Raw genomic sequence first — 53681 nt, 5'->3', positions numbered from 1 at the left:
CTAGAGCGGCGTCTGTGAGCGTAAGCGAGCAGGAAACGCTCTAGATCCTGGTATCCCGCGACGCGTGAATCCGGGCCGGAGGGCTGGCAGGTGCCGGCGATACGACTGACGTCGGTGCCGGTGCCACGACTGCGGCCTGGGCTGGCGCTGGCGTCGGAGCAGCGACTGTGGTCGGGACTGCGATCGGCGTCGGTGCCGGGTCAGAAAGCGGCTTGATGATGCCGAGTTCCACCATCTGAGCGCGCACCTGAGGTACCCAGCGAAGCGCCGTCGCGTCATAAACCTCGTTGCGGTCGTGGTGTTGCCAATCCTGTTCCGAGCGCCAGAACACGTCCCGCAGCCGGGAGAGACGCACCTTCTCGTCCCACCGGCCACGCCAGCGGCAGAAATAATGGTTGATGCGCCAACCGGTCAGGCTCGGGAAATTCTCGGTATAGGCGAAGGGCTGCACCGCGCCGCCATGTTCCGATGTGCGCCAGACGATCTCTTCCCCTTCGGCATTGTAATAGGGATGATCCAGCGCGAAGCCGTGCACATGATGCACGCCCTTGGCGAAACGCGGCCGCACGATGGATTTGATGTGCCGGTTGACCGTGAAACCGTCCTCGGCCCGGCGCAAAAACGCTTCCTGCATCAGGCCGGACGGTCGCTGCTCTTGTCCTGAACTGCCGAAAATCGCCCAATTCAGACCGATCGCGGCATGGGCCTCATGGCGCGCCAGAAAATCGGCCAGGCTTTCCCGGCCCGCTGGCGATTGCGGATCGGCCGCCGCATTGACGATGAATTCGTCGGCGTCGAGAAAGGCGCACCAATCGACATCCTCGGCGCGCATCCGCGCAAGCCCCGCCTCGAACGCAGCCTTCTGCGGCTCGCCTGAGGCGGGTTGCCAGGACTGCACGGTCACATCCGGATTTCGGGCCGCGACGGCGTTGATCTTGGCGCGCGTCGCGTCTTCGCTGCCATTGTCGAAAATATGGATACGATCGAAGCCGAGGGCGAGGTGATGGGCCAGCCATTCCTCGATGATATCGCCCTCGTCGCGCACGCAGGTGACGGCGGCAATCGGCATTCGCACGCTCCTTCGCCCCAAAGCCGTCAGCGGCTCATGACGCCGCCGCCTCACTCATGAATTGGCAAGCTTAGGCCAGGCCCTCGCGGCCCATGGCGAGGAATTTCTCGCGCCGGCGTGCCTTCAGCGCCTCGGGCGTCTGGCTCAACAAGGGCGAAAGCGCCGCGTTGATCGCCTCACCCACCGCCGTCATCGTCTCCGCAGGGGCGCGATGCGCGCCGCCCAGGGGCTCGGGGATAACCCCGTCGATCAGGTCGAACCGGCGCAGGTCGTCCGCCGTCAGCTTCAGGGCCTCGGCCGCCATAGGGGCGGCGGCGGCGTCACGCCACAGGATCGATGCGCAGCCTTCTGGGGAAATGACGGAATAGATCGAATGTTCCAGCATCAGCACGCGGTCCGCAGCCCCGAGCGCGATGGCACCACCCGATCCGCCCTCGCCGATCACCGTCGCGATAAAGGGCACCGGCGCGGCCAGCCCTGCCTCGATCGCCCGCGCAATGGCTTCGGCCTGGCCCCGCGCTTCGGCATCGACGCCAGGATAGGCGCCGGAGGTGTCGATGAAGCTCAGGATCGGCAGGCGGAAATGTCCGGCCATTTCGATCAGGCGCTTGACCTTGCGATAGCCTTCCGGGCGGGCGCTGCCGAAATTATGCTTGATACGGCTTTCCGTATCCGTGCCCTTCTCGGTGCCCAGCACCATGACGGCATGGCCGTAGAAGCGGCCGAGGCCACCCACGATCGCCGCGTCCTCCGCGAAGGCGCGGTCACCGCCGAGCGGCGTGTATTCCGTGATCAGCTGGTCGATATAGGACAGCGCGCGGGGCCTGTCCGGATGCCGCGCGACCAGGGTTTTCTGCCAAGGCGTCAGCTTCGCATAAAGCGTGCGCAGCTGGCGGTCGGCCTTTTCCGACAGGCGGGTAACCTCATCGGCGATGCTGAGACCTTCGGGGCCGGGCATCCGCCGCAGCTCCTCGATCTTATTCTCGAGTTCGGCGAGGGGCTTCTCGAAATCCAGGAAATGACGCATGGGCTGTGCTTAGCGGAATTTTCTCAAGGGGCAAGGGCTTGACGCGCAGAGAAGCCGTCGGACCTTGCCGCGGGCTTCGCTCTCAGGCGGTTAGCTGGCGACGGCTTCGGGGAACAGAGCCGGCGTATCGATCTTGCCGGCAAAGACCTCCATGACCTCATCGACCGCCCCATCCATGCGCACCCGACCGTCTTCCAGCCAGATCACGCGCGTGCACCAGGAGCGCACGATATCGTTCAGATGGGTGGACAGGACCAGGATATCGGCGCCGCGCACCATGGTCTCCAAACGCTCGCGCGCCTTCTCGCGGAAGGCAGCGTCGCCGGCCAGGAACCATTCGTCCATCAGCAGCACCTGCGGGCGAATGGCCGTCGCCATGGCGAAAGCCAGGCGGATGATCATGCCGGAACTATAGATGCGGGTCGGCAGGTCGAAGAAGTCGCCGAGTTCGGCGAAGCTGCGCACGTCTTCCTGCAAAGCCTCCACGGCCTCGCGATTCATGCGATGATAGCGGCCCCTGAGCGCCACATTCTCCCGCCCCGTCAATTCAGGGTTCATCCCCTGATTAGGATCCAGCAGCGCGTTCAGCGAACCCTGGATTCGCACGCTACCCGCGACAGGCTCGTAGACGCCGGCCAGGGCCCGCAGCAGCGTCGTCTTGCCAGCACCGTTATGGCCGACCAAAGCGAGCCGCTCGCCCGGTTGCAGCGTGAAGCTGATGGCGCGCAATGCCTCCACCACCAGGCGATGCTTCTCATTTTCCTGCAGGCGTCGCTTGCCCGTGGCATGCGCCAGGATGCTGCGCTTCAGACTGCGGGATTGGCCGTGATAGAGGGGAAAATCGATCCGGAGGTCTTCGACCTCGATGCGCGCTGCCATGTCGTCACACCCAGAAAGCGATGCGGTGCCGCACGCGCAGGAATACAAACCAGCCGAGCAGGCAAAGCACCGCGGAAAAGCCCAAGGCGCTGACATAGGTCATCTGCGACGGCAGGTGGCCCAGCAGTGGTGCGCGCAGGACTTCCACGATGGAATAGAAGGGATCGTAGAGCAGATAGATGCTGCGATGGCCCAGCATGTCCGGCTTGAACATGATGCCCGAGACATAGAAGGCAATCTGCATGACGCTGCTGACGATGGGCGGAATATCGCGGAAGCGGGCACAGACCGCGCCCAGCATCAGCGCGACCGCCGCACCGTCGATCAACCACAAGACCAGCGCCGGGATCGCCGCGAAATCGGACCAGCTGACAGGTGAATCGAAGGCGATGAACACGACCACGATGACGATGACATTATGGGCGAAAATCAGCACGTTTCGCGCCAGCAGCTGATAGATATAAAGGGAAAACGGCACCCGCATGGAGCGGATCATGCCCTCGGCCTGGGTGAAGACGACCGAGCCGTCACTCACCATGGAGGACAGAAAACTCCATAGCGTCAGCGACAGTGCCAGGAACGGCAGATAAGTGTGGATCGGCGTCTTGAACAGATAGGCGTAGACGAAGCCGAGCGCGCCCACCATCACCGCCGTGGACAGCGTCAACCAGAACGGGCCCAGAACCGAACCGCGATAGCGCAGGCGAATATCGAGCCAGCTCAGCATCAGCGCGAGGCGCCAAAGGCCGATCCCGCGCACCACGTCCTGAAAAGCCATGGTATTGCGCGCACGAAGCCCGAGGCCGTGGCGAAGGTCCACGGCAAAGCCCTGGTCGGCTTCCGCTGGGATCAAAGTCTGAGGATCCGAAATGGCGTTCATATGTCGGGGCCGATAGCCGATCCGACCGGCCGCTGCAACCGCGCTCTCACATGCGAGCCGCGCGACCCTTGGGCGGCGGCCCGGATATCGCGCGCCGCTCAGCTCACCGGCGTAGCATAGCCCGGCCGGGCTATCCGCAGACGCGGGCTGGTGAGCACGACGACCCGCGCGCCCGCCGCAAGGCCCGTGACATCGGTCTGAACGACGGAGAGCACATTCCCTTGATCGGTACGGACGATGATTTCCGTCTCGCTCGCCCCCCCACCATTCTGCGTTCCCATGGCCGCCAGCACGGCGCCGCCGCCTTGCGGGGCGGCCGGGGGCACAGGCCGAATGGCGATGATCGTCGCATCGATCCTGCCGGCGACGGCGGCCTCAGGCTCAGTGGATAGGACCCTTGGCGCAGGTGCGGCGCAACCGGCGAGCACCCCGAGGATCGGGACAGCAAATCCGACGCCAAACACACCGGCCCTTAAACTGCGCGAAATTGTGATCATGGCATCCTCGTTGCCGCTCGGCTCAGCTTTTTGCATTATTCGCAATCTTTCCGCCATGCCAGCCCTTGGTCGATGCTGGTTCATGTTGCGCGAAACTTCGTCTTCCATTAGTGCGTTAGGGCGGATTCCTGCCCAGCAGGATTAAGCAATCTTTAAAAACGACGGCAACACGCCGTCGTGACTCAACGGCCCGATAGGCCGCGCCACGACGGAGGCTGCTGTGACCGCGCCGGATGCTCCAAGAGATGTGACTGACGCTCGTCTTGCGAGCCAGGATTTTTCGTCTCTTGCATCCTCGCCCCCTTCGTCTGCTGTCCTGCGTGCCGGTGCAAGACATCTGCGTTTCGGGCTCGGCCTGGCCATGATGGGCCTGCTCGCCGCCTGCGCCGGACATCATTCCCATCTCTCGGCCTCGCAGCAGGCGGTGCAATATAAGGACAATGCGCGCGGCAGCTACGCGCCGCCCGGTCCGCCTGACGACCCATGGGGTCCTTACGTCGTTGCAGCCTCCGGCCGCTTCGATGTGCCGCAAAGCTGGATCCGCAGCGTCATTCACGTCGAGTCGGGTGGGAACGAATATATCAACGGCCAGCTTGTCACCTCGGGTCCCGGTGCCATGGGGCTGATGCAGCTGATGCCCGACACCTATCAGGAATTGGAAGCGCAATACGGTCTGGGCGACGATCCTTATAACCCGCGTGACAATATCATGGCGGGCACGGCCTATCTGCGCGAAATGTATGACCTGTTCGGATCGCCCGGCTTCCTGGCCGCCTATAATGCCGGCCCGCAGCGCCTGAACCAGTATCTGACGGACGGGCGCCCCTTGCCGTCGGAGACGACGCATTACCTGGCGATGATCGAGCCGCATATTCAGGGCGATATGCCGGGCGGCCGTTCGCCGGCCGACCAATTCGCCATGAACAGCATGACCGCACCCAGCGCCGCTCCCTATAACGGCGGCGGTGCCAGCGACCCCAATAGTCTCGCCAATACCGGCGGCGGCTTGGTCGGCGGCGGTGCTGGTTATCTCGGCGGTTCCGGCAGCCATGGCGGTGGTGCAGCCATGGTCGCGATGAATCAGGTGCCCGCCAGCGCTCCCATCATCCCGGCCAGCGACGATTCCGCGACCGACGCGCTTAACGACCAGCAGGTCACCAATCACAGCGCCGGCCTGCTCGCCAATGGCGGCGGTGCCGTGCCGGCCGACCTGATGGTCGCCAGCAATGATCCGCGCCCGACGCCCGCCCAGGTCGATCAGCAGGAAGCCTCCGCCGACGCGGCTGTCGCCAACGGACAGGCCAATGTGCCCGCCATACAGCAGGCCGCCAATTACCAGCCGGCCGTCGGCGGCTATCAGCCCGCTGTCGTCGAACAATCCGCCGTCGCCGCGGCCCCGCTGCCCGCCGTGCAGCCGACCTTTCAGGTTGCGCCGAGCTATCAGAACCAGGCCGCGCCCGCCGCTACCGTGCCAAGCGGCACTTACCTTGCCCAGAACACGCCCGCCCCTGCGGCACCGACCTATACCCGGCCGCGCGTGATTGCGGCCGGCGGCGTGCAGGACCTGTCTTCCGAGATGAATGCGCCGCGGACGAGCGCCGTCTATCAGCCGCGTGCCGCGACCGGTCTGCATCTGATCGCACCGGCGGAAGCCGACCCCATGCCGCCATTGGCCGGCGGCGCGCAGGCCGGTGGCTGGGGTATTCAGGTCGGCGCCTATGGTTCGGCCAGTGATGCGCGCCATGCCGTGGAAGTCGCGCGTCACGCCGAGCGCTACCAGCTCGCTTCCGCCCATTCCATCGTGATGCCGGTGCAGGTGTCGCAGCACACGCTGTACCGCGCCCGCCTGGCCGGCCTGTCGCAGAATGCGGCTGTCAATGCCTGCCAGGGTATCAGGGGGCGCTCACCCTGCATGGTACTGTCGCCGGACGCGATAGGCGACTGATCCCGGCGCTGTTTCAGGCGCTCTGACAAAGGCCCCGTGTTCCGCACGGGGCCTTTTTTGTTTCCGCCGTCTCACGTCGCGCCTGCATTGCGAAAATGATAATTATTCGCACTTCCATCACGGCCCGGCTTCCGCTAATCAAATGCAAGTCACTCGCAATTGCAGACGTGGAGACGCCTACCGTGTATGTCTGTCTATGCAATGCCCTGACCGATCGTCAGGTGAAGGCTGCCGCGGAAGCGACCAACGCAACGCGCCCGAGCGAGGTCTATGCCGCCTGCGGGTGCCGCGCCCAATGCGGCAATTGCATCAAGAAGCTTCTGCAATTGATGCGGAACGAGGAAGCGCCCGCCTCTCTCCAGGGCGCCTGAGCCGACCGGGCCTAAAAGGCCTTTCAGATCTGCCACTTGATCCACCGTCACGACCTAAGCGATAAGCGGCGGCAGCCCGCACAGGGGCATGCCGCCGCAATGCGTTACGGCGGGCAATTATAAACGGTGGAGAGACCGATGCTGCGCGATCCGAAAGTAGTCGAACATCTCAACACCCAGCTCACGAATGAGCTGACGGCGATCAATCAGTATTTCCTGCATGCGCGCACGCTGCAGCATTGGGGCGTGACCAAGCTCGGCAAGCACGAATACGCCGAGTCCATCGAGGAGATGAAACACGCGGATGAGCTGATCAAGCGCATCCTGTTCCTTGACGGCCTGCCGAATGTCCAGCGCCTCAACGCCATTCAGGTCGGTGAGACGGTCGAGCAGATCCTGCAGGCCGACCTCAATATCGAGCTGAAGGCGACGCAGGACCTGCGCGAAGGCATCGCCTATTGCGAAAGCGTCCGCGACTTCGTGTCCCGCGATCTGCTGTCCGAAATCCTGGAGAACGAGGAAGAGCATCTCGATTTCCTGGAGCGTCAGTTCGACCTCATCAAGCTCATCGGGCTTGAGAATTATATCCAGCTCAATTCGGCCCCGGCGCCCGAGCAGGAATAACGCGCAGCCCAAGGCTGAGTGCGTAAAAAAGGGCGGCACCTTCCGGTGCCGCCCTTTTTCGTTTCGAAGCCGCTTACGCCTTGATGAAGGCCAGCAGATCCTTGTTGATGACCTCGGAATGGGTCGTCGCCATGCCATGCGGATAGCCGGGATAGGTCTTGATCTCGCCCTTCTTGAGCAGCTTGATCGAAAGCAGGGCAGAGTCGGCGATCGGCACGATCTGGTCATCCTCGCCATGCATGACGAAGGTCGGCACTTCGATCGTCTTCAGGTCTTCCGTGAAATCGGTCTCGGAAAAGGCCTTGATGCAATCATAATGGGCTTTGGTGCCACCCATCATGCCCTGGCGCCACCAGTTACGAACAATGCCTTCGGAGACCTGCGCGCCCGGACGGTTGAAGCCGTAGAAGGGGCCGCTCGCGACATCGAGGAAGAACTGCGCGCGGTTGGCGGCCTGCGCGGCGCGGAACCCATCGAACACCTCGATCGGCAGACCGCCCGGATTGGCGGCCGATTTCAGCATGATCGGCGGCACCGCGCCGATCAGCACGGCCTTGGCGACCCTGTTCTTGTGGCCATACTGCGCGACATAGCGCGCAACCTCGCCACCACCGGTCGAATGACCGACATGGACCGCGTGTTCCAGGCCCAGATGCGTCGACAGCGCGTCGACATCGGCAGCGTAGGTATCCATCTCATTGCCGGTATCGGTCTGGGTCGAACGGCCATGGCCACGACGATCATGGGCGATCACGCGAAAGCCCTGCGCCTCGAAGAACAGCATCTGGGCGTCCCAGTCATCGGCGCTCAGCGGCCAGCCGTGATGGAAGACGATCGGCTGCGCCGATTTCGAACCCCAATCCTTATAGAAGATCTGCGTGCCGTCTTTGACGGTGATGAAACTGCTACCCATGGCGTTTTTTCCTCCTGCGTGATGTGGCGTGACAGGCTTTGTTTCCGCAGCCGCGGCAGAACCGGTGGCGGCCACGAAAGGAAGTGCCGCAGCCGCGAGGCCCAAACCTACCTGAACCAGGCCCCGCCGCGACGTTTCATTGTTCGAAAGTTCCATGACGATCGATCCTATTTATGTCGCGATATTTATTATCGCGGTATCAATTTACTAAATCGACGCAGATCAGCCGTCAACCCATTAATTATCGCGACACAGATTCGTGTGATATGAATTTCATGTTGCATAGGCGCCGGCCCATGCCCATGTTTTGATTCCTGAAGGCTAAAAGGGCCCGATCTTGCCTGCTCCGCTCAAAGACCAGATTTGCTACACGCTTTACGCCACCAGCATGGCCGTGAACCGCCTGTACAAGCCGATGCTGGACGCGATGGGCATCACCTACCCCCAGTATCTTGTGCTGAATGCGCTGAACGAGGCGGACGGCCAGACGGTCGGCGGCGTCGCCGAAGTGCTGGCACTGGAATCGAGCACGGTCACGCCGTTAGTGAAACGGCTGGAACAGGCAGGACTCGTCACCCGTCAACGCAGCCGGCAGGATGAACGCCTGGTGCAGGTCTTTCTGACCGAGACCGGGCGGGACCGGCTGGCCGAGAGCACTTGCCTGAACGTCACCCTGCTGCAGCGGTCGGGCATGAGCTTTCCGGAGATCAATGCCCTGAACCGCGAGTTGCAGGCGCTGCGCGACTTGCTGGTCGAGGGGCAGACCGCAGCGGAGAGCAGCGGCCGGGAATAGTCAGAATAGGCATGCGCATTTACATGTGGGCCTCAATGCGCATATTTCCCACCCCAGGAGGTGAGCCATGCCCCGTTCAGCAAGCCCAAGCCCTACTCGTCGCGCCACCAACGTCACCTTGCCGGTCGACCTGCTCGTGGAAGCCCGTGCATTGGGCCTCAATGTCTCGCAAATCTGCGAACGCGGACTGAGGGACGAAATCGCCAAAAGCCGCTCGGCGCAATGGCGAGAATTACATCGGGAAGCGCTGCTCTCGTCGAATGATTATGTCGAACGGAATGGTTTGCCTCTGGAGGAATTCCAGCAATTCTGATGGCTCGCTTCGACATCCATCCTATGCCGCGCGAAGGCCGAGCCGGTTTCCTGCTCGATGTTCAAGCCAACCTTCTGCAGGATTTGTCCACCCGCGTTGTCATTCCCCTTCTGCCGGTAGCGCTCGCGCCCCAGGGTGCCGGCGACCTCAATCCGACCTTCGATATTCAGGGCCGCCCTTACCGGATGATGACCCAGTTCCTAGCTTCGGTACCGTTGAGAGATCTTGGAAAGCCCGTGCTTTCGCTCATAGCGCGCAGCGATGATATAAGCCGTGCGCTCGATCTTCTGCTGATCGGCTTCTGACTCCATCACCGGAAGCCGATCAGCCTGGAATCTCCGGGATCAGTGCTGCGACCTCGTCCAGGATCGCGGCCTGCCAGGGCTGCAGCTCCTGCCCGCCCATCGTGTGGAAATGGACGAAGGGGTCCGGCGTTGCCGGCAGTTCCGCCAGCGTCTCCATCACCGCCAACCCGCACCAGGGCGCATAGGCCGGTGAATAGCCGCCTTCATGGCTAAGCATCAGACGGCCGCCACAGAGTTCGTCGGCCGCCTGCACCATGCGCTGCGTCATCTCCCGATAGGTGTCGGTCACCAGCATCTGGCGGCCCAGCGGGTCCATCGCGCAGCCGTCGAAGCCTGACGGCACGATGATCATCTCAGGCTTGTATTGCGCAAGCGCGGGCAGCACCACGCGGTCGAAGGCCGCGATATAGGCGCCATGACCCGATCCCGCCGGCAGCGGGATATTGATATTAGCGCCGAAGCCGGCCCCTTCCCCGCGTTCCCCGATCGCGCCGGACTCGCGCGGATAGTTGCGGTCCTGATGCAGCGAAATCGTCAGCACGCCGGGATCATCATAATAGATCGCCTGCGCGCCATTGCCGTGATGCACGTCCCAATCGACCGTCGCGATACGCTTGACGCCGTAGGTGCGGCGCAGATGTTCGATCGCGATCGGCACATTGGCCAGCAAGCAGAAGCCGCGCCCGCGATCACGCTCGGCATGATGGCCGGGCGGACGGACCAGCGCATAAGCCTGGTCCAATTCGCGGGTCCAGACCTTATCGGCAGCCTCGATACAGCCGCCGGCCGAGAGCAGCGCGATTTCCCAGGAATCCTTGCCGATCGGTGCCAATTCGCCGCCATCGCCGAAGCCGGAGGCGCTCATCGCTTTCACACGCTCGATATAGCCGGGCGTGTGGATGCGCAGGACCTCCTCCTCCGTCGCGGCGCGCGGCTTGATGGTGGTGAGATGATCCAGCACGCCCGTGACATCCAGCAGGTTGCGCATGCGACGCTTGGCGGCCGGATTTTCGATATGGATGTCGGGTTCCAGAAAGCCGCCGGCAGGCATCGAGCCGGCGGCGAAACCCGTCATGTGCCACATATAGCGTTCGTGCCAGACGAAACCGATCTTTTTAGCCATCACGCAGCCACCTTCTCAGATCCTGACGGGGCGCCCATGAAGATCGCGGCGCGCTCCGCCACCATGATCGTGGGTGCATTGGTATTGCCGGAGATCATATTCGGGAAGACGCTTGCGTCTACAACCCTCAATCCCGCGATGCCTTGGACGCGAAGCTCCGGGTCCACCACGGCCATCGCATCCACGCCCATGCGGCAGGTGCTGGTGGGGTGATAGAGCGTGGTGCAATGGCCACGAATAAACTCGCCGATCGCCTCATCCGTCACGGCCTCCGCGCTTGGTGTGATTTCATGGCTGATCAAGCCAGCGAGCGGCGATTGCGCCGCGATGCGCCGGTTGAGCTTCACGCCCTCGATCATCGTTGCCAGATCATAGCCAGACGGATCGGAGGAGAAGTATTTCGGATCGAGGCTTGGATGTTCCAGCGGATCGGCCGAGCGCAGGCGCAATTCGCCATTGCTTTTCGGGCGCTGCAAGGTCGCGTGCAGCGTGATGCCCGGGCCTGACGCCATATAGCGCGCGTGATCGCGATGGCCCGAGATGACGCCGTAAAGCTGGATATCGGGTTCCGCCACATCCGGCGCGGATTTCACGAAACCGCCGGCCGCGACCCAGATCGATGACAGCGGCCCTTGCCTGGTCGCCAGCCATTCCTCGGTCGCCGCATCAAGCTCGGCCCCGGTCATGCCGCCGATGCCGATCCGGTCGCGCGCCGCGAAGCTGATGGGAATATTGATATGATCACGCAAAGTCTTGCCGACGCCGGGCAGGTTATGCACGGGGGTGACGCCGACTTCCGCCAGTTCATCCGCCGGGCCGATACCCGACAGCAGCAGCAATTGCGCCGAGCCGATGCTGCCGGCGGAAAGGACAACCTCATCCGCATAGATCACTTCCGGCACGCCACGGTCCAGGATCATGACGCCCTTGGCGCGTCCGTTCTCCACTAGAATGCGCGTTGTGGTGACACCGGTGCGGAGCGTCAGGTTGGGTCGGTCCAGCGTCGGACGGAGATAAGCCTTCCCGGTGCCGAAGCGCTCGCCGTCCTTCACCGTCAGCTGAAACCAGCCGACACCTTCCTGCACGGGGCCGTTGAAATCGGTGTTGTTCGGGAAACCCGCCGCTTGCGCTGCCTGATGCCAAAGCGGCTCATGCGGATCGATATAGGCGGGGTCCGAGATCGTCAGTTCGCCGCCGGTGCTATGCAAAGGCGCATTGCCGAGGCGGAGATTGTTCTCGGATTTGAGGAAGACCGGCAGCACGTCCTGCCAGCCCCAGCCGGTGCAGCCGGCGGCGGCCCAGCCGTCATAGTCGGACGGCAGGCCGCGGATATAGATCATGGCATTCAACGCGCCCGATCCACCGACCATGCGGCCACGCGGCCAATAGATGCGCCGGCCGCGACAGCCGGATTGGGGTTCCGTGTGATAGCCCCAATCGACATTGGTATTGAACATCGCCGGCCAATTCGCCGGAATATCCGAATTCAGCGGCGCGGCACGCCCTGCTTCCAGCAGCAGAACACGTCGCGCGGGATCGGCCGAAAGGCGGTTCGCGAGCACGCAACCGGCAGAGCCGGCGCCCACGATAATGGTATCAAAACTCATGGTGTCGCGACCCGGAAGGCTCCCCGCTTTTCGTCATCGATATAGGCGGCGATCAGGCTGCCGCAGATAAAGGCCGTCAGCACAACGAAATAGACGATGGAGCAAGGAATGCCGGCGATCAGCGGCGTCGGCCCGCCCGCCGCCCAATAGATGGGCGGAAAGAGGGCGAGCACGGCATCGAGAATGAACCAGATGGTCACGAAGCTGGACCGCGGAGTGATGGGAGGCATGGCAGATGCGTACCTTTCCGAAAGCGGTGAAAACTCAGGCCCGATTCTCAATCAAGCGCGGCGGGGCTTCAGCGCCAGCGCGCCGATGGCGCCGGCAGAGGGCGTTTTGGTGGAGGTCAGCGCAAACAATCCGTCGACGCGCTTGGTCTCTTCCGCCGTCACCGGCAGGAAGTAGGCGCAGGCCGCGTAGATCAGGAAGTTGATCACGAGCGCGATGACGCCCGACGTCAGGCCCCAGGCCCAGGTGATGCTGGTCGGGTAGATCGATTGCAGGATCACCGCCGCGATGAAGCCGACGACGACGCCGCCGATGGCACCCGCCTTGTTGCCGCGCTTCCAGAAGACGCCGAGATATTGCGGCACCGCCAGCTGGATGATGCCCTGGTAGGACAGGATCGCCAGCATGAACAGATGCGGAATGGCGATGGTCGAGAGCCAGGCGGCGACGATGGTGACGACCAGCATGCCGATCTTGGCGATGATGACCGACTGCTTGTGGTTCAGCGGCTTGTAGACGCCGATGATATCATTGGCGATCTGCGCGCCGGAGGCCTGAATATTGCCGTCGACATTGCCCATGGTCGCGGCCAGCACGACGACGCCGCCGAGGCCGAGCAGGAAGGGACCGCCCGCCATCTGGCAGACCGTGAACCACATGGCTTCCGGGGCCTTGGCCACTTCCGGCAGGAAGCTCGCGAGCAGACCGAGAATGACGAGGCCGCCCGCGAAGAGGAAGGACAGCGGTGCCCCGAGGGCGCCCGCACGCTGCACGCTGCGCACGCTATTGGCCGTATAGAGGCGGATGAAGATCGACGGCCAGCACCACCCGCCGAGCGCGCCCGAGAAGATGATCGCGAAGACGTAAAGCGGGCCGACGCCGGAGCCCAGACCCGGCAGTGTCACCTTGGCCGCCGGCAGATGCGTCAGGCTGAAACCATGGTCGAAGATGAGCCAGAGGATCAGGCTGATGATGATGATCGTGCCGCCGATATAGGCTGCCACACCCTGCAGCATGTCGGACAGAATGACCCCGCGCATCCCCATGCGGATGGTCCAGAACTGACGGATGACCATCAGCAGCACGCCGGCGATCACCGCCTCGGTCGCGCCCATCTTGCCGAAGGACATCGCCTGGAACAGATCGCCCAAGCCCTTAAAGCCCAGGATCAGCCAGGGGATTCCGGAAATGATGCCAACGACGGCACCGATCACCGAAAGGCCATGCGAATTATACCGCAGCGCAAAAAGATCCGGCTGGGTCTTCAGATCGAACAGCTTGCCCCAGATCCAGACACGTTCCGCCATGACATACATGAGGACGACGGTGAGAAGGCTGTAGACCAGGAAATAGAAGGATATGACGCCGCCGCTGGCGGCAAGGCCGGTAATGGCCAGAAAGATGCCGCCGGGCCACCAGGTATTGAGGAAGGACATCGCCTGGTAGAAGGGCCCGAAGGAGCGGTTCGCGACCGCATAATCGGTGAATGATTTGTCAGAGACATGGGCCATCTGAAGAACGATGATGACCGCCACACAAAATAACGCAACCAAGCCAAATGTAATGATCATGGTGCTGCCATTGCTGAAAGAGATGACGCAATTCTTTCAGCCTAACACATCACCGAACCGTTACAAGACGAAGTCACGGCCCCTTCCTAAAGAAACCGCGACCTCCGGTCCTGCGTCAGACCATGCCGACAAATTCTTCCATCATGGCGCGGTCTTTCGCGACGTGCGGCGGCACTTCGCGGATGATGAGGCCCTTCTGCAGAATCAGCACCCGCTCGGACAGCGAGGTGATGAAGTTGAGATTCTGCTCGACCAGCAGAATCGTCAGGCTCCGCTCCCGTCCCAGCTTCTGCAAAGTCTCGATCATCTCCTCGATGATGGAAGGCTGAATGCCTTCCGTCGGCTCGTCGAGCAGAATGAATTTCGGACCGCCGCACAGGCATCGGGCGAGTGCCAGCAATTGCTGCTCGCCACCGGACAATGCGCCGCCCGGCCGTTCCAGCAACCGCTCCAGCCGCGGGAAATCCGCGAGGATGGAATCGATCGTCGGCTTCTCCGCCTGCTTCGCCATCAGGCAGCCCATGCGCAGATTTTCATAGACGCTGAGGCTGGAAAAAATCTCGCGCCCCTGCGGCACATAGCCGATGCCCATACGCGCCCGCGCCGTCGGCGACAGACCCTTCAGGCTTTTGCCGTCGAACGTGATGTCGCCGCCGGTCACGGGCAGATAACCCATCAAGGTGCGCAGCAGCGTCGATTTGCCCATGCCGTTATGGCCGAGGATGCCGACGAATTCGCCGTCTTTCACGTCAAGATTGATACCGGCGAGAATGGGAATGCGGCCGTAGCCGGAGCGGAGATCCGTGACGTTCAACATCAGTGGGCCTGCTTTCCGAGATAGACGTCGCGCACGCCGGGATCGGCCAGAACCGCCTCGACCTGATTTTCGATCAGGATCTTGCCGCGATTGAAGACCGTCACCGTCTTGGCGATCATGCGGATGAACTGCATGTCGTGTTCGACCACGACCAGCGCCTGTTTTTTGTTGATCTCGCGGATCAGCTCCGCCGTGCGCAGCACTTCCTCATGCGTCATGCCGGCGGCCGGTTCGTCGAGTAGGATGAGGTCCGGCTCCTGCGCCAGCACGGTCGCAATCTCCACCCATTGCCGCTGACCATGGGCAAGCTGGCCCACCATGCGGTCGGCGATCGGCGTCAGCTGCAACAGATCCATCGTCTCATCCACGATCTGCCGCGCGCGACGCAGGGACTTCTTGCGCCCGGCCGCGATGCCGATGCCTTCGCGGACCGTCAGCCCGTTGAAGACATTCGGCACCTGCGTCTTGATGCCGACGCCGAGCCGCGCGATCACATGCGGATGCGCGCCGGTAATGTCCTGGCCGCGAAAGCGCACCACGCCTTCCGTCGGGCGCAGCTGGCCGGTCAGGACCTTGAAGAAGGTGCTTTTGCCGGCGCCGTTGGGGCCGATCAGGCAGCGCAGCTCGACCTCATCCAGCTTGAGATTGACGTCCTGCACGGCGGCCACACCGCCGAAACGCATGGTGACGTTTTCGGCTTCCAGCAGAGGGACGCTCATTGGCTGACCTCCTGCGATACGGAGGGCGTGAGCGCCGGTCCTGGCGATTTGACCGGCATCAGGCGACGGAAGCCGTTGCGGATGACGGGCACCACACCCTGCGGCACCAGCAGCACGAAGGCCACCAGCACGATGCCGAGCAGCAGGTTCGGGTCGATGACATGCTGCCCGCCGGCGAGGTTGATCAGATACTGGATGCCGACGGCGCCGAAGATCGGCCCGACCAGCGTGCCAAGGCCGCCGACCAGCACGTAGATGATGACCTGGGCCGACATCGTCAGGCTGAAGACGGTCGGGCTGATGAAGGCGCCCCAATTGGTATAGAGGCAGCCTGCCACGCCGGAAATGCCGGCACCGATGACGAAGGTCAGCAGTTTGAACAGGCGCGGGTCGTAGCCCAGCAGCTGGGCGCGCGTCTCATTCTCGCGGATCGCGACCACGACGCGGCCGAACCGCGTCGCCAATATCCATTTCAGCATGATGTAGCAGAGGATCAGCGCCCCCATCGCCGCATACCAAAGGCCGGTCGTATCCAGCTGCGCATCCGGATCACCCGGAATATTCAGCGGCGGCACCGAAGGGATGCCGTTGAAGCCGCCCAAGGGGGCCTGGCCGATATGATAGATATCGCCCGAGGTCGAGTTGAAGAGATCGAACAGGATGATGGCGACGGTCAGCGTGATGACGCCGATATAGGCGTCCGAAATACGGCCGTAGAACATGAAATAGCCGAGCAGGGCCGCGAACAGCATCGGCACGATGATGGCGAGCGCGACGGCCCCCGTCGTGTCCGTCATGTTCAGCGCCCCCACGGCATAGGCATAGCCGCCGAGGCCGAGGAAGGCGGACTGGCCGAAGCACAGGATGCCGCCGAAACCCCAGATGAACCCCTGCGCCAGGGCGAAGATCGCGAGCGCCGCGAAAACGGTCAGCTGCAGCAGGCCGAAAGTGCCGGTCACCATCGGCGCGCCGACCAGCAGCACCAGGCCCGCGACCACGACCGCGATGGGGCCCCAGATCCCGCCCGAGGTCTCGGCGCGCTTCAATTTACGGAAGATCATCGCACTCCCCCTTACAGGCTGCGCCGCAGGAAGCGGCCGGTGATGCCTTGCGGCAGGATGCGGATCATGACGACGGCGGCGAGAAGCAGCGCCACCTCGCCGATAACCGGCGTCGATTTGAAGGAGACGAAGGTATCGATGAAGCCGAACAGGCCCGAGGCGAGCGAGGTGCCCGTGACGATCGCGGCACCGCCGCCCAGCACGGTGATGAAGGCTTTGGCGATGAAGGCCGCGCCCATGACCGGGGAAACGCCCGAGATCGGCGCCAGAACGCCGCCGGCGAGGCCCGCAAGACCCGCACCGAGAGCGAAGGTCGCCATATAGATCGTGGGCGGTGCCACGCCGAGGGCGGCTGCCATATTCGGGTTCTGCATCGTCGCGCGGACGATCAGGCCGTAGCGCGTCATGCTCAGCATGGCATAGAGCCCGACGAGCGCCAGGACGGCGACCACGATGATGACGACGCCGTACAGGCTCGCCGCGTAATGGCCGATGGAAAAGCTGCCGACAGGTGTCGAAACGCCGCGCGGATCATTGCCGAAAATGCTGGTCATAAGGCCGATCAGGCCCAGGCTCAGCCCCCAGGTGGCAAGCATCGTGTCGATCATCCGGCCATATAGAAAGCGGATGAGGCAGCGTTCCACGACAAGGCCGACAAGGCCCACGAAGACCGGCGCGATGATCAGCATCGCGATCCAGATATTGATGCCATGGGCGGTCGCGACATAGGTCGCATAGGCGCCGAGCATCATGAATTCGCCATGCGCCAGATTGATGATCTTCATCATGCCGTAGATCACGCCGAGCCCGACGGTGATCAGGGCGATGGTGCCAATGCCGACCAGGATATTGAAGCCAACAAGGCCATAAAGGTCCACGCCGCGTCTCCTAAAGCCAAAACAAGCGAATGCACTGCGATGCAAGACGCGGAAGCGCGGGAGCCAAAGCTCCGCACGCTTCCGCCTTCGGAACATCAGTCCACGTTGACGATGAACTGCTTATCCATGCGCGGGTTCTTGATCAGATCGCAGACGGCGGCAGTATCGGCCGGCGGCGACGCCGGATAGGTGTCCTGGATCACCCATTCCGCCTTCTCGGCCTTGGCGAGATAGGCGTTGTGGATGACGTGATGGGTCGCGGGGTCCATGGTCGCCTTGCCCGAGGGCCCGTCGATCGTGATGCCGCTTTCCAGCGCCTTGATCACCGGCAGGCGATCGATCGTGCCGGCCTTCTTCACGCCTTCGGCCCAGAACATCATGCCTTCATACGACGCGGAATCGAGCTCGCTCAGCATCGGCAAACCCTTGCCGAACATCGCCGTCATACCGTCCAGGAAGGACTTGGAACCGGCGCCCGGCACGGTCGGATACCAGCCGAAGGCGGAGATGATGCCGTCGGTCACGGACGCATCCATCGAGTTCAGCTCGTTCGACAGGCCGAAGACCGAGGACGCGACGGGGATCTTGCTCTTCATGCCGGCGGCCGCCCACTGGCGATAGAAGCCGAGATGGTTGGCACCGACCAGCGGCGAGAGCACGAAATCCGGGCTGGCCTGCTGGATCTTGCTGATGGTCGCCGAGAAGTCGGTCACGTCGAGCGGGAAGAAGTCGGTTTCCAGAACCTGGCCGCCGCCCTCACGCGTGTATTTCGTCATCCACTTGGCAGTGATATGGCCGTAATTGTAGTCGGCCGCGATGATATAGGTCTTCTTGCCCCAGTTCTTCAGCGCATAAGGCACGATATGGCTGACGGTCTGCGCGGGCGTGGTGCCGGTGCAGAAGATGTCGCGGTCGCAGACGCCGCCTTCATACTGGGTATTGTAGAAATACAGGGTCTTGAACCGGTCGAAAATCGGGCGGATCGCTTCGCGCGAGGCCGAGGTGATGCCGCCGTGAACGACGGCGACCTTGTCCTTCAGCGCCAGCTGCTGCGCATACTGCGTATAGAGCTGCATGCTGGACTGCGTATCATACACCACCAGCTGCAGCGGACGCCCGAGCAGGCCGCCCTGGTCATTGATGACCTTCACCGCATATTGCGTCGCCTGCAGCATGGGCTGGCCGCTGAGGCCGAGCGGCCCGGACTGATCGAGCAGGCAGCCGACCTTGATCGGCTCGGCGGCGAGCGCGTTGCGGGCGATGAACGGCGTCGAAAGCGCGGTTCCGCCCAGGGCGGCACCCAGCTTCAAAAAGCCGCGACGGGTGCCAGTTGATTGGCTCATGCTTATGTCCCTGCGATGAAAAAGGCGCGAAAAAACAAAACAGCGGATCGACCTTGCGGCCGCTCAAACCGTTTTTCGCAAGCCCCGTGCCAAAGCAGGTTCGGCTTGGCCAGGGATGGAGCCCGGCCGGTATCGGCGCGCACAAAGGGGCCGGTCAGGCACAAAAGAAGGGCGCACATGCGCCGCCTGCCCATTTTATGCTCAGGATGACTGTCGCATCCTGATCACAATCGGCGCAGCCAAGCTTGCTAAGCGTGCGCTCAGCAAGCTTGTTACGTCTTAGAACGTCTGCGTCGTCGGCGTTATCGTCATCTCATGCATCGTCACCGACTGCGGCAGTTCGTAGGCGAAAAGCATAGTGCGGCCGACGATTTCGGCATCGATACCACCGTCCATGGCGTCCCGCCCCTTCGACCAGAATTCATAGGCATTCCTGTCGGTAATGCTGCTCGCGATATCGGATTTGGTGACGCCGGGGGAAATCACCATGACGCGCACATCATGCGCCGACATGGTCTGACGCATACCTTCCGAAACGGCATGCACAAAATGCTTGGTGCCACCATAGACGTCGTGATGCGGATAGACCTTCCGTCCGGCGATGGAAGAGACGTTGATAATGGTACCATGCCGTCGCGCCTTCATGCCGCCGGCCACCGCATGCATGCCGTTCAGCACGCCGATGCAATTGACGTCGATCAGATCGCGCCATTCCGCCGGGTCCTGCTCATCCAGCCGCGCCAGACGCGCGATGCCGGCGTTATTGATCAGGCAGTCGACCGGACCGAAGGCGTCCTCACCCTGTTTCAGGGCCGCAACCATGGCGTCGTAATCGCGCACATCCGCGGCCACCGCCACCGTATTCGGCAAGCCCATGGCCTCGATCAGGTCCAAGCGCCGGGCAACCAGCAACAAGGGATAGCCGGCGGCGGAAAAAACCCGGGCCGTCGCCTGCCCGATACCGGCACTGGCCCCGGTGATGAAAACCAGCGGCTTTGTCATGGTCCATTCCTTCCCACACAAGATACTGCTACCGAACGTTGCTTGAACAAATTATTGACCAATCACGTTCCAGCGAGTACCAGCTTGTCGTCTTATTGACCCTTCCTTTTGGGAAAAGGTAGCGCCGCATGAAGCGCGTTTTTATAGTTGCAACGCTGCTACTCCTGGCAGGCTGCGCGGTCAATGCAAGCACGATCGTCGCTCCAAGGCCGTCAGCCTCCGCAGACAGTGACGCTGTCACGGTCAACGCGACCGTGGCCGCCGGGCGTCAGGTTCAACTCAACAAGATTTTCTTTCTCAATCCGGATTGCACTCTTATCGGCTATGCTGAGATCCGCGTGGGCGCCGCACCGGCCCACGGCACCGTCACGGTGCAGCAAGGGGATTTCTACGCCGCTTACCCGGCGAGCAATCAGCGCTATGCCTGCAACCTGAAACCGCAGGGCGGTGTCACGACCTTTTACAGGGCGGCACCGGGCTATACCGGGCCTGACAGCCTGACGCTCGACGTGGTCGCTCCGAACGGACGGATTCGTCTCGAAACATTCCATTTGAACGTTCAGTAGATCTGAGGCGGCTGACGGTTTTTCCGTTGCCGTGAGCGACATGGCGAAAGCATCCAATGCCAGAACGGCATTCCGTAACAACAGCAAGCTGAGGATAACAGGCTTAGCATCGATGCCGTGGCGGACGACGGCCGCCGTGACAGAACGGCGCGCAAGCGGTATCAAAGCGTTTAAGGCATAAAAAAATACGGAGGATTATCATGGGCATAGAAGCCATCGCCCAAAGCTTCACGGCGGCATTCAGCGGACGTCACGTGGTTGTATCCGGCGGCACCAGCGGTATCGGCCTGGCCATGGCGGAAGGATTCGCCGCCGCCGGCGCTGTGGTGACCGCGACCGGCAGCTCCCAAACCAAAATCGACGCGCTGACGGCAGCCCCTGCCCGCCCCGGCCTCAGCTTCGCGCGGCTGGACGTGCAGGACAGTGCTGCCGTCGACGCCTTCTTTCAGGGCCTGACGCAGCTGGACGTGCTGGTGAATTGCCAGGGCGTCGCCAAGCCGGGGACCGAGTGGGAGGAGGCCGATTTCCTGACGGTGATCGACATCAACCTCAACAGCGCCATGCGCCTGTCCCGCAGCGCCTTGCCGCTGCTTCTTGAAAGCCGTGGCAATATCATCAATGTCGCCTCGATGCTCAGCTATCTGGCCGATGAGGCGGTGCCTGCCTATACGGCGAGCAAGACCGGCATCGTCGGGCTGACACGCGCCATGGCGCATCGCTATGGTCCCCAGGGTGTGCGTGTCAACGCCATCGCGCCCGGCTACCACAAGACCGATATGACGCGGGCCTTGTGGGAAAATTCGCCGAGCAAAGAAAAGATCGCCGAGCGCGCCGCTTTGAAGCGCTGGGGATTGGCCGAGGATCTGGTCGGCCCGACGCTGTTCCTGGCCTCACCCGCCGCGGCATTCGTGACCGGCATCATCCTGCCGGTCGATGGCGGCTATCACAGCGGCTGAGTTGTCGAAACCTCGCGCAGGCGCTGCAACAACGGCGCCTGTGAAGGCCGTGACAGAGACCAAGCCCGTGCTAGGATCGCGGCCTTGTTCCATACCGTCACCTTGCGGAGGCCTATCAGCTTATGACGTTTGCTTGCGAAATTCCCGCCGTTCCGACCGTGCAACGCGATGACGAGGATCTGCGCATCACGCGATGGGATTTTGCGGTCGGCGCCGCGACCGGCTGGCACGAACACGGCTGGCCCTATTTCGTGATCATGATCACCGATGGCACGCTCCGCGTTCATAACGGCGAGACCATTATCGAAAACCCGCTGACGCTCGGGCAAAGCTACGCCCGTCCGTCCGGCATCCAGCATGACGTGATGAACGGCTCCCCCCACCCGATCGCCTTCGTGGAGATCGAGATCAAGCGCCCGCAAGCTATTCCGTTCTAAGCTGTCATAGTCTGTGCCGACCACACCGCGTCATCCGCGCAGTCGTTGCGCGGAACGACCCGCTTGGGCGCCCTGACGCTGTTGGGACGCCGCGGCGGGTGGATGCGCGGAACAGGTCCGCGCACGACAGACTTGGGGCGATTCCATTCTGAGCTTTTAGTCGGCCACGCGCGCGACAGCCTCTGCGAAGGCCGCGCGCGCTGCGACGCTGTCCAGCGGCCCGACGTCACCCAGCAGGACAGAGAGCAGAATGCGCGCTTTCTGCCCTGTCAGGTCGCCCGCGAAAATCGCCCCGGCCTTTGCCAGATCAACCCCACCGCCATTGCCATAGACGGGCTTCACCCGCCCTTCCCCGCAGCGCGAGGTGATGAGGACAGGAATGCCCTTCGCCACGGCATCTTGTGTTGCCTGCACAAAAGCAGGCGGGCAATTGCCAAGCCCGAAGGCTTCCAGCACGAAGCCACGCGTGCCGTTCGCCATCGCCCAGCGCATGAAGCTGTCATCCATACCCATGGCCATCTTGATCAGCGCGACCGCAGGCTCCACCCGCTGAGCCGGGAGAAGGCAAAGGTCCGCCGGGCGGCGATACAGCCGCACCGCGCCTTCATCGACCAGACCCAGTTTGCCGTGATCGGCGGAATTGAAGGTCCCGGGCCGAGATGTATGCGTCTTGCGAACATCCCGCGCGGCATGAAAAACCCCGTCGAACAGGATGACGGTGCCGATGTCGCGTGCGAGTGGGGAGGCCGCCAGCTGTACCGCCTCGGTCAGATTGCGGGGACCGTCCGTATCGGCCTCCTCCGCATTGCGCTGCGCGCCGGTGAAAACCACGGGCTTGTCGGCCGGCACCGTCAGACCGACAAGGAAGGCGCTTTCCTCCATGGTATCCGTGCCGTGGGTCACGACCACGCCCAGCACGCTCGGCTCAGCCAGCACAGCCGCGATGCGCTGCGCCAACCCGAAAGCGGTCGGCAAGTCCATGCGGAAACTATTGACGTTGCAGAAGGCCTCCGCACGCAGCGTGACACCCGGCGGCACGCCTTGCACCAGCGCCGCCATGTCATCCGCGCCGATGGCCGCGACAAAGGCGTCCGCCGCCGCATCATGGCGAGACGCGATGGTCCCGCCCGTGGTCAGAAGGACGACCTCGCCCTTCACGTCTGAATAAGCCGGCAAGACAGAACTCCTGTGGAAGACAGATAGCGGGTCAGCCGATTCGCATCAGGCTGATACCGTCGAGGCGCAACCAGTCGGAGGCGCGCTCCCAACCGGGGCAAAGCACGGCGACCAGGGCCCAGAAGGCCGCACCATGGTTGAGGTAGCGCAGATGCGCGACCTCATGCGCCGCGACATAATCCTGCACGAAAGGCGGCGCCATCACCAGCCGCCAGCTGAAGGCCAGCGAGCCGTCCGGCGCGCAACTGCCCCAGCGGCTGCGGGTGTCCTTGATCAGAATGCGGCGCGGCTTCAGCCCGATCTGACCGGCATGGGCCCAGGCCAGGGTCGAAAGGCGCCGCCGCGCCTCCTGCCGCAGAAAATCACCCACACGTCGCGGCAGAAAGCTGTCGTCGCCTGTCACATGCAGGACGCCATCCGCCACCCAGGCAGCGCCCCGCGCCTCCGGCAGATGACGGATCACATGAGGAATGCCGTCAACCGGCACGGTCTCGCCGGCGGCGAAAGACACACCGCTCGGCAAAGCCGCCAGCCGGCTGGAAACCCAATGGCCGTTTTCCAGCAACAGCGCCATGCCCGCGCGTTTGGAGGAGCGCGGCGGCAGGGTGACGACAACGGCGCCGTGCCGCGCGTCGATGCGCAGACTGATGCGCTGCGCACGCTCGCTCCGCCGCCATATCACCTGCGCCGCGCCGCCCGGCAAAGCCAGTGTCTCGCGGCTCAGCTCAGCCATGGGAAAGTCTTTGCATGATGGGGTCAGTCTGCCCCAGCCGTCACCGATGGCTCAAGCGCATTCGGCGCTCGGCCGCTGCCGGCAAGGCCGCAGATATGACAGCAGATCAGAAAAAAGATAAGGGGGACGCGTGCGCCACGCGCCCCCTTCCGGTCAGCGCCCGGTCTTGATCCGGTCGATCAGCTGGCGAACGGTCGGGATGAAGCCGTTGGAATAAAACGGGTCCAAGCCGAAGCGATAGCCGTTATGCCCGCTGAACATGAGGTTGTTCTCGGCGGTGACCTCGTCCTTCGCATCATGCCCGATATTCTGCAGGGTCTTCTGAATGCAGAAGCTGCGCGGATCGGCCTTCTTGCCGTTGGTATAGTCCGGCCCTTCCTGACCCCAGTTGGAGAAGCGGCACTGGCTGAGGCAGCCCATGCAATCGACCTGATCCTGATAGATCTGGCCGGCGCGCTCCGGCGTCACAAAGATCAGCGTCGTATCCGGAGTACGCAGCGCCTCGATGAAGCCCTGGGCCACCCATTGCCGCACGCGCGTCAGATCAGGCTTGGTCAGATAGACGATGCGCTTGCGCGGACCGACGCCGAATTCCGCCGTATGCTCACCCACCACCTCGGTCGTATAGGCGACCTGGCGTTCGCTGCGGCCGCGCAGTTCCTGCATGAACTCGTTGTTCACGGCGCTGGAATAGAAGCCCGTCGGGCTGAAGCGGTTGAGGAAGATATCCCCCTTCTTCAGCGTCAGCAGCTTCTGCTTCCAGCTGTCCCCGATGGGGCTTTCCTGGGTCAGCAGCGGACGGGTGCCGAACTGGAACGCGATGGGGCCGAGTTCGGGATTGTCGATCCAATCCTCCCACTCCTCCAGCCACCAGACGCCGCCGGCCATGATGATGGGCGTGTCGCCCAGGCCGAATTCACGCATCTGCCGGCGCAGAGCCAGCACGCGCGGGAAAGGGTCTTCCGGACGGGACGGGTCTTCGCTGTTCGACAGGCCGTTATGGCCACCGGCCAGCCAAGGGTCCTCATAGACCACACCGCCCAGCAGATTCGAGGCCTTATGATAGGCCCGCTTCCACAGCGCGCTGAAAGCGCGGGCCGAGGAGACGATGGGATAGTAATGGACCCCGAATTTCGTCGCGATATCGGACAGGCGATAGGGCATGCCGGCACCGCAGGTGAGACCGTTGATCAGCCCCTTGGCGCCTTCCAGCACCCCGGTGATCACGCGCTCGGCCCCGCCCATTTCCCACAGGATATTGGCGTTGATCCGGCCGCGGCCGCCATTGATTTCATGCGCGCGCTGCGCCTGGGCGATGCCGCCCTTGATGGCGTAGTCGATCATCTCCTCATGCCGGTCGCGGCGGGTGCGGCCTTCATAGGTCTGCCGTATGATCGTGCCATCGGCGTCGTAGCTATCGGCGTTCACGGCGCTGAAGGTGCCAACGCCGCCCCCGGCCGCCCAGTGGCCACAGCTATTGCCGTCGCTCACAGCTACGCCCTTTCCACCTTCGACGAGGGGAAGAACCTCTGCCCCTCCCATGCGGATCGCATTCAGCGCCTTCATCATTCCAATTCCGATGCGCGCGGAGCTGTGGCTGCCGCGCTGGTCCCTATGTTCTTTGCCCTAAGGGCGATCTGCCCTACAGATGCGGGCGAGGGCCTGCGCCCGAACTCTCATCCACTCAACCGCGAAATGGTGCTGTAACCCATGAACGGCTCTTCGCCCAGCCTTGCCGACCAGCCCACGACCTTGTCCCCTCCCATTACCTTGTCTCGGGATGTGGCGGAAGCGTTACAGTCGCATAGGCCGGTCGTCGCTCTGGAATCGACGATTATCACCCATGGCATGCCGTTTCCCCAGAATCTGGAGATGGCCCGGCAGGTGGAGGCGGATTGCCGCGCCGGCAATGCCGAGCCCGCGACGATCGCCTTGCTGGATGGTGAAATCTTGGTTGGAATGTCGGCCGAGCAGCTGGAGCGACTGGCCAATGCGCCCGCGCCCATGAAGCTGAGCCGGGCCGATCTTGGATTCGCGCTCGCCATGGGCCGTTCGGGCGGGACCACCGTGTCCGCCACCATGATCTGCGCGGCGCTGGCCGGGATCGAGGTTTTCGCCACGGGCGGCATTGGCGGCGTGCATCGGGACGGCCAGGACAGTCTCGATATTTCGGCCGATCTCGACGAATTGGCGCGCACGGCCGTCACCGTCGTCTGTGCCGGCGCCAAGGCCATCCTGGATCTGCCGCGGACCCTGGAATATCTGGAAACCCGCGGGGTTCCGGTGCTGGGCTATCAGACCGACCACTTGCCCGCCTTCTGGAGCCGGGAAAGCCCTTGGCGCCTGCCGATGCGCGCCGATACGCCCGCGCAGATCGCCGCCGTCATGCTGGCCCGTCAGCGCCTCGGCCTCGGTGGCGGCGTTCTGGTGACGAATCCGATCCCGGCCGATGACGAAATCCCCTACGAGACGATGGCCATCCTGGTCGAGGAAGCGCTGCAGGACGCCAAGCGGCAAAGGGTGGAAGGCAAGGCCGTGACCCCTTTCCTGCTCTCCCGCTTGCTGACGCTGAGCGAAGGCCAAAGCCTCACCGCCAATATCGCTCTCGTCCGCAATAATGTGCGCCTGGGCGCGGCCATCGCCTGCGCGCTTGCGGAAAAGAAGGGCAGCACCCCCTGATTGCCTGATGACAGGCAGGCGGCAGGGCGCTTGAATTGGCGCCATGAACTATACAGCCGTTGCAGCGCCCCTCAGCGTGATAGAGCCGGACGTGCAGACGGTCCCGCTCGTCTTCTCCTCCGCGCATTCCGGGGCTGATTATGACGCGCATTTCCTGTCGGAAAGCCGCCTGGAACCGCGGACCCTGCGGCGGAGCGAGGATTACTGCGTCGACCGGCTGTTTGCCGCGGCCCCGGACTATGGCGCGCCGCTGCTCTCGGCCCATTTTCCGCGGGCCTATTGCGACGCGAACCGCGAACCCTGGGAACTCGACCCCCAGATGTTCGAGGACCCGCTGCCGCCCTGGGTGAATACGACCAGCGCCCGCATCGGTGCCGGCCTCGGAACCATCCCCCGCGTCGTCGCCTCTGGCGAGACCATCTATGGCCATAAGCTGCGCTTCGCCGAGGCCGAGGACCGGGTGCGCCGCTGCTGGGACCCCTATCACGCTGCGCTGCGCGGGTTGATCGAACAGACCATGCAGCGCTTCGGCACCTGTTTCCTGATCGATTGCCACTCCATGCCTTCGGTGATGGGCCATGCCACACCCGATTTCGTGCTGGGGGATGCCTATGGCACCGCCTGCGACAGCGCGCTTGTGGCAAAGGTCGAGCAATGCCTGCGCCGCCTCGGCTATTCCGTGCGCCGGAACGATCCTTATGCCGGCGGCTATGTGACGCGGCATTACGGCCGCCCGCGCGACGGCGTGCATGCGCTGCAGATCGAAGTCTCGCGCGGGCTCTATATGGACGAGCGTCGGATCGAGCGGCATAGCGGCTTCACCCGGCTGCAACGCAATCTGACCGATCTGATTGCTTTTCTGGCGCTCGATGGAACTGTGCTATCCTGAGGGCTCCGCTTCCGCTGGACATCGTCATGAAGCCGTCTGCCGCGCTCGCCTTGAAACGCAGTGCCATCCGCTCCCTGGCGGGACGCTACCGGGTGGCAAACCCGCGCGTTTTCGGGTCAGTGGTGAAGGGAATGGATCAGGAAGGCAGCGATCTCGATCTTCTCGTGGATGCGCTGCCTGGCACCACATTGTTCGATCTCGGCGGACTTCAGCACGAATTGGAATCCTTGCTCGGCATCCCCGTCGACATAAGAACGCCGGGAGATTTCTCGGGGAGAATCCTGGCGGAGGTATTGGCTGAGGCTCAGCCGGTGTAACGGAACGATCAATCGCCTGCCTTAAACGAGCCTGATCATCCGCCAGACCACCTCCGTCTTTGAGTGACCAAGCCCATGCAACTCGGCATCTACAGCTTTGGCGAAACCTTTGTGGACACAGCGACGGGCCGCGCGCCGGATGCCGGCCAGCGGTTGCGTGATCTGGTGGAGGAGATCGCACTCGCGGATGCGGTCGGGTTGGATGTCTTCGGCGTCGGTGAGCACCACCGGCCGGACTACGCCGTCTCCTCCCCCGCCGTCGTGCTGGCGGCGGCGGCCGGGCGCACCAAGCGCATCAAGCTGACGACGGCGGTGACGGTGCTGAGTTCGGACGATCCCGTTCGCGTCTTTCAGGATTTCGCGACGCTGGACCAGATTTCCGAGGGCCGGGCCGAGATCACCGCCGGGCGTGGCTCCTTCATCGAATCCTTTCCGCTCTTCGGCTATAATCTTGACGACTACAACGAGCTTTTTACCGAAAAGCTCGACCTGCTGCTGAAGCTGCGGGACGAGGAACGGGTCAGCTGGGCGGGCCGCCATCGCCCGGCGCTGGACGACCAGGCGATCTATCCGCGTCCCTATCAGAAGAAGCTGCCGATCTGGGTCGCGATCGGCGGCACCCCCTCCTCCGCCGCGCGCGCCGCGCGGCTCGGGCTGCCGATGGCGGTCGCCATCATCGGCGGTGAGCCGGTGCGTTTCGCCCCGCTACTGGACTATTACCGTGACCAGGCGATCCGCGCCGGGCGCGACCCGGCTCAACTTCCGATCAGCATCAATAGTCACGGCTTTGTCGCCGAGACGACGGACCAGGCGGCGGATGACTTCTTCCTGCCCCTCAAATCCGTCATGGATCGTCTGGGTGCGGAGCGTGGCTGGGCGCCGATGACCCGCGCCGACTATGATCAGCAGCGCGGTCCGCATGGCGCACTCCTCGTCGGCAGCCCGGAACAGGTCGCCGAGAAAATCCTGTTTCAGCACACCGTTTTCCGCCACCAGCGCTTTCTGTTGCAGGTCTCGGTCGGGCCCATGTCCCATGCCAAGGTCATGAAGGCGATCGAGTTGTTCGGTACCCGCACCGCGCCCATCGTCCGCGCCGAAGTCGCGCGCCGCGGCTATTAAGCTGTGCTTGCGCGCTGGGCTTGACGATCGCGCGCTCTCGACGCCAAATGATGATAGCGATAACACAAACAAGAAGACCGCCGAAAAGGGAGGCAAGGCCATGACGCAGCCAAGCGATGTGGGAGACATGCGGCCCGAAATCCTCATGATGACGGCCCTGCCGCAATGGGACATGGAACCGCTGGACGCTGCCTACCGCATCCATCGCTATTGGGAAGCGCGTGACAAGCAGGCGCTGCTCGCAGACTGCAAGCTTGTGCGGGCGATCCTGACCACGGGTCATATCGGCGCCGATGCCGCTCTTCTGTCAGCCCTTCCGGCCGTCGAAATGGTCGCCTGCTTCGGGGTCGGCGTCGACGGCGTCGATTTCCAGGCGACCCGCGCCCGCGGCCTTCCCGTCACCAATACGCCCGATGTGCTGACCGGCGATGTGGCGGACCTCGCGATCGGGCTGGCGCTGGCCGTGATGCGCGAGATTCCTAAGGCTGACACGCATGTGCGGTCCGGCACTTGGAAAAGCAGCGAATTGCCGCTCGCCCGGCGTTTCTTCGGCTGCAAGCTGGGCATTGTCGGCATGGGCCGCATCGGCATCGCGACCGCCGAGCGGGCAAAGGGCTTCGGCTGCGACATCGGCTATTTCAACCGCACCGCGAAGCCGTCCCTGCCCTATCAGGCCTTCGATACGGTCCAGGCGCTGGCTGGCTGGGCCGACGTCGTGATCGTGACGCTCGCCGGGGGCGCCGGCACCCGCGCCATCATGGACCGAACAGCGATCCAGGCGCTGGGTCCACAGGGTTTCCTGGTGAACGTCTCGCGCGGCTCGACGGTGGATGAGGCCGCGCTGATCGAAGCATTGCAGACCGGCGGCATCGCGGGCGCCGGTCTGGATGTCTTCCTGAACGAGCCCAATATCGATCCGCGTTTCGCAAACCTCTCCAATACCGTGCTGATGCCCCATATGGGGAGTGCGACGACCGAGACGCGCCAGGCCATGGGCCAGTTGGTGCGGGACAATCTTGCCGCCCATTTCGCGGGTCAGCCGCTGCTGACCCCCGTCGAGTAAGGATCACCACCATGCGCGCCGTCGTCATCCATGCGCCGAAAGACCTCCGCATCGAGGAACGGGACGTTGAAAAACTCGGCGCCGGTCAGGTCGCGGTGCGCATCCAGGCGGGGGGGATCTGCGGCTCGGACCTGCATTATTACAACCATGGCGGCTTCGGCACGGTGCGCGTGCGGGAGCCGATGATCCTGGGGCATGAGATCGCCGGCACCGTCGCCGAAGTCGCACCCGACGTGACCAGCGTGACGCCCGGCGACCGCGTGGCGGTCAATCCCAGCCGCCCCTGCCGCCATTGCCGCTTCTGCCTGAAGGGCCTGCCGAACCAATGCCTGAACATGCGCTTCTACGGCAGTGCCATGCCCATGCCGCACATCCAGGGTGGTTTTCGTGAGGTTCTGGTTTGCGACGCCACCCAATGCGTGACGGCGACCCGCGCCTCGGTCGCCGAACTGGCCATGGCGGAACCCTTCTCCGTCGTGCTGCATGGCCTGACCCGGGCTGGATCGCTGCTTGGCGCCCGCGTGCTGGTGACAGGCTGCGGGCCGATCGGCGCGCTGGTGGTCGCCGCCGCGCGCTTCCACGGCGCGGCTGATATCATCGTCACCGATATCGTCGACGAGCCGTTGGCCATCGCCCGGACGCTCGGTGCGACGCTCGCTTTGAATACGGCGCAGGACCCCGACGCGCTGAAACCCTATACGGCCGACAAGGGCCAGATCGACGTCATGTTCGAATGTTCGGGCAATGAACGCGCCTTGCGCGCGGGGATGGAGGTCGTGCGCCCACGCGGCACCATCGTGCAGCTTGGCCTCGGCGGCGATATGTCGGTGCCGCAGAATATGGTGGTGGCGAAGGAACTGGTCATCACCGGGTCCTTCCGGTTTCACGAGGAGTTCCCGCTCGCCGTCGCGCTGATCGATAGCGGCAGGGTTGATCTGACACCGCTTTTGACCGGCAGCTATCCGATCACGGAGGCCGTCACCGCGTTTGAGCGCGCGAATGATCGCAGGTCGGCGATGAAGGTGCAGCTGACGTTTTAAGAAAGACGAAGCCATCCGCGCAGCTGCTGCGCGGACCGGTCCGTCTCCGCAGGCTCGGCACGTGATCCGGTAAAACCAGTCAGCGGCACCTGGTGCCGCAAAACAGCGCGCATTCGTTACACGCCCGACGATCTTTATGTGCTAATCAGACGATACCGCCGTAATGCCGCAGTATCGAATGCTGCGGGAACAGAATCGTCAGCAAGATGAAGCTATCCCCCTTCGCACGCCTGAAATGGCGCGCAGCCCTGGCCTTTATCAGCGGCTCTGATCTGGTCTGGTGGTGCTGGCTTGTCCGATGGTGATCTCAGTCTAACGACTGTGAGATTTTACTGAAACGCCCAAAAATCCGTCGCCCGCGGACTTGTTCCGCGGGTTTACCCATGCGTTCAGGCAAGCGGCCGGCCGGCGCCACCACGGGTAGTTCCGCGCAACGCGTGCGCGGATGACGGGATTTCTATTAAAACCTGACAAACTCTAACGACTGGTTTCCGCCAGCTGCTGGACGGTCAGATAGTTCAAATGCTTGGTAACCGCCGCGCGGACCTCGGACTCCTGGCCCGCCTCAAGCGCCGCCATCAGGATCGCCATATCCTTATTGACAAGGGTCTTGGCTTTGAACGGCGATTGCTTGTCGGGCTCGTATCCATTGTCCCACAAATAATCGAGGATCATCCGCCCTCGGTCGTAGATGCGGCTGGCACCGTACCAGGATGGGAGTTTGGGACTGAAACTGTCCCGCTGCGTCTTAATCATAGGGATAACCTGTCCAACCTCGTTCGTCTCAAATCATGCAAGATTTGAGAGGCCCTTATCATCATCGCCCTGACAGCTCTACCCGATGACGCAGACCTCGACCGTCATATGGGAAAACGCATCGCTCAAGCCGATGAATTCGCCGATGACGGGCATCACTTGCCGGATGTCACGACCAACCGCGACGGGGATGAGGTTCGCACCCCCCATGCTGCGGTTTGTCGGGTCAAAGGTGATCCAACCGGCGCCGGGAAGATAGACCTCCGCCCAGGCATGGGTTGTCCCCGCTCCGGCGGAACCCTTGATCTCCTGGCTCGGATTATGGAGATAGCCCGACACGATCCGCGCCCCGAAGCCGAGCGTCCGCACGGCCTCGACGAAGAGCAGCGCCAGATCGCGACAGGCGCCCCATCCACGCTCAAGCGTTTCGACCGGAGACTGGGTGCCTTCGTCATCGCGCTCCTGATAGGAAATCCAGGAGAGGATGCCGAAATTGATGTCTTTGAGCAGCGCAAGCGTGTCCGTCGGATCGGTGCGAACGAAAGCGCTGACCCAGGCCCGCAGTTTGCCAGCGGCATCGGCAAGCCTTGGACTGGCCAAAAGGCCAAGATCCGCCTGATCATCATCAGTGTAGTGAAATGGATAAAAAATGGCGGATGCCGAAATATCGAAAACGGGCCAGACGACGGCATCAAGCTCGATATCGGCGATACTTTCTATCACCAATTGATTGGTCATTGACCGAAAGGTCAGGCTCGCCACGCTATTGCCGGCGACATCCTGCGCCCATGTCAGGACCGCGTCCGGATTGACGATAATCTCCATCCCGAGCAGGCGCAGCTCACGGCTTTCGCGAGGGCGCAGCATAAGGCGGTGCGGCCTCAAGCTGACGTTCCTGTTGTAGTGATAGGTCGTCCGATGGCGAATGTTCAGTCTGACCACGGATCTCTCCCTTGGGCCCTGGACACCGAGCCGAACGAGACTGTCTAAGCTTACACACCCAAAGGGATTATGTGCCGCTATCTGGCAGGCGCGAGCCGATACTCGTCCAATACGCGTTCATGCGTATCGAGTGCCGCTTTAACCCTATATTGGAAACCACGCCCTGTGAGCGGCATCAATCGGACGATCGTGTAAACGCCCGGACTGATATGCTTATTGACCTCGCCACCAACAATGACAACGCGATCCCCTTCGGAAAACCGTCGAGCAACCATATTTGCTTGTCCTGTCTGGCGTTACCGCAGATGCTTTACGCAAAACGATCCTGGGGCTGCTGATGCTATCATAGCAGGCCCAAAACAAAAAAAGCCGGGAGAACCCGGCCTTCTTCTCAGCGTTTCAGGACCGACTGCCAGTACATCCGTGGTCAGCAGTCCAAAACGCTATCTTGGTCAGGCTGCCTTAAGATTCTCGGCGGCAAGCTTGCCGTTACGGTCGTTCTTCACCGCATCGAAGCTCAGCTTCTGGCCCTCGTTGATCGAGGACAGACCGGCACGCTCGACGGCAGAAATATGGACGAACACGTCCGGGCTGCCGTTATCCGGCTGAATGAAACCGAAGCCCTTGGTCGTATTGAAGAATTTAACAGTTCCAATGGTCATGGCGATCTTCCTTTCAATCGTTCAAAAAATTTGGCTCATACGAAAAGTCATGGCGAGCCGTTCATGATCGATTTTGAAAGAGAAAGGTCGTCTGCAGCGCCAAGGAGCGCAATACGAAATTCTTCATTAAGATCAACGGAATTTCTATAGAACGATATCAACAAAAATAGCAAGAAATATTTTCACCTCTGCAATTTTTGCGGCGCAATACTTAAATTCAAGCTTAGAAATTCATGTCATCGCTGTGATGACATTGTGATGCGCGTCACCATGTCATACGCGTCAGCTCATGGGACGTTTCAGAAAGATGCAACGGTGACAGAGCGCCATATGCGATCCTGCTCAAACGCACAGTTCAATGGGCATTCCATCACCTTCATCATCGATGTGAAGAGCGAGCAAGTCCCCTGCGCGATTTCCCTGGGGGCCTTCGATGCAATCGCCGGGGAACGACGACGGCAGCGCGGACAGATTCTGTCAGCCTTCCAAACGCATGACGAACGCATTTCCCGGATCGCCCGCAATCTCTTCCTGCGACGCCCCGACAGCATTGATGGGATTATTCGGATTTGGGAGCATGACGTCGATGACGATTTGGACGCTGCTCCCGTCTCGCCCCTCGATTCATAAGATCCGACTCTGACCGGCGCCCCGCCCGCCATCGCCAGACGCCTAAAATTTTTCTTGAACGAAAAAAATTCTCGTCTACCCTGAGGTGACAGTTTCAGGGGATCCGGCATGGCGGGGTTTATCGAACGTCACGACTTGTGGTCGGCGGAGCAGACAGCCCAGGCAGCCGAGCTTGCGGCGCGGATCAAAGCCGAAAACATCCGCAATATTCGCATCGGCTGGGGCGACCAGCACGGCATCGTGCGCGGCAAGACGTTGACGGCGGGCGAATTCATCTCGGCCTTGTCTTCGGGCAAGGATTTCCAGCTCGTCACCGCGATTTTCGACACGACGAACCACCCCATCGTGCCGCCCTTCGGCGCCGACAATCACCTCAATATTCCGGAAATGATCGGCCTGCCGGATGGCGTGCTGGTGCCGGACCCGGCGACCTTCCATGTCCTGCCCTGGGTCCCCAATACCGGCTGGATTTTGGCCGACGCCTATTTCCGCAACGGACGCCCCTGCCCGCTCTCCACGCGCCAAATTCTCCGCGAACAGCTCGGCAAGCTGGCGGGCGACGGCATGAGCATGACCGTTGGTCTGGAATTCGAGTTCTATGTCTACAAAATGCTCGATCCGAAAATGGCGCCAGCCGATAGCGGCTATCCGCCGACCCCGCCGGAGGTCGAGAATATCGCCCACGGCTATCAGTATCTGACCGAGACGCGGGGTGACGAGGTCGAACCCCTCTATGCCATGCTGCAGGACAATCTGGAGGCGCTGGGCCTGCCGCTGGCATCCCTGGAAGACGAATGGGGGCCGGGCCAGTGCGAACTCACCTTCTCGCCTTTGCCGGCGATGGAAGCGGCCGACAAGGCGCTGCTGTTCCGCACCGCCGTCAAGCAGCTTTGCCGCCGCCATGGCTATCATGCGAGCTTCATGGCCTTGCCCAAGATCGCCAATAGCTTCCCCAGCGGCTGGCATATGCATCAGTCCCTGACACGCGATGGCGCCAATCTGTTTGCGGCCAGCGAGGGCGATGCGTCACCGCTCTCCGGCCTCGGCATGCATTATCTGGGCGGCCTGCTGGATCATGCCTCGGCGACCGCGCTGCTGACCACACCCACCATCAACGGCTATAAGCGCCAGCGGCCGGATGGGTTCGCGCCCTATAAAGCCGCCTGGGCGCAGGAAAATCGCGGGGCCATGCTGCGCGTCATCGGGGATGGCGGTGACAGCGCGTCACGCATCGAAAACCGCATCGGCGACCCGGCCGCCAATCCTTATCTGTATATCGCCTCGCAGATTATCGCCGGCCGTGCCGGGCTTGCGGCCAAGTCCGATCCCGGCGCGCCGGTCGCCGCCGCTTATCTCTCGGAACGCGCCGTGCTGCCCGGCAGCCTGGGTGACGCGCTGGCCGCCTTCGCGAGCAGCGAGACGCTGAAGGCGGAATTGGGCGAGACCTTCCACCACTATTTCCACAGCCTGAAGCAATTCGAATGGAACCGCTTCCTCAGCGCCGTCACGGATTGGGAACACCAGGAATATTTCGAGATGTTTTAAGAGCCTGCTTGGAAATGCTACTACAGCGGCGATCCGGCGCGCCTTTTTGCGCTTCCGGTGCTCACGGCCCTCAACGGCCGCTCCGCTCCGGTTCTCAAAAACCACGGCGGCCAGCGCCTGCGGCGCCTCTCGCGCGCTGTAGCGCATTACAAAACAGGCTCTGACCATGAACAACCTGCATATAGGCATCGCCCAGCTTCGCCCCGCCTGGGGCGACAAGCCCCGCACGGTCGAGATCATCACGACGGCCATTGCCGAGGCCGCTTCGCGCGATATCGACCTGCTCGCCTTTTCGGAGACCTTTCTCAGCGGCTACCCTTTCTGGGTCTGCCGCACCAATGGCGCGGCCTTCGACGATGCGCGCCAGGGTCGCGCCTATGCGCAGTTCATCGAAGCGGCGGTCGAGATCGACGGGCCCGAACTGGCCCAGGTCGCGGAAGCCGCGAAGGACCATGGCGTCTCGGTCTATCTTGGTGTCAATGAACGCGGCGCGCGCGCCGGGCGGGGCACGGTGTGGTGTACGCTCGCCACTATCGATGCCGAGCACGGCATCATCGGCGCGCATCGCAAGCTGATGCCGACGCATGATGAGCGTCTGGTATGGGGTATCGGTGACGCCGAGGGGTTGCGCTGTCACGATTTTGGCGGCTTTCGCGTCGGCGGCCTGAATTGCTGGGAAAACTGGATGGCGCATGCTCGTTCCGCGCTCTACGAAGACGGCGAGGACGTGCATATCTCCGTCTGGCCAGGGAATGAGGCGGTGACCAAAGGCTTGCCGATCTTCGCGGCCCAGGAAGGCCGCATGTGGTGCGCCAGCGTCTGCGGCCTGCTGTCGCTGTCCGATGTGCCTCAGGATTTCGAATTCTATCCGGACCTCAAGGCCGAAGGCCTGGACGTCATCTTTGCCGGCGGGTCCGGCATCTATGACCCGACACAGACCTGCGTCGCGCGGATAGAACCCGGGATGGAAGGCATCGCCTCGGCCAGCATCGACCGTGCGAGCCTTTACGCCGCCAGACAGGGTTTTGACCAAAGCGGCCATTACGCGCGGCCGGATATCTTTGATCTGTCGATCCAGCGGCGACGGGCCGGCCGTCATGGATGAAGCCGCTCTCATCACCGCCTTCTGCCATAAGCTGAAGGAGATTAGGCGCTCCAAGGATCTCACACTGGATGACCTCGCGCGCATCAGCGGCGTGTCGATTTCGACGATCTCCAAGATCGAGAACCAGCAGCAGAAGCCGGGTTTCGAGACCGTTCTCAAAATCTCCCGCGCTCTGCACGTGAATTTCGTTCATATGCTCGATCCGCCCGAACCCGCGCCGGTCAAGACCACGCGGCGCGTGGTGACGCGGGCGGATAGCGCGCCGGTCTATGACAGCGAGCATTACGTCTATGCCGCGCATGCGACGGAGCTCGCTAATAAGACCATGGTGCCGCTGCTCATGCGCATCAAAAACCGGGACCTGCCGCCGCTCGCCGATTGGAGCGTCCATGACGGCGAGGAATACGCCTATGTGATCGAAGGCGAGGTCGCGCTGCATATGGAGCATTACGCCCCGGTGCAGCTTCATAAAGGCGATAGCTGCTATTTCGACAGCACCATGCGCCATGCCTATGTCGCGCTGGACGGCGAGGCCGTTGTGCTGTCGATCTGCCTGTCGATCGTGCCGTTCAAAAGCGAGGCGCCGGGGGCTGGTTGACAGTCCGGGGGACCTGCCAGTCGGCTTTCGGGTCGCAATTCACGTAAGCCGCCGCTGCCGATCAGATTACTAATCGCATAGAAAGCGGAGCGGAGCTCCATAGCTAACCTTCGCTCATTATGTCGTAAATGATGCTAAGATAGTCATAAGCGACGATATCGGTCGCAAATGAAGCTGCCTACTTTCCGGATGTCGAAACCGACAGAACCTCAAGGAGAGTAGTCATGAAAGTCTTGGCAATCGGCACGCTGAAGCCTCTGAGCGAAGAACAGAGCAGCCGGATTTTTCCGAATGAAGTTCCGGCAACACTCAAACTCTATCTGGATGGAAAGATCGAGCAGTTTTGGCTGCGGGACGAAATGAAGGGCGCCGTCTTCCTGCTGAATGTCGCGTCGGTCGATGAAGCGAAGGAGTTGCTTAGCGAACTGCCTTTCACCAAGGAGGATCTCCATACTTTTGATCTTCTGCCGGTCGGGCCGCTGCTCCCCCTCGGCTTTCTGATCAAGTGAGCGTTTGACCCAGGAGGTTTCTCGGTCAGCAGACATGTCTGCTGGTCGGGAAACCTCAATGGCTTTTGCCAGGTCTTATTCCGGGACGCCTGCTATCCTGAACCGGTGACGCGTAAGGGTCGAGAAAAGATCGGCTTAAGGCGAGGATGTTTGGGGCGCCGGACGATGGCTCATGCTCACGACTGCCTTTCCCCGCATCCCGCCCTCTCGCAGACGATCAAGCGCCGAACCCGCTTGTTCCAACTCGGTTAAGAATGAGACGCGCGGATCAAGTGCTCCCCTGCAAGCCGCTTGCGCCAGCACCTCTAACCCTTCCCTTGACGATTTCGGGTTTGTCATTGCAGAAATGTTGTGTGCGATGATTGGTTTTCTCGCCGGACGGGCGGGGGAAGATTGTGAAGGGCAACTGCCGCTCTACATTCTCGATGAGCATCTGAAGGACGGTCGTCTCACGCGGATTCTTGCCGATTATGAGACGGAAGTTGTCCCTGTCCATCTTCTCTACCCGCAAAATCGAATGCTATCCTCAAAGGTTAAGGCCTTCACGTCTTGGTCGCGCGCATTGTTCGCATCCCAAAGGCATGTCAGCGCGGCGGCTTAGTTCGCTGCAACCGTCTTTCAGAATGCGATATTTGTTGAATGGAATCTCCGGTTTCGGGGATGAGTGTCTGAACAAATGGTGAGCTGATCCTATGAACCGAAAACTCGACCTTGCCGCCATCGACGCCAACCGCGGCAGCGATTACCCGCCGCCATTCGATGCCCCCTGCCGCGACATCGAGCGGAAGCGCCTCGGCGACGCCGCCGGTCTGAGTCAGTTCGGCGTCAACCTCCTCCGCCTTCCGCCCGGAACCTGGTCAAGCCAGCGACACTGGCAGATCGCAAGCGACGAGTTCGTCTATGTCGTCAGCGGGGAGGTCGTTCTGGTAACAGATGCCGGCGAGGACATACTGCGCGCGGGCGACACCGCAGGCTTCAAGGCCGGCATCCCCGACGGGCATCACCTCCAGAACCGCAGCATGTCGGAAGCCCTGGTCCTGGAAGTCGGCACGCGGCTTCCCGGCGACGGTTGCTACTACTCGGACATCGACATGATGGTCATTGACGATGGCCCGGATGGCCATACCAGGCGCGACGGGTCGCCCTATGCCCGTCACCCCTCCAATGGCGAAGCCGAATGACAGAGGACGACACCGTACCGCTGGCACCTTCAACCAATTTCGAGGAATCCGCCGGATGAACCTGCCTGTCACACCAATAGAGATCCGCGACGCCGTGCAGGCCGATGCGGCCGAACTCGCGGATCTGCTCAACGCGATCATCGCGAAAGGCGGCACGACGGCGCTGGAAGACCCGTACACGGCAGAGGCGCTTGACCTTGCCTATCTGACGGGGCCCGAGGTGCATTGTTGTTTTGTCGCCGTCGACCGCGCGACGGGGCGTATCGAAGGCTTCCAGACGCTGGGCCGCAATCGCGCGTTACCCGATGGGATCGGGGATATCGGCACCTTCGCCCGGCTGGGCGAAACGCAGCGCGGTGTCGGCCAGGCCCTGTTCGCCGCGACCCGCGACCGGGCGGAGGCACTCGGCCTATCCGCCATCAATGCCACGATCAGGGCCGATAATACCGGCGGCCTCGCCTTCTACACAAAACAGGGTTTTGTCGACCATGACGTGGTCAAGGGCGTGCCGCTGAAAGACGGCCAGACGATCGACCGGATGGTCAAGCGCTACAGGCTCGCGCCCACCGTTTCTAGCCTGTAGCAGGCCGAGGCCAGACCGTCCGTCTCCAACGCCTGCCGCAAGGCCGCCTCCCCTTCGGGACCGGCCGGCACGGCACCCAGGCGCGTGAAGAACGGAACCTCGCCCACCGCGCGGGCGCGAAACAGCCGGCCCAGCGTTTCCGCGACCGGACTGCGGGCGACGCAGCAGGCGCAGCCCGCGACATGGCCAGTCTCGCGCCCGTCCCAGGATGCTTCGGCAGGGTTTTCCACCAACCAGGCGACCCCCATCGCCGCATCGTCCGATGCGGTCGCGAGGAAGACAGGTATGCGTGCGTCGATGCGGATCATGCGATAGACATAAACATATCTTTATGTATATTCAAGTTATGGAGACCTTCCTTAGCTCTTTGCGGGCCGCTGCCGAGCCGACGCGGATGCGCATCCTGGCGCTCTGCACGCGCGGCGCCTTCTGCGTCAGCGAATTGGTGACGATCCTGGGTCAATCCCAGCCCAGCCTGTCGCGTCACCTGCGCCTGCTGGTGGAAGCCGGCCTGCTGCGCCGACAGCAGGAGGGCGTGTTTTCCTGGTTCGCCCTGGCTGACGCCGCAAGCCCCGAAGGCGCGCTGGCGCGCAGCCTCGTCAGCCGGCTGCCCGAGGATGACGCGGTGCTCGCGGCCGACCGCCGCATGGCGGCCCAGACGCTGTCGGAACGCGCGCGCTCTGCCTCCGACAGTTTCCGCGCCCAGGGGGCGGATTGGGATGAGATGACGGCGCTGGGCCTGCCCAAATCCGCGGTCGAAGCGGCGCTCGCCAGCGTCGCCGGCCAAGGACGCTTGGGTCAGGTGCTGGATATCGGCACCGGCACCGGCCGTGTGCTGGAGCTTTTGGGACCCCGCGCCGACAGCGGGCTTGGCGTCGATGCCAGCCCGCAGATGCTGAAACTGGCCCGCACGCGGCTGGCCCAGGCCGGCCTGCCGCAATGCAGCCTGCGCCAGGCCGATATGTATCGCCTGCCGCTGCCGGACGGCGGGCCGAGCCAGGGTTTTGACGTCACCGTGCTGCAGATGGTGCTGCATCATGCCGAGGACCCCGAGGCCGTGCTGCGGGAAGCCGCCCGCGTCACGCGCACCGGCGGCCGCATCATCATCGTGGAACTCGCGTCCCATACCGCGCATGACCTGGCCGAGAGGCTGGCGCATCGTCATCGCGGCTTCATGCAGCCCCGCATGCGCAGCATGTTGATGGATGCGGGCTTGGCACTTTACGGCACGGTCACTATTCCGGGTCCGATCGCCACTGAAATCTGGAGCGGTGCCGTCAATAGCCGCCCGCAGACGCCCATTCGTTCTTCCAGCCTAGCAGACCACCAAGAGGCCCATCCATGAGCAGCCGCCCGCATCTTCTCGACGCCCTGCGCGACCAGGTTCTGCTGTGCGACGGCGGCATGGGCAGCCGTGTCCAGGCGCTGACGCTCGATATCGAAAAGGACTTCTGGAACCGGGAGAATTGCACGGAAGTGCTGAACCTCTCCCGCCCCGACATGGTGCGCGAAATCCATCGCGGCTATTTCGAGGCCGGCGCCGATATGGTGGAAACCAATACCTTCGGCGGCAGCCCGATTACGCTGGCCGAGTTCGAGCTGGAAGACCGCGCCTTCGAGATCAACAAGATCGCGGCCGAACTGGCGCGCGAGGCCGCCGACAGCTTCTCGGACGGCCGGCACCGCTACGTCGTGGGCTCGGTCGGTCCCGGCACCAAACTGCCGACGCTCGGCAATATCGCCTATGACCCGCTGGAAGCGGGTCTCGCCGTGCAGGCGCGCGGGCTGATCGCTGGCGGGGTCGATGCCATCCTGATCGAGACCTGCCAGGACACGCTGCAGATCAAGGCCGCCGTCAACGCCGCCAAAATCGCCCGCGCCGAAGCCGGCAGCAGCACGCCGATCTTTGTGCAAGTGACGGTGGAGACCACCGGCACCCTGCTGGTGGGGCCCGATATCGCCGCGGCAGCCACGGTGATCGACGCGCTGGACGTACCGCTGATGGGCCTGAACTGCGCCACCGGCCCGCAGGAAATGGCCGAGCATATCCGCTGGCTTTCGGCCAATTGGCGCGGCTTCATCTCGGTCCAGCCCAATGCCGGCCTGCCGGAACTGGTCAACGGCCAGACGCATTATCCGCTGGGTGCGGCGGAAATGGCGAGCTGGGTTGAGCGTTATATCGCCGAAGACGGGCTGAACCTGATCGGCGGCTGCTGCGGCACATCCACGCCGCATATCGCAGCCCTCGACGCCATGCTCCGCCGCCGGGCCGGCTCGCTCATTCGCCCCGCCCCCGTGCTGCGCAAGCCGGTCTGGATTCCCTCCGTCGCGGGTCTGTACGGCCAGACGAGCCTGCGGCAGGAGAACAGCTATTTCTCCATCGGCGAGCGTTGCAATGCCAACGGCTCCAAGAAATGGCGCCAATTGCAGGAAGCGCAGGATTGGGACGGTTGCGTCGGCATGGGTCGCGAGCAGATGGGCGAAGGCTCCAACGCGCTCGACATCTGCACGGCTTTCGTCGGGCGCGATGAAGTGTTTGAGATGAACGAGGTCGTGCGCCGCTTCACCAGCAGCGTGAACGCGCCGCTGGTCATCGACAGCACCGAGCGCGTGGTGCTGGAATCCGCGCTGAAGCTGCATGGCGGCAAGCCGATCATCAACTCGATCAATTTCGAGGACGGCGAGAAGCCGGCCGAGGATCGCATGATCCTGGCGAAGAAGTTCGGCACGGCCATGGTGGCGCTGACGATCGACGAAGCCGGCATGGCGAAGACGGCGGAGGACAAGCTGCGCATCGCGCGCCGGCTGGTGGAATTCGCCTGCGACAAGCACGGGTTGCCGCAATCCGATCTGTTGATCGATCCGCTGACCTTCACCATTGCCACCGGCAATGAGGATGACCGCAAGCTGGGCCAATGGACGCTGGAAGGCATCAAAGCCATCCGCGAGGCCTTCCCCGATATCCAGATCATTCTGGGCCTGTCCAATATCAGCTTCGGCCTGAACCCCGCCGCGCGCGCCGTGCTGAACTCGGTCTTTCTGGACCATGCGCTGCGTGCGGGCATGACGGGCGCCATCGTCCATGTCAGCAAAATCCGCCCGCTGCATCTGATTCCGGCCGAGGAAGTGGCGGTCGCCGAAGACCTTATCTTCGACCGTCGCCGCGACGGCTATGATCCGCTGCAGAAGCTGCTGGAGATTTTCGCTGACCGGAAGCTGGCCGATGTCGGTGCCAAGCAGCGCGCCGAGACGGTCGAAGGACGGCTGAAGGACCGCATCGTCGACGGTGACCGCAAGGGGCTGGACGAGGATCTGGCGGAAGCGATGCAGACGCATGCGCCGATCGACATCATCAATACCATTCTGCTCGACGGTATGAAGGTGGTGGGGGAGCTGTTCGGTGCCGGCAAAATGCAGCTGCCCTTCGTGCTGCAAAGTGCCGAGACCATGAAGGCCGCCGTCGCTTATCTTGAACCGCATATGGAAAAGATCGAGGGTCAGGAGAAAGGCACCATCGTTCTGGCGACCGTGAAGGGCGACGTGCATGATATCGGCAAGAATCTTGTCGATATCATCCTCACCAATAACGGTTACCGGGTCATCAATCTCGGCATCAAGGTGCCGCTGGCCGACATGATTACCGCCGTGAAGGACAACCGCGCGCATGCCATCGGCATGTCCGGCCTGCTGGTGAAATCGACCGTCGTGATGAAGGACAATCTGGAGGAGTTGACGCGCCAGGGGCTGGATGTGCCGATCCTGCTCGGTGGTGCGGCATTGACGCGCAACTTCGTGGAAGACGACTGCGTCCGCGCCTATGCCTCCGGTCGCGTTGCCTATGCACGCGATGCCTTCGACGGCCTGTCGCTGATGGAAAAGGTGACCAGCAGCGGGTTTGACGATTACGCCGCCGCCATCCAGACCAAGCGCGCGGGCAAGGCCCGCAATACCAGCCGCACGCTGGGTCAGGCCGATGTGAAAGCCTTCCAGCCGGTCGATATCGGCGCCACCCAGGCCCGCCGCCGCCGTCTGACGCAGGACCAGCCCGTCATCACGCCGCCCTTCTGGGGCGCGCGGGTTGTGGAGGCAACGCCCAAGGCGGTGGTGCCCTTCCTGAACGAGCGCAGCCTGTATCAGTTTCAATGGGGTTTCCGGAAACAGGGCCGGACGCTGGAAGACTTCCTCGGCTGGGCCAAGCAGGAGCTGCGGCCGATCATGCGCCGTATGCTGACCCTGACGGAGGAGCAGGATATTCTGAAGCCGCAGGCGAGCTACGGCTATTGGAAGGCCGCCGGCCAGGGCAACGACCTCATCATCTTCGCCGAGGACGGACAGACCGAGCTTTGCCGCTTCGCCCTGCCCCGCCAGCCGCGCGAGGACGGCGAATGCATCGCGGACTTCTTCCGGGACGTGGATGACGCCGAGCGCGACGTCATCGGCCTGCAGGTCGTGACAGTCGGCCAGAAGGCGTCGGACCTTGCCCGCGAATGGTTCGAGGGCAACCGCTACCAGGATTACCTCTATCTCCATGGCCTTTCGGTGGAGATGGCCGAGGCGATGGCCGAATATACCCATAAGCGCATCCGCGCCGAGCTTGGCTTCGCCGGCGAGGATGAGCGTGAGATGGAAAAGATGCTCGGCCAGGGCTATCGCGGGTCACGCTATTCCTTCGGCTATCCCGCCTGCCCCAAGCTGGAGGATCAGGCGCCGATCATGAAGCTGCTGGACGCCGAGCGCATCGGCGTCTCGCTCTCGGACGAATGGCAGTTGCATCCTGAGCAATCCACCAGTGCGCTTGTGGTTTTGAACGCGCATGCGAAGTATTTCTCCGTATAAGCTTGTGGGGAGCACAAGGCTCCCCCCTTCGCCCGACGCGGGATTGACGACATCATGGCCGACGACACGACGCTTTTCAGCATCTCAGACCGACAATTCTCCCTGATCGCCCGGGCCTTGGCCGAACCCAGGCGCTATCAGATGCTGAAGATGCTGGGGGAGCAGGAAGGCACTGTGTCCTGTAGCTCTCTCTCCCAATGTCATGAGGTCAGCGCGGCCACCATCTCCCATCATATGAAGGAGTTGGAGAACGCTGGGCTGATCGAGATCGTGCGCGAGGGCAAATTCGCCAATCTGACCTTGCAGCGCGAGGTCCTGTCCGCCTATCTGAAGCGCCTATCCGAAATCTGACGCTCTGCCCTGCGCCAGCCTCACTGGCGCCAATTATTAGACAGTTATCTAATTGTCGAAATTAATTTCATCAGAGGTTTTCCATGAGCAAGCTTTCTGGACGCGTGGCGCTGGTGACAGGCGCTTCCAAGGGGATCGGCACCGCGATTGCCCTGGCTTTGGCTGAAGAAGGTGCGGCGGTGGCCGTCAACTACGCGTCCGACAAGGCCGGCGCGGATAGAGCCGTCGCCGCCATTACCGCGAAGGGCGGCCGCGCGGTCGCCGTTCAGGGCAGCGTCGCGGATGCGTCCGCGCGCATCGTCGCCGAGACGGTCGCGGCGTTCGGCCATATCGACATCCTGGTCAATAATGCCGGCGTCTATGCTTTCGCGCCGTTGGAAGCGGTCACGGCGGAGGATTTCCACCGCCAGTTCAATACCAACGTGCTCGGCCTGCTGCTGACGACCAAGGAAGCCGTCGCGCATTTCCCGGAACAGGGCGGTAGCGTGACCAATATCAGCTCCGTCGTCTCCCGCTTCACGCCGCCGGCCTCGGTAGTCTACGGCGCCACCAAGGGCGCGGTCGATGTCATCACCGCGACCCTGGCCAAGGAATTGGGTCCGAAGCATATTCGCGTGAATGCCATCAATCCGGGCGTCGTCAACACCGAAGGCGCGCGGGCGATCGGTGTGATCGACGGCGAATTCGAGGCGATGGCGGTGGCACAAACCCCGCTCGGCCGCACCGGCCAGCCCGATGATATTGCAGCCGTCGCGGTATTTCTGGCCTCCGACGACAGCCGCTGGGTCAGCGGTGAGACCATCATCACCGCCGGCGGTTTCCGCTAAGGCGTCCTCCGTCTTCCCCATGCGCGGGCCGATACGGCCGTGCGTGGGGCTAGCGTGCAGACCGCTGGCCACTCAGTCAGGCAGCGGAACACAGACCTCACTTCAAACCCATAGGGATTTCCCATGAGCAAGCTTTCCGGAAAAGTTGCACTGGTAACGGGCGCCTCCAAAGGCATCGGCGCCGCGATCGCGTTGGCGCTCGGTGAGGCTGGTGCGGCGGTCGCCGTCAACTACGCCTCCGACAAGGCGGGCGCGGATAAGACCGTCGCCGCCATTACCGAAAAGGGCGGCCGCGCCGTCGCCGTTCAAGGCAGCGTCGCCGACGCATCGGCAAAGATCGTCGCTGAAACCGTCGCGGCTTTCGGCAAGATCGACGTCCTGGTCAATAATGCCGGCGTCTATGCCATGGTGCCGCTGGCCGATGTGACGGCGGCGGAGTTCCATCGCCAGTTCGACACCAATGTGCTGGGCCTGATCCTCACGACCCAGGCGGCGGTCGCGCAGTTCCCGGCCGAGGGCGGTAGCGTGATCAATGTCAGCTCCGTCGTCAGCCGCATCACGCCCCCGGGCGGCAGCATCTACAACGCCACCAAGGGCGCGGTCGATGTCATTACCGCGACGCTGGCCAAGGAACTCGGGCCCAAGCAGATCCGCGTGAATTCGATCAACCCCGGCCTGGTGGAGACCGAAGGCACGCATACGGCGGGCTTCATCGGCAGCGATTTCGCCAATGCGGTCGTCGCGCAGACGCCGCTCGGCCGCATCGGCCTGCCGCAGGATATCGCGCCGGTCGCGGTTTTCCTGGCATCCGATGACAGCCGCTGGGTGTCGGGTGAGACCATCATCACCGCTGGCGGCGTGCGTTAGAGTCCGTCAGGTTTAGGTGGAAACGCCAAAAAATCTGTCGTGCGCGGGCCCCGACCCGCGCATCTACCCGACGCAGCAAGCAATCGGCCGGCTGGGCGCCGCGGCGGGTAGGTCCGCGCAACAAGTGCGCGGATGACAAATTATCTATTAAAACCTGACAGACTCTAGAGTTCGCCAAAGTTCACTGGAACTGCCTCTACATTCGTCATGCCCGGCTGCTCAAGGCCGGGCATAACGAAGTCTTGGGTCGGCGTTGCAATTGGCCTTACCGTTTCGGTAAAAATCTGACAGACGCTGGCGAGACGAAGAATCAATCATGCAGCGGGAAGGAACTGGCCTTCCCGTCGCTGTGATAGACCCAGACCCGGCCTGTCCGCGTCTCCCGCAAGCCATAGCCAAAAATATCCCGGCCCATCCGATAGGGCGCGCCCTGCGCCACCTGCTGTAGCGCCTGGCCCGTCTCCGCGATCAGCGATACTTCCGCGATGGCCCGCGCCACATGGCCCGAGCAGATGGCTTGGACCGGCGTCTCCAGCCGAGCGAGCTTGCCGACCGAGAGCGCCAGATCCGCCAGCGATGACTCGTCATAATGCGCGTAGAGCGGCCCTTCGATCAGCGTATCACCCACGAACAGCACACCATGCGCTGGATCGAACAGGCAGATGCCGTCCGGACTATGGCCCGGCGTCTCGATCACCCGCAGCTTCCGGTCGCCGAGGTCGATTTCGTCTCCCTCCCACAACAGGCCTGTCGCGGCGACGCCGCCAGGGCACCAAGCCTTTGCGTCGAAACCCGCCGGAAAGGGCCGCAGCATCAGCTCCGGCGTCAGCGCCATATAGTCCGGGTCGGCTGCCCGATCGGCGTCAGCCTTGGCGATGAGGGGCAGCAAGCCGTCGATATAGCGCTGCAACAGGTCGCGCGGCGCGTGGCGCAGCAGCAGCGCTTCCGCCTTCTCGCCCGCCAGCCGCTCGGTGAATTCTGCATTCCCGCCGATATGGTCGAAATGGTAATGGGTATTGATCAGCTTGACCGGCAGATTGGTCAGCGCCTCCACCACCGGCTTGATCGGCGCGATGCCGGTGCCGCTGTCGATCAGCGCGGCAAACTCCGACCCCAGATAAAGCCAGCTCACGACATGACCGGGTTCCGCGATCATCCACAGATCGCGGTTGACCTGACGGACCTCAAACCAATCCATCAGCGCAGGTCCTGGCGGAACAGACGCAGCGCGCTGTCATAGCCGAAGCGGGCCAGTTCCGCGTCGAAGCGCGGGCCTTCGTCGCGCATGAAGGCATGGGCGGCATTGACCTCATGCCATTCGTAATTGACCTGCGCCTCCTCCAGCCGGTCGCGGATCATGCTGCGGCCTTCCAGCGGCACATGCGGGTCCTGCCGGCCGAAGACCATCAGCAGCGCGCCGCGGATGTCTTCCGCGCGCGCCAGGCTGCCGTCATTCGCGCCCGCACCCAGCGTATGGGTATGCAGGTCGGTCGCGTAGAAACAGGCGGTTGCCTTCACATCCGGTTGCAAGGCGGCGCGGAAAGCCAGATGGCCGCCGAGGCAAACGCCGAAGGCACCCAGCGCCCCGGTGGAATTCGGATGGGTCTTCAGAAAGTCCAGCGTCGCCCGGCAATCGGCATCGTAACCCGCCACCGGCTTGGCGAATTTCAGCTCATTGCCACGGTCGGTGCCCGGCTTGTCATAGGCCAGCACCGTGCCGGCCGGCTCATACTCATGATAAACCTCAGGAATGCCGACCACGAAGCCGTTGCTGGCCAGGTAGGCGGCCGTGCGGCGGATCGGCGCCGTCACCTGATAGATTTCCGAATAAAGGATGATCGCCGGGTATCGGCCCTCGCCCTGCGGGCGCAGCACATGCACGCGCATGACGCCGTCATCCATCGGCAGATCGGTGAAACTATCGGCTTCCAGACGCATGAGCCCCATTCCTTCTCTATCGCGGCGAGGATCGGTTACCACCCGAAGCCCAGCTTCGACCAGCGCTTCGGCCAATTTGCCACCTCTTGCCGTAACGATCGCGGACAGGCAGGGTCATCACCGATCCGGGACAGGAATTCCTATGCGTGCATCTTTTCAAGGCCTGGCACTGCTGCTCGGCCTGTCTGCGCTTGCCGCACCTGCCATCGCGCATCCGTCCCAGATCATCATCCTGCGCCACCCGGAAAAGATCGATCAGTTCGAGCTTTGCCCGGTCGGCAAAGAACGGGCGGAAGCGCTGGCGCATCAATATCTCGGCCGCGACGCCAGCCAGTCCGTCTTCCCACCGGGCGTGAAACCCGCCGCCGTCATCGCCATCACGCTGCACAGCTTGGAACTCGCAGCCCCGGTGGCCGACACCTGGAGCCTGCCCGTGACGACCTATACGGTGCTGCCGAGCCTCAATAAAAAGGTCGAGGAAGCGGAGCTGAACGCGGCCACCCGCCATGCCGCACGGAAGGTGATGACGGACCCCGATTATGCCGGCCGCCCCGTGATCATGGTCTGGGAACATGATCATATCGCCCATAGGCGGCTGGAATCGGCAAAGATCGGCCAGAAAGTGACGCTGCGGGAATTGTTCAATCTCGACCAATTGCCTGCTGCTCCCCGCAACTGGAACGGCCAAACCTATGACTATCTTTGGATTATCGATTACGCGAACCCGCATTCGGACATCCCGACCGGCTTCCGCATGGTCAAGGAGGATTTCCAGGGCATCTACGGCAATCTGCCCAAGAACGACTGGGACAAGCCGGAACCGGTCGACGACAATGTCGGCTGCGTCAAAATCGGCCTCCATTACAAGCCGCACTGATCCTGCCTCATTACAGCCTCTGCGGCGCTACCAGTTCCGCTCCCCGGCCGTTCTTGCTAAGGGCGGCCGATGAGCCAGAACGAAAACATCGCAAGCGAGATCGCCCGGCGGCGGACCTTTGCCATCATCTCCCATCCGGATGCGGGTAAGACGACCCTGACCGAGCGCCTGCTGCGCGCCGGCGGCGCCATTCAGCTGGCCGGCAATGTCCGCGCCAAGGGCGAGCGCCGGCGCACAAGATCCGACTGGATGGGGATCGAGCGCGATCGCGGCATTTCGGTCGTGACCTCGGTCATGACCTTCGAATATGGCGGCTGCATCTTCAACCTGCTGGATACGCCGGGCCATGAAGACTTCTCGGAAGATACCTACCGCACGCTGACGGCTGTCGATTCCGCCGTCATGGTGATCGACGCGGCCAAGGGCATCGAGGATCGGACGCGCAAGCTGTTCGAGATCTGCCGCCTGCGCGACATCCCGATCATCACCTTCATCAACAAGATGGACCGTGAAGCACAGGACGTCTTCGCCCTGCTGGACGAGGTCGCGAGCGGATTGGCGCTGGACGTCTGCCCCATGACCTGGCCGGTCGGTCGGGCCTCCGATTTCGCCGGCACCTACGATCTGCGGAATCGCGAATACCACCTCACCTCAGAACTGTCCCAATCCGATGACCGGATGGTGCAGCTTGGCGAGGAGATTGATCTGGTCCGCGCCGCCCTGCCGGAATTCGATGTCGAAAGCTTCATGGCCGGCCATCTGTCGCCGACCTATTTCGGCTCCGCCATCAAGGATATCGGCGTCACCGACCTGCTCGACGCGCTGGCCGATTTCGGACCCAGGCCGCGCGCCCAGCCGGCCGATACGCGCATCGTCGACGCGGCCGAGCCCGATTTGACGGCGCTCGTGTTCAAGATCCAGGCGAATATGGACCCGAACCACCGCGACCGTATCGCCTTCGCGCGCGTGTGTTCCGGCCGGCTGACGCGCGGCATGCGGGTGAAGCAGGTGCGGACCGGCAAGCTGATCCCCATGCACGCGCCGCAATTCTTTTTCGCGCGTGACCGCGTCCTGGCGGAGGAAGCCTTCGCTGGCGATGTGGTCGGCATCCCCAACCACGGCACGCTGCGCATCGGCGACACCCTGACGTCCGACGAGGTACTGAACTTCACCGGCGTGCCTTACTTCGCTCCGGAAATCCTGCGCCGCGTGCATCTGTCGGACGCCATGAAGGCCAAGAAACTGCGCACCGCCTTGCAGGAACTGGCCGAGGAAGGCGTGGTGCAGCTGTTCCGCCCGCAGGACGGCTCGCCGCCCATCGTCGGCGTCATCGGCATCCTGCAGCTGGACGTGCTGCAGGCCCGTCTGGCGCAGGAATACGGCACGCCGATCACCTTCGAAGGCGTGCCCTATTCGCTGGCGCGCTGGGTCTCGGGCGACCGCGTGACGATGGAGAAGTTCATCGCCACCCAACGCACATCCATGGCCGATGACGTGGACGGCGATCCGGTCTTCCTCGCCTCCTCAAGCTTCATGCTGAAACGCGCGATCGAGAATTACGACAACCTGACCTTCCGCGACATCAAGGACATCCGGCCGCAAGCGGCATAGAAGTTTCTTTTACAAAGGATCAGAAAGTCCGCGCTTCTTTTTGAAAAAAGAAGCAAAAACTTTTCTTATGATTCATTTGCATGTCGATCCGTTGACGGCCTTAGGCGTGGTAGTGGCGACGGCCGCCACCGACGCGGCCTATGTCCGCTTCACCGCCGCCGTCGCCGACCGCATGCGCGTACCGGCCGCGACCTGGAGCAGCGTCTGGTATCTGCTCTCGGCCTTCGCCGTAATCAGCTATACCGAGAACTGGATTTACGTGCTGTTCGCCGCCATCGGCTCCTGGATCGGGGCTTATCTGTCGATCACCTTCATGAAGCGGCGGGGACCGGTCGCTCCCCATTAATCGAGAGCGCGCCCCCTCCTTATAGTCGTGCGCTGACTTGTTCCGCGCATCAACCCACCTCGGCAGGTGGACGGCGTCTGAGAGCCGCAACGGTTAGACCCGCGTGACAAGCAGGCGGGCGACACATGAAGCAGGACGCGCTACGTCTCCCGCTCGCCGGTTGCATAGGCCGGCAGACCGTCACCCAGGACATCCCAGGCGAGTTTCTCGGAGACCCAGACATGCTCAGTCGGTGGAAAAGCCTCCGCATCATCCAAGCTGCAGGTCATGACGTCGATCTTGTCGGGCTTATCCGCGTGGAAATAGGTCAATGGTGAGCCGCAGGTACCGCAAAAGCTCCGCACCACGCGCGCGGAGGAGCGATAGGCGACGGGCGCCCCCTGCGTGATGGCGAAGGCAGCACAGGCGATACCGGCCCAGGGCAAGGCTGGCGCCGAACCCGTTCTGCGGCAGGTCTCGCAATGACAAAGCCCGCTATTATAGGGCCGTTCCGTCAGCCGGTAGCGCACGGCACCGCAAAGACAACCGCCGAGAATGTGCTGCGTCATGGAAGCCTCCTCACGCCGCTGCGCGGCTGTCCGTCACATCCCGCTTCGGCGGATTGCCGAACATGCGGCCATATTCGCGCGTGAACTGGGACGCGCTTTCATAGCCGACCGCAAAGCCCGCCTGTGCCGCCGCCTGACCCTCGGCCAGCATCAGCCGCCGCGCTTCCAACAGCCGCAGTTGCTTCTGGAATTGCAGTGGAGAGACCGCCGTCAGCGTCTTGAAATGCTGGTGGAACGACGATGGACTCATGCCCGCCGCCTCGGCCAGCCTCTCCACCCGCAGCGGTTGCGTGAACTCCTCCCGCAGCAGCGCGATGGCGCGTGCGATACGTTGCATATGGCTGTCGGCCGGCGCCAGGCGCCGCAGATGCGCGCCGTGCCGCCCCATCAGCAGCCAGTAATGCAGCTCCTTGATGATCGCCGGGCCCAGAACAGGCCCAGCCTCCGGCCTGTCGATCAGCCGCACGAGCCGGGACATACTGTCGAGCACGACATCCTCGGTCTCCTCGACGAATAGCGGCGGATGCGTGAGCGCGGCCGCAGGCGGCACCGCCGCCATCTCCTTCATCACGCCGCGCATCACCGCCATATCCAACTGGAAGGCGACGGCGAGATACGGCTCCGTCCGCGTCGCCCGCGTAATGCGCCCGATGGCCGGCAGGTCGACATTGACCAGAAGCGACTGCCCGGCATTGAACCGCCAGACCTGATCGCCAGCCATGACCTCCTTCGCCCCTTGGAGAACCAGGCAAACCAGCGGCTTGTAGATGACATGGGCGATCTGCGTCGGCGCATAATGCCGCATCAGCGTCAGACCCGCGACCGGGGTCTCCGCCAGCCCCAGAGATGAGGCATGAGCATCGGTGTAACGCCAGACGGCGCGCTTCAGGGCGTCACTCATGACCCGTCTCCTTCTGGCGCTTTCCCTAGCACGGCCTCGCCAAACCGGTCAGAGGGTTTGGAGGATCAGGCAAGAGATCGCGCGGTTCCGGCAACTGCGCCGGGAGCCGCCTCTCTACAAAGTCTTATCCCAAACGGAGATCAGATATGACCGAGATCGCCCTCATCACCGGCGGCAGCCGTGGCCTTGGCCGCAATACGGCCATCCACCTCGCGAAACGCGGCGTGGACATCATCCTCACCTATCATTCCCGTGCCGATGAGGCCGAGAGCGCCGTTCGTGAGATCGAAGCCCTCGGCCGCAAGGCGGTTGCCCTTCAGCTCGACGCCGGCGCGACCGGCACTTTCCCGGCCTTCGTCGAAAGTCTGGCAAAGAGCCTGCATGAGACCTGGGACAAGGACCGCTTCCAGTTCCTGGTCAACAATGCCGGCATCGGCATGAATACGCCTTTCGCCGAGGTGACGGAGGCGCAGTTTGACGCGCTCTGCAACGTCCATCTGAAAGGCGTCTTCTTCCTGACGCAGCGCCTGCTGCCGCTGATCGCTGACGGTGGGCGCATCGTGAACCTGTCGAGCGGCCTCGCCCGCTTCAGCCTGCCCGGTTACTCCGCCTATGCGGCGATGAAGGGCGGTGTGGAGGTGCTGACCCGTTATCTCGCCAAGGAACTCGGGGCACGCGGCATCGCCGTGAATACGGTCGCACCCGGCGCCATCGAGACCGATTTCGGCGGCGGGCATGTGCGCGACGTGCCGGAGATCAACCGCATGGTGGCGAGCATGACGGCGCTCGGCCGCGTCGGGCTGCCGGACGATATCGGGCCGATGATCGCGAGCCTGCTCTCCGCCGACAACCGCTGGGTCAATGGTCAGCGGATCGAGGTTTCGGGCGGTATGTTCGTCTGACCCGAAACCGCTAGAGCGTTTCCTGTTCGCTTACGCTCACAGATACCGCTCTAGATTATTGTTTTTGCGAGCATCTTCACACAGTCAGATGATTCCATCTGACTGTGATCTGCTCTAGCCGCGCGGGCGCATCCGGTTGCAGACAGTGACGCAACACGCGCTGACAAGCATGCAGACCGCCATCGCGCGGGGCGAAACATCACTCAGCTCGCCGACGATCATGCCG

The 53681-nt window shown here is 62.8% G+C and carries 60 protein-coding genes (1 of these 60 running past the window's edge); 32 read left to right on the top strand and 28 right to left on the bottom strand.

Going from position 1 to position 53681, the window contains the following annotated elements; all coding sequences use genetic code 11:
• Window positions 1–40: 40 nt before the first annotated feature.
• The 5 genes from ACELLULO517_RS24725 to ACELLULO517_RS24705 all read right to left on the bottom strand — a co-directional run bounded on the left by ACELLULO517_RS24725 (window position 41) and on the right by ACELLULO517_RS24705 (window position 4352).
• Window positions 41–1069 (bottom strand): glycosyltransferase family 2 protein, encoded by a 1029-nt coding sequence (locus ACELLULO517_RS24725; RefSeq protein ID WP_227310116.1) that lies wholly within the window; start codon window positions 1067–1069, stop codon window positions 41–43.
• Window positions 1070–1139: 70 nt separating this feature from the next.
• Window positions 1140–2096 (bottom strand): acetyl-CoA carboxylase carboxyltransferase subunit alpha, encoded by a 957-nt coding sequence (locus ACELLULO517_RS24720; RefSeq protein WP_227310115.1) that lies wholly within the window; start codon window positions 2094–2096, stop codon window positions 1140–1142.
• Window positions 2097–2186: 90 nt separating this feature from the next.
• Complete coding sequence (locus ACELLULO517_RS24715; protein ID WP_227310114.1) at window positions 2187–2975, bottom strand: ABC transporter ATP-binding protein; 789 nt, start codon at window positions 2973–2975, stop codon at window positions 2187–2189.
• 4 nt (window positions 2976–2979) lie between these two features.
• Window positions 2980–3855 carry an ABC transporter permease gene (locus tag ACELLULO517_RS24710; protein WP_227310113.1) on the bottom strand — a complete coding sequence of 292 codons (876 nt, stop codon included), beginning with the start codon at window positions 3853–3855 and terminating at the stop codon, window positions 2980–2982.
• A 98-nt stretch (window positions 3856–3953) separates the two neighbouring features.
• The gene (locus tag ACELLULO517_RS24705) at window positions 3954–4352 is read right to left on the bottom strand and encodes a hypothetical protein (RefSeq protein ID WP_227310112.1); all 399 of its coding nucleotides are present in this window, start codon (window positions 4350–4352) and stop codon (window positions 3954–3956) included.
• Between the two features lie 247 nt (window positions 4353–4599).
• Between ACELLULO517_RS24705 and ACELLULO517_RS24700 the strand changes: the two genes are divergently transcribed.
• From ACELLULO517_RS24700 to bfr, 3 genes are all read left to right on the top strand, one after another.
• On the top strand, window positions 4600–6297 hold the full coding sequence (locus ACELLULO517_RS24700; RefSeq protein ID WP_406566295.1) for a transglycosylase SLT domain-containing protein: 1698 nt from the start codon (window positions 4600–4602) through the stop codon (window positions 6295–6297).
• Between the two features lie 182 nt (window positions 6298–6479).
• Window positions 6480–6668, top strand: a complete 189-nt coding sequence (locus tag ACELLULO517_RS24695) for a (2Fe-2S)-binding protein (protein ID WP_227310111.1) — start codon at window positions 6480–6482, stop codon at window positions 6666–6668.
• 138 nt (window positions 6669–6806) lie between these two features.
• Window positions 6807–7292: a bacterioferritin gene (gene bfr / locus ACELLULO517_RS24690; RefSeq protein WP_227310110.1), complete on the top strand. Its 486-nt coding sequence runs from the start codon at window positions 6807–6809 to the stop codon at window positions 7290–7292.
• 73 nt (window positions 7293–7365) lie between these two features.
• On the opposite strand, the gene ACELLULO517_RS24685 is transcribed toward bfr, so the two are convergent.
• On the bottom strand, window positions 7366–8205 hold the full coding sequence (locus ACELLULO517_RS24685) for an alpha/beta fold hydrolase (protein WP_227310109.1): 840 nt from the start codon (window positions 8203–8205) through the stop codon (window positions 7366–7368).
• Window positions 8206–8542: 337 nt separating this feature from the next.
• Between ACELLULO517_RS24685 and ACELLULO517_RS24680 the strand changes: the two genes are divergently transcribed.
• From ACELLULO517_RS24680 to ACELLULO517_RS24670, 3 genes are all read left to right on the top strand, one after another.
• Window positions 8543–8998 (top strand): MarR family winged helix-turn-helix transcriptional regulator, encoded by a 456-nt coding sequence (locus ACELLULO517_RS24680; RefSeq protein ID WP_227310108.1) that lies wholly within the window; start codon window positions 8543–8545, stop codon window positions 8996–8998.
• A gap of 67 nt (window positions 8999–9065) precedes the next feature.
• Entirely contained in the window at window positions 9066–9311 is a 246-nt protein-coding gene (locus ACELLULO517_RS24675; protein ID WP_227310107.1) for a type II toxin-antitoxin system CcdA family antitoxin, read from the top strand.
• Complete coding sequence (locus tag ACELLULO517_RS24670) at window positions 9311–9616, top strand: CcdB family protein (protein ID WP_227310106.1); 306 nt, start codon at window positions 9311–9313, stop codon at window positions 9614–9616. Before ACELLULO517_RS24675 ends, ACELLULO517_RS24670 begins: the two co-directional genes overlap by 1 nt.
• 19 nt (window positions 9617–9635) lie before the next feature.
• Here ACELLULO517_RS24670 and ACELLULO517_RS24665 read toward each other — a convergent pair whose 3' ends face one another.
• From ACELLULO517_RS24665 to ACELLULO517_RS24620, 10 genes are all read right to left on the bottom strand, one after another.
• On the bottom strand, window positions 9636–10739 hold the full coding sequence (locus ACELLULO517_RS24665) for a class II histone deacetylase (RefSeq protein ID WP_227310105.1): 1104 nt from the start codon (window positions 10737–10739) through the stop codon (window positions 9636–9638).
• Window positions 10739–12346: a GMC family oxidoreductase gene (locus ACELLULO517_RS24660; RefSeq protein WP_227310104.1), complete on the bottom strand. Its 1608-nt coding sequence runs from the start codon at window positions 12344–12346 to the stop codon at window positions 10739–10741. The genes ACELLULO517_RS24665 and ACELLULO517_RS24660 overlap by 1 nt, the downstream gene beginning before the upstream one ends.
• A complete protein-coding gene (locus ACELLULO517_RS24655) occupies window positions 12343–12576 on the bottom strand; it encodes a hypothetical protein (protein ID WP_227310103.1) in 234 nt (77 codons plus the stop codon). Before ACELLULO517_RS24655 ends, ACELLULO517_RS24660 begins: the two co-directional genes overlap by 4 nt.
• A 51-nt stretch (window positions 12577–12627) precedes the next feature.
• Window positions 12628–14145: a sodium:solute symporter family protein gene (locus ACELLULO517_RS24650; RefSeq protein WP_227310102.1), complete on the bottom strand. Its 1518-nt coding sequence runs from the start codon at window positions 14143–14145 to the stop codon at window positions 12628–12630.
• Window positions 14146–14260: 115 nt separating this feature from the next.
• A complete protein-coding gene (locus tag ACELLULO517_RS24645; protein ID WP_227310101.1) occupies window positions 14261–14962 on the bottom strand; it encodes an ABC transporter ATP-binding protein in 702 nt (233 codons plus the stop codon).
• Entirely contained in the window at window positions 14962–15681 is a 720-nt protein-coding gene (locus ACELLULO517_RS24640; protein ID WP_227310100.1) for an ATP-binding cassette domain-containing protein, read from the bottom strand. Before ACELLULO517_RS24640 ends, ACELLULO517_RS24645 begins: the two co-directional genes overlap by 1 nt.
• A complete protein-coding gene (locus tag ACELLULO517_RS24635) occupies window positions 15678–16742 on the bottom strand; it encodes a branched-chain amino acid ABC transporter permease (protein WP_227310099.1) in 1065 nt (354 codons plus the stop codon). Before ACELLULO517_RS24635 ends, ACELLULO517_RS24640 begins: the two co-directional genes overlap by 4 nt.
• An 11-nt stretch (window positions 16743–16753) precedes the next feature.
• On the bottom strand, window positions 16754–17620 hold the full coding sequence (locus tag ACELLULO517_RS24630; RefSeq protein WP_227310098.1) for a branched-chain amino acid ABC transporter permease: 867 nt from the start codon (window positions 17618–17620) through the stop codon (window positions 16754–16756).
• A gap of 95 nt (window positions 17621–17715) precedes the next feature.
• On the bottom strand, window positions 17716–18963 hold the full coding sequence (locus ACELLULO517_RS24625) for an urea ABC transporter substrate-binding protein (RefSeq protein WP_227310097.1): 1248 nt from the start codon (window positions 18961–18963) through the stop codon (window positions 17716–17718).
• A gap of 279 nt (window positions 18964–19242) precedes the next feature.
• Complete coding sequence (locus tag ACELLULO517_RS24620) at window positions 19243–19965, bottom strand: SDR family oxidoreductase (protein ID WP_227310096.1); 723 nt, start codon at window positions 19963–19965, stop codon at window positions 19243–19245.
• A gap of 128 nt (window positions 19966–20093) precedes the next feature.
• Between ACELLULO517_RS24620 and ACELLULO517_RS24615 the strand changes: the two genes are divergently transcribed.
• The 3 genes from ACELLULO517_RS24615 (at window position 20094) to ACELLULO517_RS24605 (ending at window position 21924) form a co-directional block, all read left to right on the top strand.
• On the top strand, window positions 20094–20531 hold the full coding sequence (locus ACELLULO517_RS24615; RefSeq protein ID WP_227310095.1) for a YajG family lipoprotein: 438 nt from the start codon (window positions 20094–20096) through the stop codon (window positions 20529–20531).
• A gap of 200 nt (window positions 20532–20731) precedes the next feature.
• Window positions 20732–21487 (top strand): SDR family NAD(P)-dependent oxidoreductase, encoded by a 756-nt coding sequence (locus ACELLULO517_RS24610; RefSeq protein ID WP_227310094.1) that lies wholly within the window; start codon window positions 20732–20734, stop codon window positions 21485–21487.
• Window positions 21488–21609: 122 nt separating this feature from the next.
• Window positions 21610–21924 carry a cupin domain-containing protein gene (locus ACELLULO517_RS24605; RefSeq protein ID WP_227310093.1) on the top strand — a complete coding sequence of 105 codons (315 nt, stop codon included), beginning with the start codon at window positions 21610–21612 and terminating at the stop codon, window positions 21922–21924.
• A 156-nt stretch (window positions 21925–22080) separates the two neighbouring features.
• On the opposite strand, the gene ACELLULO517_RS24600 is transcribed toward ACELLULO517_RS24605, so the two are convergent.
• From ACELLULO517_RS24600 to ACELLULO517_RS24590, 3 genes are all read right to left on the bottom strand, one after another.
• A complete protein-coding gene (locus tag ACELLULO517_RS24600) occupies window positions 22081–23100 on the bottom strand; it encodes an asparaginase (RefSeq protein WP_227310092.1) in 1020 nt (339 codons plus the stop codon).
• A gap of 31 nt (window positions 23101–23131) precedes the next feature.
• Window positions 23132–23833: a M48 family metallopeptidase gene (locus tag ACELLULO517_RS24595; RefSeq protein WP_227310091.1), complete on the bottom strand. Its 702-nt coding sequence runs from the start codon at window positions 23831–23833 to the stop codon at window positions 23132–23134.
• 153 nt (window positions 23834–23986) lie between these two features.
• Window positions 23987–25399 carry an NAD(P)H-dependent flavin oxidoreductase gene (locus ACELLULO517_RS24590; protein ID WP_227310147.1) on the bottom strand — a complete coding sequence of 471 codons (1413 nt, stop codon included), beginning with the start codon at window positions 25397–25399 and terminating at the stop codon, window positions 23987–23989.
• Window positions 25400–25543: 144 nt separating this feature from the next.
• Between ACELLULO517_RS24590 and ACELLULO517_RS24585 the strand changes: the two genes are divergently transcribed.
• The 6 genes from ACELLULO517_RS24585 (at window position 25544) to ACELLULO517_RS24560 (ending at window position 30940) form a co-directional block, all read left to right on the top strand.
• Window positions 25544–26512, top strand: coding sequence for a pseudouridine-5'-phosphate glycosidase (locus ACELLULO517_RS24585; protein ID WP_227310090.1), 969 nt, complete (start codon window positions 25544–25546; stop codon window positions 26510–26512).
• A gap of 43 nt (window positions 26513–26555) precedes the next feature.
• A complete protein-coding gene (locus ACELLULO517_RS24580) occupies window positions 26556–27401 on the top strand; it encodes an N-formylglutamate amidohydrolase (RefSeq protein WP_227310089.1) in 846 nt (281 codons plus the stop codon).
• A gap of 26 nt (window positions 27402–27427) precedes the next feature.
• Window positions 27428–27718, top strand: coding sequence for a nucleotidyltransferase family protein (locus ACELLULO517_RS24575; RefSeq protein WP_227310088.1), 291 nt, complete (start codon window positions 27428–27430; stop codon window positions 27716–27718).
• Between the two features lie 75 nt (window positions 27719–27793).
• Window positions 27794–28837: an LLM class flavin-dependent oxidoreductase gene (locus tag ACELLULO517_RS24570; protein ID WP_227310087.1), complete on the top strand. Its 1044-nt coding sequence runs from the start codon at window positions 27794–27796 to the stop codon at window positions 28835–28837.
• Between the two features lie 100 nt (window positions 28838–28937).
• Window positions 28938–29900, top strand: a complete 963-nt coding sequence (locus ACELLULO517_RS24565; RefSeq protein WP_227310086.1) for a 2-hydroxyacid dehydrogenase — start codon at window positions 28938–28940, stop codon at window positions 29898–29900.
• Between the two features lie 11 nt (window positions 29901–29911).
• Window positions 29912–30940, top strand: coding sequence for an L-idonate 5-dehydrogenase (locus tag ACELLULO517_RS24560; protein ID WP_227310085.1), 1029 nt, complete (start codon window positions 29912–29914; stop codon window positions 30938–30940).
• A gap of 477 nt (window positions 30941–31417) precedes the next feature.
• Here the strand turns inward: ACELLULO517_RS24560 and ACELLULO517_RS24555 are convergent, their stop codons facing one another.
• The 3 genes from ACELLULO517_RS24555 to ACELLULO517_RS24545 form a co-directional block, all read right to left on the bottom strand.
• Window positions 31418–31696, bottom strand: a complete 279-nt coding sequence (locus ACELLULO517_RS24555; RefSeq protein WP_227310084.1) for a hypothetical protein — start codon at window positions 31694–31696, stop codon at window positions 31418–31420.
• A 78-nt stretch (window positions 31697–31774) separates the two neighbouring features.
• Window positions 31775–32638, bottom strand: a complete 864-nt coding sequence (locus ACELLULO517_RS24550; RefSeq protein WP_227310083.1) for a transglutaminase family protein — start codon at window positions 32636–32638, stop codon at window positions 31775–31777.
• 452 nt (window positions 32639–33090) lie between these two features.
• On the bottom strand, window positions 33091–33300 hold the full coding sequence (locus ACELLULO517_RS24545; RefSeq protein WP_227310082.1) for a cold-shock protein: 210 nt from the start codon (window positions 33298–33300) through the stop codon (window positions 33091–33093).
• A gap of 258 nt (window positions 33301–33558) precedes the next feature.
• Here ACELLULO517_RS24545 and ACELLULO517_RS24540 point away from each other — a divergent pair, with 258 nt between their 5' ends.
• The 8 genes from ACELLULO517_RS24540 (at window position 33559) to ACELLULO517_RS24505 (ending at window position 39451) form a co-directional block, all read left to right on the top strand.
• Entirely contained in the window at window positions 33559–33930 is a 372-nt protein-coding gene (locus ACELLULO517_RS24540; RefSeq protein WP_227310081.1) for a DUF1488 family protein, read from the top strand.
• Between the two features lie 108 nt (window positions 33931–34038).
• The gene (locus ACELLULO517_RS24535) at window positions 34039–35475 is read left to right on the top strand and encodes a glutamine synthetase family protein (protein WP_227310080.1); all 1437 of its coding nucleotides are present in this window, start codon (window positions 34039–34041) and stop codon (window positions 35473–35475) included.
• 166 nt (window positions 35476–35641) lie between these two features.
• Window positions 35642–36580, top strand: coding sequence for a carbon-nitrogen hydrolase family protein (locus tag ACELLULO517_RS24530; protein ID WP_227310079.1), 939 nt, complete (start codon window positions 35642–35644; stop codon window positions 36578–36580).
• Window positions 36573–37178, top strand: coding sequence for a helix-turn-helix domain-containing protein (locus tag ACELLULO517_RS24525; protein ID WP_227310078.1), 606 nt, complete (start codon window positions 36573–36575; stop codon window positions 37176–37178). Before ACELLULO517_RS24530 ends, ACELLULO517_RS24525 begins: the two co-directional genes overlap by 8 nt.
• 224 nt (window positions 37179–37402) lie before the next feature.
• Window positions 37403–37687, top strand: a complete 285-nt coding sequence (locus ACELLULO517_RS24520; protein WP_227310077.1) for a hypothetical protein — start codon at window positions 37403–37405, stop codon at window positions 37685–37687.
• Between the two features lie 172 nt (window positions 37688–37859).
• Window positions 37860–38288: a type 2 periplasmic-binding domain-containing protein gene (locus ACELLULO517_RS24515; protein WP_227310076.1), complete on the top strand. Its 429-nt coding sequence runs from the start codon at window positions 37860–37862 to the stop codon at window positions 38286–38288.
• Window positions 38289–38379: 91 nt separating this feature from the next.
• Window positions 38380–38868 (top strand): cupin domain-containing protein, encoded by a 489-nt coding sequence (locus ACELLULO517_RS24510; RefSeq protein ID WP_227310075.1) that lies wholly within the window; start codon window positions 38380–38382, stop codon window positions 38866–38868.
• 55 nt (window positions 38869–38923) lie between these two features.
• Complete coding sequence (locus tag ACELLULO517_RS24505; RefSeq protein WP_227310074.1) at window positions 38924–39451, top strand: GNAT family N-acetyltransferase; 528 nt, start codon at window positions 38924–38926, stop codon at window positions 39449–39451.
• On the opposite strand, the gene ACELLULO517_RS24500 is transcribed toward ACELLULO517_RS24505, so the two are convergent.
• Window positions 39418–39759, bottom strand: coding sequence for a hypothetical protein (locus ACELLULO517_RS24500; protein WP_227310073.1), 342 nt, complete (start codon window positions 39757–39759; stop codon window positions 39418–39420). The two genes, ACELLULO517_RS24505 and ACELLULO517_RS24500, sit on opposite strands and share 34 nt — an antisense overlap.
• A gap of 23 nt (window positions 39760–39782) precedes the next feature.
• Between ACELLULO517_RS24500 and ACELLULO517_RS24495 the strand changes: the two genes are divergently transcribed.
• The 5 genes from ACELLULO517_RS24495 (at window position 39783) to ACELLULO517_RS24475 (ending at window position 46332) form a co-directional block, all read left to right on the top strand.
• The gene (locus ACELLULO517_RS24495; RefSeq protein ID WP_227310072.1) at window positions 39783–40796 is read left to right on the top strand and encodes an ArsR/SmtB family transcription factor; all 1014 of its coding nucleotides are present in this window, start codon (window positions 39783–39785) and stop codon (window positions 40794–40796) included.
• Window positions 40793–44287, top strand: a complete 3495-nt coding sequence (gene metH / locus ACELLULO517_RS24490) for a methionine synthase (protein ID WP_227310071.1) — start codon at window positions 40793–40795, stop codon at window positions 44285–44287. The genes ACELLULO517_RS24495 and metH overlap by 4 nt, the downstream gene beginning before the upstream one ends.
• Before the next feature lie 54 nt (window positions 44288–44341).
• Window positions 44342–44638 (top strand): ArsR/SmtB family transcription factor, encoded by a 297-nt coding sequence (locus ACELLULO517_RS24485; RefSeq protein WP_227310070.1) that lies wholly within the window; start codon window positions 44342–44344, stop codon window positions 44636–44638.
• 83 nt (window positions 44639–44721) lie between these two features.
• Complete coding sequence (locus ACELLULO517_RS24480; RefSeq protein ID WP_227310069.1) at window positions 44722–45465, top strand: SDR family NAD(P)-dependent oxidoreductase; 744 nt, start codon at window positions 44722–44724, stop codon at window positions 45463–45465.
• A 123-nt stretch (window positions 45466–45588) separates the two neighbouring features.
• Window positions 45589–46332, top strand: a complete 744-nt coding sequence (locus ACELLULO517_RS24475) for an SDR family NAD(P)-dependent oxidoreductase (protein ID WP_227310068.1) — start codon at window positions 45589–45591, stop codon at window positions 46330–46332.
• A gap of 310 nt (window positions 46333–46642) precedes the next feature.
• On the opposite strand, the gene ACELLULO517_RS24470 is transcribed toward ACELLULO517_RS24475, so the two are convergent.
• Both ACELLULO517_RS24470 and ACELLULO517_RS24465 read right to left on the bottom strand, forming a co-directional pair.
• Window positions 46643–47530, bottom strand: a complete 888-nt coding sequence (locus ACELLULO517_RS24470) for an MBL fold metallo-hydrolase (RefSeq protein ID WP_227310067.1) — start codon at window positions 47528–47530, stop codon at window positions 46643–46645.
• Window positions 47530–48270: a dienelactone hydrolase family protein gene (locus ACELLULO517_RS24465; RefSeq protein WP_227310066.1), complete on the bottom strand. Its 741-nt coding sequence runs from the start codon at window positions 48268–48270 to the stop codon at window positions 47530–47532. Before ACELLULO517_RS24465 ends, ACELLULO517_RS24470 begins: the two co-directional genes overlap by 1 nt.
• Before the next feature lie 142 nt (window positions 48271–48412).
• On the opposite strand from ACELLULO517_RS24465, the gene ACELLULO517_RS24460 reads away from it, so the two are divergent.
• From ACELLULO517_RS24460 to ACELLULO517_RS24450, 3 genes are all read left to right on the top strand, one after another.
• The gene (locus ACELLULO517_RS24460) at window positions 48413–49147 is read left to right on the top strand and encodes a hypothetical protein (protein WP_227310065.1); all 735 of its coding nucleotides are present in this window, start codon (window positions 48413–48415) and stop codon (window positions 49145–49147) included.
• A 69-nt stretch (window positions 49148–49216) separates the two neighbouring features.
• The gene (locus ACELLULO517_RS24455) at window positions 49217–50758 is read left to right on the top strand and encodes a peptide chain release factor 3 (protein WP_227310064.1); all 1542 of its coding nucleotides are present in this window, start codon (window positions 49217–49219) and stop codon (window positions 50756–50758) included.
• Between the two features lie 67 nt (window positions 50759–50825).
• On the top strand, window positions 50826–51104 hold the full coding sequence (locus tag ACELLULO517_RS24450) for a hypothetical protein (protein WP_227310063.1): 279 nt from the start codon (window positions 50826–50828) through the stop codon (window positions 51102–51104).
• Window positions 51105–51244: 140 nt separating this feature from the next.
• Here the strand turns inward: ACELLULO517_RS24450 and ACELLULO517_RS24445 are convergent, their stop codons facing one another.
• The gene (locus ACELLULO517_RS24445) at window positions 51245–51652 is read right to left on the bottom strand and encodes a GFA family protein (protein ID WP_227310062.1); all 408 of its coding nucleotides are present in this window, start codon (window positions 51650–51652) and stop codon (window positions 51245–51247) included.
• Between the two features lie 10 nt (window positions 51653–51662).
• A complete protein-coding gene (locus ACELLULO517_RS24440) occupies window positions 51663–52553 on the bottom strand; it encodes an AraC family transcriptional regulator (protein WP_227310061.1) in 891 nt (296 codons plus the stop codon).
• A gap of 146 nt (window positions 52554–52699) precedes the next feature.
• Between ACELLULO517_RS24440 and ACELLULO517_RS24435 the strand changes: the two genes are divergently transcribed.
• The gene (locus tag ACELLULO517_RS24435) at window positions 52700–53455 is read left to right on the top strand and encodes an SDR family NAD(P)-dependent oxidoreductase (RefSeq protein WP_227310060.1); all 756 of its coding nucleotides are present in this window, start codon (window positions 52700–52702) and stop codon (window positions 53453–53455) included.
• Window positions 53456–53569: 114 nt separating this feature from the next.
• Here the strand turns inward: ACELLULO517_RS24435 and ACELLULO517_RS24430 are convergent, their stop codons facing one another.
• On the bottom strand, window positions 53570–53681 hold the end of the coding sequence (locus tag ACELLULO517_RS24430; RefSeq protein ID WP_227310059.1) for a multidrug effflux MFS transporter. Its footprint extends 1064 nt past the window's final position; only the last 112 of its 1176 coding nucleotides appear in the window; its start codon lies off the right edge, out of view — the gene reads right to left on this strand; it ends in the stop codon at window positions 53570–53572.

Source organism: Acidisoma cellulosilyticum (assembly GCF_020621385.1).
GTDB classification, from domain to species: Bacteria; Pseudomonadota; Alphaproteobacteria; order Acetobacterales; family Acetobacteraceae; genus Acidisoma; species Acidisoma cellulosilyticum.
Note: the sequence above shows the minus strand (reverse complement) of the source record. Positions and strands in the feature narration are given on the sequence as shown.

Excerpts from the sequence above, each read along its gene's own strand:
- ACELLULO517_RS24725 (WP_227310116.1), bottom strand. The coding sequence starts at position 1,069 with ATGCCGATTGCCGCCGTCACCTGCGTGCGCGACGAGGGCGATATCATC.
- ACELLULO517_RS24720 (WP_227310115.1), bottom strand. The coding sequence starts at position 2,096 with ATGCGTCATTTCCTGGATTTCGAGAAGCCCCTCGCCGAACTCGAGAAT.
- ACELLULO517_RS24715 (WP_227310114.1), bottom strand. The coding sequence starts at position 2,975 with ATGGCAGCGCGCATCGAGGTCGAAGACCTCCGGATCGATTTTCCCCTC.
- ACELLULO517_RS24710 (WP_227310113.1), bottom strand. The coding sequence starts at position 3,855 with ATGAACGCCATTTCGGATCCTCAGACTTTGATCCCAGCGGAAGCCGAC.
- ACELLULO517_RS24705 (WP_227310112.1), bottom strand. The coding sequence starts at position 4,352 with ATGATCACAATTTCGCGCAGTTTAAGGGCCGGTGTGTTTGGCGTCGGA.
- bfr (WP_227310110.1), top strand. The coding sequence starts at position 6,807 with ATGCTGCGCGATCCGAAAGTAGTCGAACATCTCAACACCCAGCTCACG.
- ACELLULO517_RS24685 (WP_227310109.1), bottom strand. The coding sequence starts at position 8,205 with ATGGGTAGCAGTTTCATCACCGTCAAAGACGGCACGCAGATCTTCTAT.
- ACELLULO517_RS24675 (WP_227310107.1), top strand. The coding sequence starts at position 9,066 with ATGCCCCGTTCAGCAAGCCCAAGCCCTACTCGTCGCGCCACCAACGTC.
- ACELLULO517_RS24670 (WP_227310106.1), top strand. The coding sequence starts at position 9,311 with ATGGCTCGCTTCGACATCCATCCTATGCCGCGCGAAGGCCGAGCCGGT.
- ACELLULO517_RS24665 (WP_227310105.1), bottom strand. The coding sequence starts at position 10,739 with ATGGCTAAAAAGATCGGTTTCGTCTGGCACGAACGCTATATGTGGCAC.
- ACELLULO517_RS24660 (WP_227310104.1), bottom strand. The coding sequence starts at position 12,346 with ATGAGTTTTGATACCATTATCGTGGGCGCCGGCTCTGCCGGTTGCGTG.
- ACELLULO517_RS24655 (WP_227310103.1), bottom strand. The coding sequence starts at position 12,576 with ATGCCTCCCATCACTCCGCGGTCCAGCTTCGTGACCATCTGGTTCATT.
- ACELLULO517_RS24650 (WP_227310102.1), bottom strand. The coding sequence starts at position 14,145 with ATGATCATTACATTTGGCTTGGTTGCGTTATTTTGTGTGGCGGTCATC.
- ACELLULO517_RS24645 (WP_227310101.1), bottom strand. The coding sequence starts at position 14,962 with ATGTTGAACGTCACGGATCTCCGCTCCGGCTACGGCCGCATTCCCATT.
- ACELLULO517_RS24640 (WP_227310100.1), bottom strand. The coding sequence starts at position 15,681 with ATGAGCGTCCCTCTGCTGGAAGCCGAAAACGTCACCATGCGTTTCGGC.
- ACELLULO517_RS24635 (WP_227310099.1), bottom strand. The coding sequence starts at position 16,742 with ATGATCTTCCGTAAATTGAAGCGCGCCGAGACCTCGGGCGGGATCTGG.
- ACELLULO517_RS24625 (WP_227310097.1), bottom strand. The coding sequence starts at position 18,963 with ATGAGCCAATCAACTGGCACCCGTCGCGGCTTTTTGAAGCTGGGTGCC.
- ACELLULO517_RS24620 (WP_227310096.1), bottom strand. The coding sequence starts at position 19,965 with ATGACAAAGCCGCTGGTTTTCATCACCGGGGCCAGTGCCGGTATCGGG.
- ACELLULO517_RS24615 (WP_227310095.1), top strand. The coding sequence starts at position 20,094 with ATGAAGCGCGTTTTTATAGTTGCAACGCTGCTACTCCTGGCAGGCTGC.
- ACELLULO517_RS24610 (WP_227310094.1), top strand. The coding sequence starts at position 20,732 with ATGGGCATAGAAGCCATCGCCCAAAGCTTCACGGCGGCATTCAGCGGA.
- ACELLULO517_RS24605 (WP_227310093.1), top strand. The coding sequence starts at position 21,610 with ATGACGTTTGCTTGCGAAATTCCCGCCGTTCCGACCGTGCAACGCGAT.
- ACELLULO517_RS24595 (WP_227310091.1), bottom strand. The coding sequence starts at position 23,833 with ATGGCTGAGCTGAGCCGCGAGACACTGGCTTTGCCGGGCGGCGCGGCG.
- ACELLULO517_RS24590 (WP_227310147.1), bottom strand. The coding sequence starts at position 25,399 with ATGAAGGCGCTGAATGCGATCCGCATGGGAGGGGCAGAGGTTCTTCCC.
- ACELLULO517_RS24585 (WP_227310090.1), top strand. The coding sequence starts at position 25,544 with ATGAACGGCTCTTCGCCCAGCCTTGCCGACCAGCCCACGACCTTGTCC.
- ACELLULO517_RS24580 (WP_227310089.1), top strand. The coding sequence starts at position 26,556 with ATGAACTATACAGCCGTTGCAGCGCCCCTCAGCGTGATAGAGCCGGAC.
- ACELLULO517_RS24575 (WP_227310088.1), top strand. The coding sequence starts at position 27,428 with ATGAAGCCGTCTGCCGCGCTCGCCTTGAAACGCAGTGCCATCCGCTCC.
- ACELLULO517_RS24570 (WP_227310087.1), top strand. The coding sequence starts at position 27,794 with ATGCAACTCGGCATCTACAGCTTTGGCGAAACCTTTGTGGACACAGCG.
- ACELLULO517_RS24565 (WP_227310086.1), top strand. The coding sequence starts at position 28,938 with ATGACGCAGCCAAGCGATGTGGGAGACATGCGGCCCGAAATCCTCATG.
- ACELLULO517_RS24560 (WP_227310085.1), top strand. The coding sequence starts at position 29,912 with ATGCGCGCCGTCGTCATCCATGCGCCGAAAGACCTCCGCATCGAGGAA.
- ACELLULO517_RS24555 (WP_227310084.1), bottom strand. The coding sequence starts at position 31,696 with ATGATTAAGACGCAGCGGGACAGTTTCAGTCCCAAACTCCCATCCTGG.
- ACELLULO517_RS24545 (WP_227310082.1), bottom strand. The coding sequence starts at position 33,300 with ATGACCATTGGAACTGTTAAATTCTTCAATACGACCAAGGGCTTCGGT.
- ACELLULO517_RS24540 (WP_227310081.1), top strand. The coding sequence starts at position 33,559 with ATGCGCGTCACCATGTCATACGCGTCAGCTCATGGGACGTTTCAGAAA.
- ACELLULO517_RS24535 (WP_227310080.1), top strand. The coding sequence starts at position 34,039 with ATGGCGGGGTTTATCGAACGTCACGACTTGTGGTCGGCGGAGCAGACA.
- ACELLULO517_RS24530 (WP_227310079.1), top strand. The coding sequence starts at position 35,642 with ATGAACAACCTGCATATAGGCATCGCCCAGCTTCGCCCCGCCTGGGGC.
- ACELLULO517_RS24525 (WP_227310078.1), top strand. The coding sequence starts at position 36,573 with ATGGATGAAGCCGCTCTCATCACCGCCTTCTGCCATAAGCTGAAGGAG.
- ACELLULO517_RS24520 (WP_227310077.1), top strand. The coding sequence starts at position 37,403 with ATGAAAGTCTTGGCAATCGGCACGCTGAAGCCTCTGAGCGAAGAACAG.
- ACELLULO517_RS24515 (WP_227310076.1), top strand. The coding sequence starts at position 37,860 with ATGCTCACGACTGCCTTTCCCCGCATCCCGCCCTCTCGCAGACGATCA.
- ACELLULO517_RS24510 (WP_227310075.1), top strand. The coding sequence starts at position 38,380 with ATGAACCGAAAACTCGACCTTGCCGCCATCGACGCCAACCGCGGCAGC.
- ACELLULO517_RS24505 (WP_227310074.1), top strand. The coding sequence starts at position 38,924 with ATGAACCTGCCTGTCACACCAATAGAGATCCGCGACGCCGTGCAGGCC.
- ACELLULO517_RS24500 (WP_227310073.1), bottom strand. The coding sequence starts at position 39,759 with ATGATCCGCATCGACGCACGCATACCTGTCTTCCTCGCGACCGCATCG.
- ACELLULO517_RS24495 (WP_227310072.1), top strand. The coding sequence starts at position 39,783 with ATGTATATTCAAGTTATGGAGACCTTCCTTAGCTCTTTGCGGGCCGCT.
- metH (WP_227310071.1), top strand. The coding sequence starts at position 40,793 with ATGAGCAGCCGCCCGCATCTTCTCGACGCCCTGCGCGACCAGGTTCTG.
- ACELLULO517_RS24485 (WP_227310070.1), top strand. The coding sequence starts at position 44,342 with ATGGCCGACGACACGACGCTTTTCAGCATCTCAGACCGACAATTCTCC.
- ACELLULO517_RS24480 (WP_227310069.1), top strand. The coding sequence starts at position 44,722 with ATGAGCAAGCTTTCTGGACGCGTGGCGCTGGTGACAGGCGCTTCCAAG.
- ACELLULO517_RS24475 (WP_227310068.1), top strand. The coding sequence starts at position 45,589 with ATGAGCAAGCTTTCCGGAAAAGTTGCACTGGTAACGGGCGCCTCCAAA.
- ACELLULO517_RS24470 (WP_227310067.1), bottom strand. The coding sequence starts at position 47,530 with ATGGATTGGTTTGAGGTCCGTCAGGTCAACCGCGATCTGTGGATGATC.
- ACELLULO517_RS24465 (WP_227310066.1), bottom strand. The coding sequence starts at position 48,270 with ATGCGTCTGGAAGCCGATAGTTTCACCGATCTGCCGATGGATGACGGC.
- ACELLULO517_RS24460 (WP_227310065.1), top strand. The coding sequence starts at position 48,413 with ATGCGTGCATCTTTTCAAGGCCTGGCACTGCTGCTCGGCCTGTCTGCG.
- ACELLULO517_RS24455 (WP_227310064.1), top strand. The coding sequence starts at position 49,217 with ATGAGCCAGAACGAAAACATCGCAAGCGAGATCGCCCGGCGGCGGACC.
- ACELLULO517_RS24450 (WP_227310063.1), top strand. The coding sequence starts at position 50,826 with ATGATTCATTTGCATGTCGATCCGTTGACGGCCTTAGGCGTGGTAGTG.
- ACELLULO517_RS24445 (WP_227310062.1), bottom strand. The coding sequence starts at position 51,652 with ATGACGCAGCACATTCTCGGCGGTTGTCTTTGCGGTGCCGTGCGCTAC.
- ACELLULO517_RS24440 (WP_227310061.1), bottom strand. The coding sequence starts at position 52,553 with ATGAGTGACGCCCTGAAGCGCGCCGTCTGGCGTTACACCGATGCTCAT.
- ACELLULO517_RS24435 (WP_227310060.1), top strand. The coding sequence starts at position 52,700 with ATGACCGAGATCGCCCTCATCACCGGCGGCAGCCGTGGCCTTGGCCGC.